General features: G+C 32.3%; 61 protein-coding genes, 3 pseudogenes, 1 riboswitch and 1 other annotated feature (2 of these 66 only partly in view). Of the genes and pseudogenes, 19 read left to right on the top strand and 45 right to left on the bottom strand.

Translation table 11 applies throughout. The annotated features are described in order from the left end of the window. Positions 1-162: the 5' portion of a helix-turn-helix domain-containing protein gene (locus tag DPQ31_RS12880; RefSeq protein WP_000522026.1), read on the bottom strand. 114 nt of this gene lie to the left of the window's left edge; only the first 162 of its 276 coding nucleotides appear in the window; the start codon lies at positions 160-162; its stop codon lies beyond the left edge, outside the window. 70 nt (positions 163-232) lie between these two features. Then, the gene (locus DPQ31_RS12875) at positions 233-436 is read right to left on the bottom strand and encodes a helix-turn-helix domain-containing protein (RefSeq protein WP_208732005.1); all 204 of its coding nucleotides are present in this window, start codon (positions 434-436) and stop codon (positions 233-235) included. Between the two features lie 202 nt (positions 437-638). On the opposite strand from DPQ31_RS12875, the gene DPQ31_RS12870 reads away from it, so the two are divergent. Beyond that, positions 639-986 (top strand): helix-turn-helix domain-containing protein, encoded by a 348-nt coding sequence (locus DPQ31_RS12870; protein WP_208732004.1) that lies wholly within the window; start codon positions 639-641, stop codon positions 984-986. A gap of 5 nt (positions 987-991) precedes the next feature. On the opposite strand, the gene DPQ31_RS12865 is transcribed toward DPQ31_RS12870, so the two are convergent. The 3 genes from DPQ31_RS12865 to DPQ31_RS12855 all read right to left on the bottom strand — a co-directional run bounded on the left by DPQ31_RS12865 (position 992) and on the right by DPQ31_RS12855 (position 2653). Then, the gene (locus DPQ31_RS12865; RefSeq protein WP_208732003.1) at positions 992-1141 is read right to left on the bottom strand and encodes a hypothetical protein; all 150 of its coding nucleotides are present in this window, start codon (positions 1139-1141) and stop codon (positions 992-994) included. 153 nt (positions 1142-1294) lie between these two features. Next, positions 1295-1447 (bottom strand): hypothetical protein, encoded by a 153-nt coding sequence (locus tag DPQ31_RS12860; RefSeq protein ID WP_208732002.1) that lies wholly within the window; start codon positions 1445-1447, stop codon positions 1295-1297. 39 nt (positions 1448-1486) lie between these two features. Then, positions 1487-2653 carry an AimR family lysis-lysogeny pheromone receptor gene (locus DPQ31_RS12855; RefSeq protein WP_208732001.1) on the bottom strand — a complete coding sequence of 389 codons (1167 nt, stop codon included), beginning with the start codon at positions 2651-2653 and terminating at the stop codon, positions 1487-1489. 650 nt (positions 2654-3303) lie between these two features. Here DPQ31_RS12855 and DPQ31_RS12850 point away from each other — a divergent pair. After that, on the top strand, positions 3304-4413 hold the full coding sequence (locus DPQ31_RS12850; RefSeq protein WP_208732000.1) for a site-specific integrase: 1110 nt from the start codon (positions 3304-3306) through the stop codon (positions 4411-4413). A gap of 68 nt (positions 4414-4481) precedes the next feature. On the opposite strand, the gene DPQ31_RS12845 is transcribed toward DPQ31_RS12850, so the two are convergent. The 4 genes and pseudogenes from DPQ31_RS12845 to DPQ31_RS12830 all read right to left on the bottom strand — a co-directional run bounded on the left by DPQ31_RS12845 (position 4482) and on the right by DPQ31_RS12830 (position 6114). Beyond that, positions 4482-5150 carry a pPIWI_RE module domain-containing protein gene (locus DPQ31_RS12845; RefSeq protein ID WP_208731999.1) on the bottom strand — a complete coding sequence of 223 codons (669 nt, stop codon included), beginning with the start codon at positions 5148-5150 and terminating at the stop codon, positions 4482-4484. A gap of 364 nt (positions 5151-5514) precedes the next feature. After that, positions 5515-5634: pseudogene (locus tag DPQ31_RS12840) on the bottom strand (HNH endonuclease); the annotation flags it as partial. Positions 5635-5647: 13 nt separating this feature from the next. Continuing rightward, entirely contained in the window at positions 5648-5884 is a 237-nt protein-coding gene (locus DPQ31_RS12835) for a hypothetical protein (RefSeq protein WP_000368156.1), read from the bottom strand. 62 nt (positions 5885-5946) lie between these two features. Beyond that, positions 5947-6114, bottom strand: a complete 168-nt coding sequence (locus DPQ31_RS12830; protein ID WP_001293571.1) for a hypothetical protein — start codon at positions 6112-6114, stop codon at positions 5947-5949. A 642-nt stretch (positions 6115-6756) separates the two neighbouring features. Between DPQ31_RS12830 and DPQ31_RS12825 the strand changes: the two genes are divergently transcribed. Continuing rightward, a complete protein-coding gene (locus DPQ31_RS12825) occupies positions 6757-7062 on the top strand; it encodes a WGxxGxxG family protein (RefSeq protein ID WP_016108512.1) in 306 nt (101 codons plus the stop codon). A 314-nt stretch (positions 7063-7376) separates the two neighbouring features. On the opposite strand, the gene DPQ31_RS12820 is transcribed toward DPQ31_RS12825, so the two are convergent. Beyond that, entirely contained in the window at positions 7377-7787 is a 411-nt protein-coding gene (locus DPQ31_RS12820; RefSeq protein WP_208731998.1) for a hypothetical protein, read from the bottom strand. A 205-nt stretch (positions 7788-7992) separates the two neighbouring features. On the opposite strand from DPQ31_RS12820, the gene DPQ31_RS12815 reads away from it, so the two are divergent. Further along, positions 7993-9132 carry an Ig-like domain-containing protein gene (locus DPQ31_RS12815; protein ID WP_208731997.1) on the top strand — a complete coding sequence of 380 codons (1140 nt, stop codon included), beginning with the start codon at positions 7993-7995 and terminating at the stop codon, positions 9130-9132. 611 nt (positions 9133-9743) lie between these two features. Here DPQ31_RS12815 and DPQ31_RS12810 read toward each other — a convergent pair. The 7 genes from DPQ31_RS12810 to DPQ31_RS12780 all read right to left on the bottom strand — a co-directional run bounded on the left by DPQ31_RS12810 (position 9744) and on the right by DPQ31_RS12780 (position 17791). After that, complete coding sequence (locus tag DPQ31_RS12810) at positions 9744-10076, bottom strand: DUF898 family protein (RefSeq protein ID WP_016108509.1); 333 nt, start codon at positions 10074-10076, stop codon at positions 9744-9746. An 801-nt stretch (positions 10077-10877) separates the two neighbouring features. Beyond that, positions 10878-11207, bottom strand: coding sequence for a heterocycloanthracin/sonorensin family bacteriocin (locus tag DPQ31_RS12805; protein WP_208731996.1), 330 nt, complete (start codon positions 11205-11207; stop codon positions 10878-10880). Positions 11208-11847: 640 nt separating this feature from the next. Beyond that, a complete protein-coding gene (gene tenA, locus DPQ31_RS12800; protein ID WP_000144532.1) occupies positions 11848-12537 on the bottom strand; it encodes a thiaminase II in 690 nt (229 codons plus the stop codon). Between the two features lie 126 nt (positions 12538-12663). Further along, positions 12664-12769: riboswitch (TPP riboswitch) on the bottom strand. A gap of 73 nt (positions 12770-12842) precedes the next feature. Then, positions 12843-13757, bottom strand: coding sequence for a D-alanine--D-alanine ligase (gene ddlB, locus DPQ31_RS12795; protein ID WP_208731995.1), 915 nt, complete (start codon positions 13755-13757; stop codon positions 12843-12845). Positions 13758-13761: 4 nt separating this feature from the next. Next, complete coding sequence (locus DPQ31_RS12790) at positions 13762-15210, bottom strand: MocR-like pyridoxine biosynthesis transcription factor PdxR (protein WP_000471600.1); 1449 nt, start codon at positions 15208-15210, stop codon at positions 13762-13764. 226 nt (positions 15211-15436) lie between these two features. Further along, positions 15437-16462: a homoserine dehydrogenase gene (locus DPQ31_RS12785; RefSeq protein ID WP_000701777.1), complete on the bottom strand. Its 1026-nt coding sequence runs from the start codon at positions 16460-16462 to the stop codon at positions 15437-15439. 87 nt (positions 16463-16549) lie between these two features. After that, positions 16550-17791, bottom strand: coding sequence for an esterase/lipase family protein (locus tag DPQ31_RS12780; RefSeq protein ID WP_000517088.1), 1242 nt, complete (start codon positions 17789-17791; stop codon positions 16550-16552). 278 nt (positions 17792-18069) lie between these two features. On the opposite strand from DPQ31_RS12780, the gene DPQ31_RS12775 reads away from it, so the two are divergent. Further along, on the top strand, positions 18070-18411 hold the full coding sequence (locus tag DPQ31_RS12775) for a DUF3914 domain-containing protein (protein WP_087969204.1): 342 nt from the start codon (positions 18070-18072) through the stop codon (positions 18409-18411). Between the two features lie 66 nt (positions 18412-18477). Here the strand turns inward: DPQ31_RS12775 and DPQ31_RS12770 are convergent, their stop codons facing one another. The 5 genes from DPQ31_RS12770 to abc-f all read right to left on the bottom strand — a co-directional run bounded on the left by DPQ31_RS12770 (position 18478) and on the right by abc-f (position 24480). Next, entirely contained in the window at positions 18478-19146 is a 669-nt protein-coding gene (locus DPQ31_RS12770) for a lipoprotein BA_5634 family protein (protein ID WP_097958567.1), read from the bottom strand. A gap of 67 nt (positions 19147-19213) precedes the next feature. Further along, entirely contained in the window at positions 19214-21145 is a 1932-nt protein-coding gene (locus tag DPQ31_RS12765; protein WP_208731994.1) for an ABC transporter permease, read from the bottom strand. Further along, positions 21120-21890, bottom strand: coding sequence for an ABC transporter ATP-binding protein (locus DPQ31_RS12760; RefSeq protein WP_000404264.1), 771 nt, complete (start codon positions 21888-21890; stop codon positions 21120-21122). The genes DPQ31_RS12765 and DPQ31_RS12760 overlap by 26 nt, the downstream gene beginning before the upstream one ends. Positions 21891-22239: 349 nt before the next feature. After that, positions 22240-22833 (bottom strand): GNAT family N-acetyltransferase, encoded by a 594-nt coding sequence (locus DPQ31_RS12755; RefSeq protein ID WP_199631785.1) that lies wholly within the window; start codon positions 22831-22833, stop codon positions 22240-22242. 18 nt (positions 22834-22851) lie between these two features. Continuing rightward, complete coding sequence (gene abc-f, locus DPQ31_RS12750) at positions 22852-24480, bottom strand: ribosomal protection-like ABC-F family protein (protein WP_097958652.1); 1629 nt, start codon at positions 24478-24480, stop codon at positions 22852-22854. 518 nt (positions 24481-24998) lie between these two features. On the opposite strand from abc-f, the gene DPQ31_RS12745 reads away from it, so the two are divergent. After that, positions 24999-25988 carry an aldo/keto reductase family protein gene (locus DPQ31_RS12745; protein WP_199631786.1) on the top strand — a complete coding sequence of 330 codons (990 nt, stop codon included), beginning with the start codon at positions 24999-25001 and terminating at the stop codon, positions 25986-25988. 71 nt (positions 25989-26059) lie between these two features. Here DPQ31_RS12745 and DPQ31_RS12740 read toward each other — a convergent pair. After that, positions 26060-26961, bottom strand: a pseudogene (locus DPQ31_RS12740) (LysR substrate-binding domain-containing protein). Between the two features lie 422 nt (positions 26962-27383). Here DPQ31_RS12740 and DPQ31_RS12735 point away from each other — a divergent pair. Further along, positions 27384-28010 (top strand): DUF6518 family protein, encoded by a 627-nt coding sequence (locus DPQ31_RS12735; RefSeq protein ID WP_000416089.1) that lies wholly within the window; start codon positions 27384-27386, stop codon positions 28008-28010. Positions 28011-28192: 182 nt separating this feature from the next. Here the strand turns inward: DPQ31_RS12735 and DPQ31_RS12730 are convergent, their stop codons facing one another. The 3 genes from DPQ31_RS12730 to DPQ31_RS12720 form a co-directional block, all read right to left on the bottom strand. Then, entirely contained in the window at positions 28193-29176 is a 984-nt protein-coding gene (locus DPQ31_RS12730; RefSeq protein ID WP_208731993.1) for a sensor histidine kinase, read from the bottom strand. After that, positions 29173-29880, bottom strand: coding sequence for a response regulator transcription factor (locus DPQ31_RS12725; RefSeq protein WP_000239006.1), 708 nt, complete (start codon positions 29878-29880; stop codon positions 29173-29175). The genes DPQ31_RS12730 and DPQ31_RS12725 overlap by 4 nt, the downstream gene beginning before the upstream one ends. 124 nt (positions 29881-30004) lie before the next feature. Beyond that, positions 30005-30919: an acetamidase/formamidase family protein gene (locus DPQ31_RS12720; RefSeq protein WP_208731992.1), complete on the bottom strand. Its 915-nt coding sequence runs from the start codon at positions 30917-30919 to the stop codon at positions 30005-30007. 151 nt (positions 30920-31070) lie between these two features. Between DPQ31_RS12720 and DPQ31_RS12715 the strand changes: the two genes are divergently transcribed. Next, complete coding sequence (locus DPQ31_RS12715) at positions 31071-31499, top strand: cell wall hydrolase (protein ID WP_001128414.1); 429 nt, start codon at positions 31071-31073, stop codon at positions 31497-31499. A 59-nt stretch (positions 31500-31558) separates the two neighbouring features. On the opposite strand, the gene lysS is transcribed toward DPQ31_RS12715, so the two are convergent. Both lysS and DPQ31_RS12705 read right to left on the bottom strand, forming a co-directional pair. Continuing rightward, positions 31559-33112 carry a lysine--tRNA ligase gene (lysS, locus tag DPQ31_RS12710; RefSeq protein WP_087969211.1) on the bottom strand — a complete coding sequence of 518 codons (1554 nt, stop codon included), beginning with the start codon at positions 33110-33112 and terminating at the stop codon, positions 31559-31561. An 82-nt stretch (positions 33113-33194) separates the two neighbouring features. Further along, positions 33195-33451: a binding site (T-box leader), on the bottom strand. A 78-nt stretch (positions 33452-33529) separates the two neighbouring features. After that, positions 33530-33700, bottom strand: coding sequence for a DUF2197 domain-containing protein (locus tag DPQ31_RS12705; RefSeq protein ID WP_044810524.1), 171 nt, complete (start codon positions 33698-33700; stop codon positions 33530-33532). Positions 33701-33840: 140 nt separating this feature from the next. Between DPQ31_RS12705 and DPQ31_RS12700 the strand changes: the two genes are divergently transcribed. Both DPQ31_RS12700 and DPQ31_RS12695 read left to right on the top strand, forming a co-directional pair. Further along, positions 33841-34743, top strand: a complete 903-nt coding sequence (locus tag DPQ31_RS12700; protein WP_199631788.1) for an SMP-30/gluconolactonase/LRE family protein — start codon at positions 33841-33843, stop codon at positions 34741-34743. Next, positions 34740-35441, top strand: a complete 702-nt coding sequence (locus DPQ31_RS12695; protein ID WP_097958556.1) for a class I SAM-dependent methyltransferase — start codon at positions 34740-34742, stop codon at positions 35439-35441. The genes DPQ31_RS12700 and DPQ31_RS12695 overlap by 4 nt, the downstream gene beginning before the upstream one ends. A gap of 149 nt (positions 35442-35590) precedes the next feature. Here DPQ31_RS12695 and DPQ31_RS12690 read toward each other — a convergent pair whose 3' ends face one another. The 5 genes from DPQ31_RS12690 to DPQ31_RS12670 form a co-directional block, all read right to left on the bottom strand. Next, positions 35591-36223, bottom strand: coding sequence for a type 1 glutamine amidotransferase family protein (locus DPQ31_RS12690; RefSeq protein WP_199631789.1), 633 nt, complete (start codon positions 36221-36223; stop codon positions 35591-35593). Positions 36224-36538: 315 nt separating this feature from the next. Further along, a complete protein-coding gene (locus tag DPQ31_RS12685; protein WP_199631790.1) occupies positions 36539-37168 on the bottom strand; it encodes a class I SAM-dependent methyltransferase in 630 nt (209 codons plus the stop codon). A gap of 263 nt (positions 37169-37431) precedes the next feature. Then, positions 37432-37929 carry a DUF421 domain-containing protein gene (locus tag DPQ31_RS12680; RefSeq protein WP_001021705.1) on the bottom strand — a complete coding sequence of 166 codons (498 nt, stop codon included), beginning with the start codon at positions 37927-37929 and terminating at the stop codon, positions 37432-37434. A 55-nt stretch (positions 37930-37984) separates the two neighbouring features. Next, a complete protein-coding gene (locus DPQ31_RS12675) occupies positions 37985-38842 on the bottom strand; it encodes an NAD-dependent epimerase/dehydratase family protein (RefSeq protein WP_097854550.1) in 858 nt (285 codons plus the stop codon). Between the two features lie 81 nt (positions 38843-38923). After that, entirely contained in the window at positions 38924-39850 is a 927-nt protein-coding gene (locus DPQ31_RS12670; RefSeq protein ID WP_208731991.1) for a zinc-dependent alcohol dehydrogenase, read from the bottom strand. A 122-nt stretch (positions 39851-39972) separates the two neighbouring features. Between DPQ31_RS12670 and DPQ31_RS29320 the strand changes: the two genes are divergently transcribed. After that, a complete protein-coding gene (locus DPQ31_RS29320) occupies positions 39973-40200 on the top strand; it encodes a hypothetical protein (RefSeq protein ID WP_261797515.1) in 228 nt (75 codons plus the stop codon). Between the two features lie 70 nt (positions 40201-40270). On the opposite strand, the gene DPQ31_RS12665 is transcribed toward DPQ31_RS29320, so the two are convergent. Further along, entirely contained in the window at positions 40271-40471 is a 201-nt protein-coding gene (locus DPQ31_RS12665; protein WP_098711589.1) for a hypothetical protein, read from the bottom strand. Between the two features lie 210 nt (positions 40472-40681). Here DPQ31_RS12665 and DPQ31_RS12660 point away from each other — a divergent pair, with 210 nt between their 5' ends. Continuing rightward, positions 40682-41125 carry a cysteine dioxygenase gene (locus tag DPQ31_RS12660; protein WP_097958550.1) on the top strand — a complete coding sequence of 148 codons (444 nt, stop codon included), beginning with the start codon at positions 40682-40684 and terminating at the stop codon, positions 41123-41125. An 18-nt stretch (positions 41126-41143) separates the two neighbouring features. Beyond that, on the top strand, positions 41144-42577 hold the full coding sequence (locus tag DPQ31_RS12655; protein WP_208731990.1) for a 4-hydroxyphenylacetate 3-hydroxylase family protein: 1434 nt from the start codon (positions 41144-41146) through the stop codon (positions 42575-42577). A 62-nt stretch (positions 42578-42639) separates the two neighbouring features. Here the strand turns inward: DPQ31_RS12655 and DPQ31_RS12650 are convergent. From DPQ31_RS12650 to DPQ31_RS12640, 3 genes and pseudogenes are all read right to left on the bottom strand, one after another. Beyond that, a pseudogene (locus tag DPQ31_RS12650) lies at positions 42640-42843 on the bottom strand (hypothetical protein); the annotation flags it as partial. 161 nt (positions 42844-43004) lie between these two features. Beyond that, on the bottom strand, positions 43005-43421 hold the full coding sequence (locus tag DPQ31_RS12645; protein ID WP_098711587.1) for a VOC family protein: 417 nt from the start codon (positions 43419-43421) through the stop codon (positions 43005-43007). 259 nt (positions 43422-43680) lie between these two features. Next, complete coding sequence (locus tag DPQ31_RS12640) at positions 43681-45051, bottom strand: aminotransferase-like domain-containing protein (protein ID WP_208731988.1); 1371 nt, start codon at positions 45049-45051, stop codon at positions 43681-43683. Between the two features lie 127 nt (positions 45052-45178). Here DPQ31_RS12640 and DPQ31_RS12635 point away from each other — a divergent pair, with 127 nt between their 5' ends. Next, positions 45179-46117 (top strand): DMT family transporter, encoded by a 939-nt coding sequence (locus DPQ31_RS12635; protein WP_097958543.1) that lies wholly within the window; start codon positions 45179-45181, stop codon positions 46115-46117. A 17-nt stretch (positions 46118-46134) separates the two neighbouring features. Further along, positions 46135-47826 (top strand): M3 family oligoendopeptidase, encoded by a 1692-nt coding sequence (locus DPQ31_RS12630; RefSeq protein WP_208731987.1) that lies wholly within the window; start codon positions 46135-46137, stop codon positions 47824-47826. Between the two features lie 14 nt (positions 47827-47840). On the opposite strand, the gene DPQ31_RS12625 is transcribed toward DPQ31_RS12630, so the two are convergent. Continuing rightward, positions 47841-48935, bottom strand: a complete 1095-nt coding sequence (locus DPQ31_RS12625; RefSeq protein WP_199631795.1) for a helix-turn-helix domain-containing protein — start codon at positions 48933-48935, stop codon at positions 47841-47843. Between the two features lie 323 nt (positions 48936-49258). On the opposite strand from DPQ31_RS12625, the gene DPQ31_RS12620 reads away from it, so the two are divergent. After that, positions 49259-50206 carry a phosphotransferase enzyme family protein gene (locus tag DPQ31_RS12620; RefSeq protein ID WP_208731986.1) on the top strand — a complete coding sequence of 316 codons (948 nt, stop codon included), beginning with the start codon at positions 49259-49261 and terminating at the stop codon, positions 50204-50206. Positions 50207-50286: 80 nt separating this feature from the next. On the opposite strand, the gene DPQ31_RS12615 is transcribed toward DPQ31_RS12620, so the two are convergent. Continuing rightward, positions 50287-51036, bottom strand: coding sequence for an aminoglycoside phosphotransferase family protein (locus tag DPQ31_RS12615; protein WP_208731985.1), 750 nt, complete (start codon positions 51034-51036; stop codon positions 50287-50289). A gap of 167 nt (positions 51037-51203) precedes the next feature. Next, the gene (locus DPQ31_RS12610; RefSeq protein WP_199631797.1) at positions 51204-52073 is read right to left on the bottom strand and encodes a LysR family transcriptional regulator; all 870 of its coding nucleotides are present in this window, start codon (positions 52071-52073) and stop codon (positions 51204-51206) included. Positions 52074-52183: 110 nt separating this feature from the next. Between DPQ31_RS12610 and DPQ31_RS12605 the strand changes: the two genes are divergently transcribed. Then, positions 52184-52591 (top strand): tautomerase family protein, encoded by a 408-nt coding sequence (locus DPQ31_RS12605; protein ID WP_097958539.1) that lies wholly within the window; start codon positions 52184-52186, stop codon positions 52589-52591. A gap of 44 nt (positions 52592-52635) precedes the next feature. Here DPQ31_RS12605 and DPQ31_RS12600 read toward each other — a convergent pair whose 3' ends face one another. Further along, positions 52636-53430, bottom strand: coding sequence for a VOC family protein (locus tag DPQ31_RS12600; RefSeq protein ID WP_199631799.1), 795 nt, complete (start codon positions 53428-53430; stop codon positions 52636-52638). Positions 53431-53676: 246 nt separating this feature from the next. Between DPQ31_RS12600 and DPQ31_RS12595 the strand changes: the two genes are divergently transcribed. Further along, a complete protein-coding gene (locus DPQ31_RS12595) occupies positions 53677-54120 on the top strand; it encodes a carboxymuconolactone decarboxylase family protein (protein ID WP_097952771.1) in 444 nt (147 codons plus the stop codon). Positions 54121-54223: 103 nt separating this feature from the next. Here DPQ31_RS12595 and DPQ31_RS12590 read toward each other — a convergent pair whose 3' ends face one another. The 3 genes from DPQ31_RS12590 to DPQ31_RS12580 all read right to left on the bottom strand — a co-directional run bounded on the left by DPQ31_RS12590 (position 54224) and on the right by DPQ31_RS12580 (position 56551). After that, positions 54224-55054, bottom strand: coding sequence for an alpha/beta hydrolase (locus tag DPQ31_RS12590; RefSeq protein ID WP_208731984.1), 831 nt, complete (start codon positions 55052-55054; stop codon positions 54224-54226). A gap of 135 nt (positions 55055-55189) precedes the next feature. Continuing rightward, positions 55190-55939: a class I SAM-dependent methyltransferase gene (locus DPQ31_RS12585; RefSeq protein WP_098711581.1), complete on the bottom strand. Its 750-nt coding sequence runs from the start codon at positions 55937-55939 to the stop codon at positions 55190-55192. A gap of 273 nt (positions 55940-56212) precedes the next feature. After that, on the bottom strand, positions 56213-56551 hold the full coding sequence (locus DPQ31_RS12580; RefSeq protein WP_000365534.1) for a winged helix-turn-helix transcriptional regulator: 339 nt from the start codon (positions 56549-56551) through the stop codon (positions 56213-56215). A 194-nt stretch (positions 56552-56745) separates the two neighbouring features. Here DPQ31_RS12580 and DPQ31_RS12575 point away from each other — a divergent pair, with 194 nt between their 5' ends. Next, positions 56746-57462, top strand: coding sequence for an SDR family oxidoreductase (locus DPQ31_RS12575; protein WP_098711580.1), 717 nt, complete (start codon positions 56746-56748; stop codon positions 57460-57462). 196 nt (positions 57463-57658) lie between these two features. On the opposite strand, the gene DPQ31_RS12570 is transcribed toward DPQ31_RS12575, so the two are convergent. Then, on the bottom strand, positions 57659-57671 hold the 3' end of the coding sequence (locus DPQ31_RS12570; RefSeq protein WP_098711579.1) for a MerR family transcriptional regulator. Its footprint extends 800 nt past the window's final position; only the last 13 of its 813 coding nucleotides appear in the window; its start codon lies beyond the right edge, outside the window; its stop codon occupies positions 57659-57661.

The following is a 57671-nucleotide window of genomic DNA, read 5'->3' as shown; positions in this document are numbered from 1 at the left end:
TTCATACATTCGACAAACTGCTATGTTTAGATAAGCTGCCGCTTCCTTCACTCTCATTACTTTGTTTGGTTGTGCTTGTTGTTGAAATGAAGCTAATGCTGCTTGAATTTCCTCTCGAACAACTTCACGGATTGATTCTTTAATGATTTGATCTAATCCCATTTCGTTTTGCTCCTTTCCAAAAGGTTAAATTTAAGTTAACCCTTTGTTAAAAAAATATGATAACTATGAGTTAACCAATTAATAAATCATCTACTTTTACTTTGTACAACTTAGCTAACAAACCCAACTTAGAAATGCTAGGTTGTCGATTACCTGATTCCAGTAGAGAATACGCGCCTTTATGTGTGTATCCTAAGTGCGTGGCTACAAAAGTTTGACTATAACCACGTTGTTCTCTTAAGGATTTCACCTTCTCTATATTTAGTTTTATCATGTCATCACCTTTTGTTTAATTCGTTAATTTGAGTATACACAAAGGTTAACTTAAAGTAAACCCATAACTTTCAAAATTTTTAAAGGGTTGTCTTAGAGTTAACTTATCTGTTACATTTTATATAGTAAGTTACTGTAATACTATTAAAGTAATACACAATAGTGAAGTATCTGCATTTTTTGTAGAAGGAGAGAATTTTAAAATGAATCACGAATTGATTAGTCGTAGGGTAAAAGAAATTAGGACTGAAACATTAAAACTGAGCCAAAGAGAATTTTCTGAGGCATTAGGAGTAAGTAAGCCTCTTATATCTATGTGGGAAAACATTAATAATGAAAAAGGACCATCTAAAGAGATGGCGATTAAAGTTGCTAGATTAGCTAATATATCTGTTGCTTACGTACTTGGAGAGTCTGATGAAAAGAATCCTATCACAAGTGCTCAAGACGAATTTGAAGAATTAATAGCTCAATTCAGAGAAAAAGATCCAGAGAAACAAAAAGAGATTATGAAATTATTTAAAGACTTAATGAAACTAACAGGCGATTGATAGCATTAGAAGCTACCGATTGCCTGTTTCATTTTCATTATAATTTCAAGTGATTTTTCATCCCCCTCATGTGCTGCTTTCGTAACCTCCAAAAATTGCGCTTCGAATTCTGCTACTTCTGTTACTAATAAGTTTTCTATGTTCCCTTTATTCATCCCCAACATCCTCCAATATTTTTATAATAGTTTGTGAATCGTTCACAAAATTTCGGACTTTGCCTTTTTTTATAAAATCCGAACTTCTCCTAAAAGCACGAAATGCGACCACCCTTTTCAGGACGATCGCATTCATATATCTAATATTAAATTTTACCAGCCGCCACCGCCTGGTTCATTTGAATACATAATTACATTCTCATAGCTTTTAGCTTCTTGTTTTGGTTCTTCAACTTTTTTATCAGCTGAGAAAACAAACAACCCAGCAATTACTAATATCGGTAAAAGTATTAAAATCTTTTTCAATAAACTCACCCCATTCCACGGCTTAATTATACCATTTTTTCAAATATAGCCCAAATATAATTGTGGGATTTTTGCATAAAAAAGACTTTTTTTCTCTAAAAACATCTTGTGAGATTTCTCTAATAAATATTTATCATTTCTAGCCAATCCCATATAGCAAGTTTGGAATTCATTTAATGCTCCATTTTCTTTTTCTATCTCTAATAAATACGTTTCTGCTTTTTCTTTATTTCCTTTTTTCAATTCTAAATATGCATATCCATCCTTGTCTAAATCAGGCGGTACATCGTGTAAATCTCGATAATGGTGGATTTTCAAGAAAATTAATGTGTTCTTTACTCTTTGTATTTTTCTTTTTATATCATCGTTATCTTTAAAAATCCCATCATTTAATACAGTCAGTGCACATTCCAAGTATTTCTTAGACCTTTTGTAATCTTCGAAAATATACGATTCTCCTAAATTATAAAATGAATTAGCCTTTTGAATTTCGAAATTAGGATTTTTATCACAAATTTTAAATAGTTCTATAGAATTTTTACGAGCTTTTTCAATTTCATTTTGCATTAAATATGTTACGCACATTCCCTCTTTAATACGAACTAAATAACTGCTACGGATGTATTTATTAGAAATCTTTTGCGCTTTTTTCTCTACACGAACTATTCTTTTGAATAACAATTTATATTCTTTCATTTGGTAAAGTGTTTGGCATAATAATATCTCAATTAAAATCTTCATTTCATTAGAAGAAACATCTTTCTTCTTTTTATCTAGTTCATCGTAAAATGCATAAGGATCATACTTCGGTTCACTATCTTGTTTATCTCTGCAATGTTCGTAAATTATTTGATAAATCTCCGCCCATTCTCTATTAACATCTGTTGATGATTTTAACTCCTTATCAATCAACTCTTTTAAGGAGTCGAATTCTCGACGGAACGCTGCATACTCTAAAGCTTCCCTTTTGTTTTCTGGCTTAGCATACGTCAAGTACTCAATGATCATATCATTTTTAATTTCTGGAGCTTGTTGTTCATATAACCTCATCATGATTTTCACTAAATATATAAAACTAATTTCTGTGTGACCATTAAGAATATCGGATAATGTACTCTTGGCAATTCCGATATACTTCGCTAACTCTTCTCTAGTAATTTTTGAAGCAAATAGATCATCTGTAATTTTTCTTATTATTTCACTCATTACATATTTTCTATCTTCCTCAACCGTTATCTCATGCACTACATTTTGCCCCCCTTATTGGACAAAAAAGACACGTTGCCCCTAGGCTTTTACATTTAAAGGAAAACGTGTCATTATATCTAGATTGTATGTTATAATTATGTATGAAGACTTATGACAAGTGTTTTCCCTAGTCGGATTAGGGAGGACGGTGAAAGAGTGCGACCAACACTACTTTCACAGTCATGGGTCTTTTTACGTCCGTTGATTTTATTATTTTCATAATATCACATTTTTTCCAAAATTCTGTCCCATGATTATCAGAAAAATATTGAGAAAGTTTTAAAATCGCTATATACCAACGTTTCTCGATTGATATATAAATACAAAATATTATATGCAATTTTGCATTATTTCGTATTATGATTTTATACGAATATATTACCACTAATTGCTCACAAACAGAACGCAAGTTCTTGTTCGTGGGCAATTTTATTTTCTTAAACAATCATCGAATATAAAAGGATGATAATCATATCCTATCACTGAATTTGTACATATATGGTAAAATATATCCATCGCTGATATGTCCAAAAATGTAATTTTCATAGCAGCAAAATTACAACTAGACTTATACAACATGATTCAAAACAAATGAAGGAGTGTTTTAAGTGAAAGGACATATTCGAAAAAGAGGAAATAAGTATTGTATTGTTATTGATATTGGACCCGATCCAGAGACAGGAAAAAGAAGACAGAAATGGTTTTCTGGATATAAGACAAAAAAAGAAGCACAGGCTGATGTTGCGAAGAAGATTACAGAATTGAATGAAGGGACTTTTATAGAGCCGTCTAAGGTTACATTAAAGGAGTACCTAAATCATTGGCTAGAAATTAAAAGTATGAGTATAGAAAGGAGTACCTTTGTCGGCTATAGGGCATTTATCAACCAACATGTTATACCTTCTATAGGAATGGTTGCACTCCATAAATTAAATGTCATGCACATTCAAAAATGCTATAAAACTGCAATGGATAAAGGTATTGCAAACAATTCTATTCTGCTTACGCATAGAATTTTAAAGAGCACTTTAAATCTAGCTGTAAAACAAAATATTATTTCACAAAATCCTGCTGCTTTTGCTGAGATACCAAAAAAAGAAAGAACCTCTATCCAAACTTGGACAGAGGAAGAAGTAAAAAAGTTTCTTTTGCATTCACAAGAATCACGATATCACATTGGGTATCTACTTGCAATAACTACAGGTATGCGTATGGGAGAAGTTCTAGGCTTACGATGGCAGGACGTTGATTTTGCAAAACATACCGTTACAATAAATCAAACATCTGGCCATGACAATAAAATCAAAAAAACAGCAAAAACGAATTCGTCAAAGCGCACCATTCCTGTACCTAAAGAAACTATAGACTCCTTAAAAAGGCATAAGATTACGATTAATAAAGAGAAATTAAGATTTGGTTCTGCGTATCAAGATTTTGATTTAATTAATTGTAATGAGTTTGGAATGATTATAAAAAAAGCTAATTTCAGAAAAAATTTCATTAGAGCGACACACAACGCAGGCATAAAAGAAATTAAGTTCCATGATTTAAGACATACACATGCAACCATACTATTGAAACAAGGAGTTAATCCTAAAATTATCAGTGAAAGATTAGGTCATACAGACATTTCATTGACATTAAGTGTTTATTCTCATGTTTTACCGAATATGCAAGAAGAAGCTGTTAAAAACTTTGGAAAAAGCATTTTTGGATAACTTATGTTTGCAAAATGTTTGCATTCCATAAAAATAGGTCAAACAAACGTTGTTATATCAAGGTTTGTTTAACCTATCATCTTATATTCTTGGTAGAATCTCCGAATACCTACTGTAACCTTTAATAATGGAATATTCTCACCACCACGAGTTATACATTCAAATCGGTATACATAGGCGAAAAAGTCTTGTGTTTTTTCATCTTTAATCGGCTCTGACATTGCCTCACAAATATTTTGTGATCGAAGTGGAGAAAAATAGATTTCTTCATTTTTATTCTCAATTCGTATAGGTTGTACACAAAAAACATGTGAAATTAATGCGGGTACCCATTTAGAAAACGTTTCACTATCATGTAATACTGTTACATTCGAAATCAAATCGTCATGCCATTCATATTTTGGCGGTTCCATTAATTGATTCGGTTTCCAATCATGAATGACCTCATACCAACTTTGAAATATATAATCAAGTTGTTCTTGCCTAATTGGTTCTTTTGACACAATCCATGGCGTATTTTCATTTAATACATACGGATTATGCTGAATAAACAATATATCAGAAAACATATCATACAATCTTTCATTTAAACGCTTTAACTTATTAGTTAATAAAAATGTCTTATAATGTATCTCTACAATGTCTAGCCATTCAATCGGAAAATATATATATGATACATGTTCCTTTAAAAGTGGCTCTACTATATTTTTAAATGTTAATAACCGTAATTTTTCCATGTATTGAGTACTTCCTCTCTTCATTTATCTTGATTATCAAAAAACGAGAAACACCAATTACTGAATCTAAACAATTTAAAATTTAAAGTCTAAAAGAAGAATTTAAAACAATTTATTATAATAATACGTTATAAAAATGACACTTTTAAAAGTTACACGTAATTATCGAATACATCACCCCTAACATCTCAAATATATTACGTACACATTATATAATATATAGTTATATAATGTATTTATGATTTACAATAATTTTACAAAAAACAAATATAAAAAAGGAAGGCTTTCCGTACTAAAGTTCCCACTTGAGCGGTTTTTTGTCCATCTAAAGGTGGTGGTTGAGATAATACCGTTGCTACTAATCGTTGCGCTTGCACTCTTGGCATTCATAGTTGTCACGCTTCTTCACTTGTTCACGTGTACTTTTCTATTCACCACTGTCATAAAACTTACGCTTCTGTTGTTTGGTTTTGTATTCTTTCATTATCCTTTACCTATCAATATTGCATTAGCCTTATGAGCTTTAATAACTCTTCTATTGGAGTTCGTTCGATATATTCAATAGAATAAAGCATGTGTTCCCCACCATACAGTTTGTAATTTTTAAAACGATTAATATCTATCTTCGCTCGCTTGTATGTTTCCTCATGGGGTTTTAGATCTTTGTTATAAGCTGTTTCATCCACAGCTTGAAGACCGAGTACATCAATCTTATTTTGTAAATCGTTATCCATCTACCCTCACCCCTTATCTTTTTACATAATAAAAAGCACCCGAATGGATGCTTAAATTAAACTTATTCATTATCAATATCTTTACTTTCATCATTAACTGATTTCGGGTCTAACATGCTTCCTATATCAGGCGGCAAAGTTAACTCTATACCAGCTACTGGTTGATTATCCTCATTAAAATAATACTTCTTTATCTTATTCAATTCTTCATTCTTCTTATTTTCACTCATATTACCCCGCCTTTTATGTGTGATATTAAACACTTTACTTAATATGTACATTAAGAAAGGTAATATACTATTTTTTCATTATGAAAGGGCAACTGTGCACCAACTTCCCTTTCATAGTAATTTGATAACTATAAATCCAGTAAATGAAGTTTTATTCTTCTTCCAACCACCTAATGTTGTTTACATTTATCTACACAAACATTATTAAGTCCCTGGAAGAAGAGCAAAAGACCTTCTCCGTTTACACAACGTGAATTGCAATTGAATGTGAAAACAAGAAACAACTGTTCATCCAATCTACACCCATCGCCACCGGTTATGACGATCCATTTTCAGTTATAAGGAATTTTGCGAGCAATGTTTTCCGTCATTTCTCACAATACAAATATATCACTTTGATTTCAAAACAACCGGCACATTTACTGCCAAAAAGCAGTCATGAATCTGCCACTTATTTTAATTCGCTAATAACCTTTATTTCCCTAGACTACTTTAATACAACAGCCATAAAGAATCGATTGAAATTTATTTAGGTATTATGCTTGATCTGATTGTAGAACATGTACATGGTTTTATATATTTTCAACCGAATATTGTCTAAAGGAACTGGAGACATTATTAAATACGAAAGGAGGGAAAATCATGAAGAAAAAACTTTCATCTATTTTAGGTGCCCTTTTACTAACTATTACGGTTTTTGGTACAAGCGTCCATGCTGAATACGATGGATATAATACGAATAGAGTTAACGATAATAATATTACAACTCGAGTTAATGACTATAACACGAATAGAGTTAATAATGATGTGAGAACTCGAAATGTAAATACGACAAATGATTTAAATGATAATCGTAATAAAAATAATAATTGGACTTGGCTTGGTTTATTGGGACTTCTAGGATTATTTGGTCTTAGAAAAAAAGACAAAGATCCAGAAACACATTAATGTGGAACATTGCATTTAATTTTAAAAAATATTTATGTATCATCAAAAGAATGCAAAATGAATAAATTATAAATCGCCTTTAGTAAGGCGATTTTTTATTTTTTAAAATCAATAATGCTGTCACTTTACTCATAAGTTGGCCGAAAGTTTTAATAAGAAGCGTTATTTTGCCAAAATTAAAAACAACCATAACCTTGCCAAAGTGTATAGTTATAGTTCAAATGACACAAAAGTTGCTTATTGCTATTCAAATCTACTTCGCCTCGCTTAAACAAACGCTGTTATTATCCGAATAAATAAGTAAAGTTGTATTTTTAAGACGAAGAGCTACCTGAACCGCCAAGTAAACCACCAAGGGACTTTATCAACTTTTTCAATACTGGTGTAATATCTTCTTCGGAAGTTATTCTAATACACGGTAATTCAACTTGGAGTTTCGTACCCAAAAGAACAACTGTAATTGGAACTGGAATTGAAACGCAAAGAGCTTCTTTCCCATCACATTGACACTTATATTGTTGCTGTGGTTGTTGCTGTTGTTGCTGTTGTTGCTGTGGTTGTTGCTGTTGTGGTTGTTGCTGTTGCCATTGTTGTAGTTGTTGCCATTGTTGTGGCCTTACTCCTCTACTCATATCTATATTTCTGTTGTCCATTACAAAAGGATAAGACTCGTTTGGATAATACTGATGAAAAGAATTTTTGTATTCATAATGACCATTATTCATTTTTTCATCTCCTTCCCGTTACATCGTATTAACCTAGTAGCCAATGGGTTCATTTTAATTAATATTATCATTCGCTTATTATTTTATAGTAAAAAGCTCCCTTTACTTACCCATATCTTATATTGTGTGTAACTGCCCCTTTCGCTAAATTCCTTGGTAACATATATTGATTAAATGTATGATAAAGAAAGTGAGGCTAACACAAATGAACACTTCCAATCAATTTAACCCTCCTATTCTGTTTATCCCAAAAGAGAAAGAATGTTATGAAAAAAGAATATCTGTCTTGGTTTCCATCAAGATAGATCCTAAGACTTTATCTCTTTGTTCAAGTTCGAGCCATCAGTTTACTGCGACAGGTACGTATTCTGACAAATCAACTAGGGAGGTTACAAAACTTGTAGAGTGGTACTCTAGCAATCTTTCAAGTGCAATAGTTTCAAATGAGGAAGAAACAAAAGGTTTGACTACAGCAATTAATACTGGGGAAGCTCAAATTTTTGCAAGATTAGACGGAATCATGAGCTCGGATAGTTGTCTCACGGTTACTGAACCAGTGGTTCAAATGACAAATTTAAAGGGATCCAATGATTATACGTTGGATATAAATAAAACAGTTTCTACGACTGAGACAACCAGTATGAATTGTCCTAGTAGAACTTTCGTTTTTGGTAAGGGCGTCTTACTGCTTGAGAATGATGTTGCTTCCTATGATTTCGCCAAACAACTTTGGTCACTCACTCAATATACTGTTGTGCAAATATCTCCATCAATTATCAAAGATCAATACACTACAGGTAAACAACTGGCAGCGGATTACTGGTGTGTTTGGATCGGAATTCAAGGGAATATTACTAATCTGGACGTCATGGAAATGATGCAACCAGGAGGAATCATTGATGAATTCGTCAAGATTGGTGGGATTTTTATTGTACACGATACAGATAATAATCCAATAATCGTAACATCTCCTGAAGGATTTGAGTTCATTGGGGGTAAATCTGAGTCACTAACACAATTTTCGAGGCTTGTACAAATACCTGTGTCCTTTGAGTATCTTCGAACATATTTATATATTAACTCTATCAAGAAAGAAGGTAACTCTATGGCTCTTGAAACTAACTGTGAGACTTGTACTCCTCCTGAAGGTTCCACATCGATTCTTACTGTAGATATACCAGGTGGTCTAGCTATTAATCTATTGGGAATTCATATCGAAGCTTGTCCAATCTGCGTTACAGTATTTACTGATGGATCCGATACACTTACATCTCAACAACAAGATATCACAAATAATCTTATCAAAATCGTTCAGAATTTAGTTCCAAATATTCCTGGTGCTTAAAGGGAAATAGCTTGTAATTTAATACAGGGCTTGACCAAAAAACGGTCGAGTCTTTTTTTTTCAAAAATGCTGGAGCTCCCCCTAAAAGTGTGTGCTCCTCCTCAGTTTAATCTTGTAGGAAATTGAAAAGTATTTTCAAAGACGACATACCAACGAGAATTTGTGTCTATTCTGTATAGATGTGAGCAAGTTCGTTTGCAAACTTATTAGCACTTTTTTTAATTTTTTCTATTAAAAAACTTCACTGTATCTCTTCTATTACACATCGCTCTCACTACCATTATGACGAAAATCATCACTTAAAGAAGTAATTAATAAATCGACGCTTCCTTAACGTATAAGAAATTATCTTTTCTTTTTTAAATTTTTCATATACTGTAAAATCCGTATATTGTTGGTACTATCCCATGCCATCAAGACAATATTTTAAAGCATCCTCAAAACGAAAAATTCATATCACTACAACAGTTATTTGTGAGAATTTAGTGTGTTTTGGGGAACAACCAATTTCTTAAGTTGATGGGCATGGGCTATTTATCTATATTTGTGTTTTTCATGCCATAAATAAAAATACCAGTCATTATAGACTGGTATTATAAAGCTAATGTTTTTTAATTGATAAATGTAGTATTTTTTACTTTCCAGTCTTCAAGTTTAATAAAAACCCAAAATGAGTAGATTCCTAGAGTGATAATTGATAAGAACAACCATTTTATCCAATTACCAAACAAGCCAACAGCAGAACCATTGAATTTCATACGGTGCCCGTTAACTACTGTATGATTTATTTTCCAACCGTAAACCATACATAAAGCCCAAGGATAACAAATTCCAAGGGTACAAACTGTAATAAGTACACCGAGAATATTCCAACCAATAAAGCTGAATAATCCACCATCGAAAAATGAGTGGCGACCATTTTTTAATTCAGAACCGATTTCCATAAAAAAACTCCTAACATATATATTCATAATGACAAAAACAAATTATATCACAATAAAATGATTTACAGTCTATAAATCGTAATATACAGTAAAATAAAAATTCCTTGTAGAAACAAAAAACCTTATTCCATGTTCTCAATTTTGTATACTAGAGCAGTGCATTTTATACATACAGTTACATAGTTTTGTTACGTTCCAAAATTAATCAATAGTAATAAAAATAGATTATTAAATTTGTTAATCCGAATAAATATATTTTAAAATTACGCTCATTTCCATCAATCATACTGACTTTCACAAAGTTCATATCAATTAAGAGAATGAGTAGAAACTCAGATATAACAGCAAAAGATCGTAAAAGGTGCGGGGAGAAAAGATTATGTATTGGATTTTTTAAAATTCTTTTTGGATCAGGATGTTTACTCCAGAAACGTAAATATTTTAATTGGTTTTGTTCTTATTGGAAGTGGATTGTTAGTCTTGGTTGTAAAAGTGTATAAGGTTGTAAGAATTTATTTGTGATTAAGTTTAATTATGTAAGAAATATGAAAAGAGAAAGAAGGGCTGATAGCAGCTCTTCTTTTTGGTTCTGGTGCAATAAATCTACTTACGAAAGTCAAAGATTGCGTCAAGGGTATTGAACATAAAAAACATTCGATTTTTGATTTGAAATAAAGTCACAATGTTTATAAAAGATTGGATAAATTATTTCTCTAAATTAAAAGATGCTACGTCTGTTTTGATTTATCTCTTTTATAAAATTGTATAACGCTTTACAAAGTAGATTCCTTTTTTCTCTTATCAATATTCATATGTTACAATAGTACCAGTAGTATCAGTGGTACCATTAAAACCATTAAAACAATTAGAACAACCACCACAACCGCCACAGCCGCCACAGCCACCACAACCAAAACAACCAAAGCAACCAATACAACGGAATCCACCACAACGGAATCCACCACCACAACGACCGCCACAACCGCCACAACGACCGCAACCGCCACAGCGACGAGCAGCATCTTCAAAATAGTAGTATGGATATTGGTTTTGCTGGTCCCAATACACCATATTTCCAGACTGGTAATCATTAAGGCTTAACGCTTGTAGTTCTTGTTGAAACTTATTCATTTTCATGACCTCCGTTTATAAGCTTTAACTTCATCGATGCTTTCCTATATTTCTGTTCGTTAAATCTAAGTAGAAATAGCGGTATAAACTAAGTTCAATGCGTACACCTTTAAAATATGACCTATCACTAGACAATGCACCTTGTTCATATACCTATTTTTACTATGGGCTCATTTTTATAAATAGAAATTATAAAATGTAAATTCTTGCGTCATATCTTCATGCTTACTAAGTTCAATTCATTTCTCAATAACCATGATGCCGTATCCTATGTATTCCCGTATGCCGCTTAGATTTTTCTGTACTGTAAATGCCTCTCGTTATAACACTTCCATATACTTTCTGAGAGCACCTTCAGATATTCCTAATTTTTTATATACTTCACTAGGCGAATAAACAATCTAGTCCGTCGTAGCGTCAAAACACCTACTAGTGACAGGATTCAATGACGGTTAAGAAATTCCTACAAAAAAAAGCCCTGATTAGGACTTTTCATTCTACTTTTCCAGCAAGCTTTCCATGAAATTGCTAATTGAAAAAAAGACGCACTTAGATTGATACGTCTTTTTTGCGATACCCCTTTTTTGAAATCATATAAAGAGGTATTGTCCATACATATGTATAACAATACCTCTACTCTTTATCCAATTACATCTTTTACTTCTGTATCCACTGGCCATTTTTCTAATGTATAAGCCATTTCCCAAAATGAATATTCATATTGACTACTAATAATGAAATGCTGTTTCATACGCTTCCGATCAGACTCTGTCACTTGTTCAGCGATAGTATCTAATCGTGTAATTTGCTCTTCAACTAAAGTACGGAACCAATCAGATCCATAAGCAGAAATCCACTCTTTATAAATCGGCTCTTCTGGCTGGCATTCTTTTAAACGTTCACCAATTTCATAATATAGCCAGTAGCAAGGTAAAATTGCTGCGATAATATCCCCTAAATGCCCTTCATACGCCGCACGGTACATATGTGAAGTATACGCATATGCAGTTGGGGCAGGGATAAAATGACCTTTTTCTTCTTCCGTAATTCCTAATTTCTTTGCGAAATTCTCATGTAATGATAATTCTGCCTCGTATGTATTTTGAGCATGGTGTGCCATGCGAGCTGTCGTTTCTAATTCAAGAGCCTTTGCAGCTCCTAAAGTTTGTACTCTAGCAAAATGACTTAAATAATATGAATCTTGAAGTACGTAATAACGAAAACTTGCCAAATCTAACGTACCTTCACCAAGTTTTTTTACAAAAGGATGATGAAAACTTGCCTCCCAAATAGAATCTACTTCTTTACGTAATGTTTGTGAAAAAGTCATTTAAATTCCTCCAATAATGTATAAAATATATGTATTTATCCACAGTTATTAAATCTGTAAAACAAAAAAACTTTCTTTACAGGCGTAAAGAAAGTGAAATAGACAATATTAATGTATTCTTTAAATATAATCGTCTTCCCACTTCCCTACGCTGGTATTAACCAGATCAGGTACTAAGAGTCTCAAAATTATGTTTGATCTCAGCCTACAAAAGGCCCCCCTAGTGGATAAATATTTAGTTGTCGTATTGTAATTATCATAGCATACTTCGTGGAACTATCAAAAGTTTTAATTGTATAATTATCTTAAAAACCTTCTTCTTTCCTCACTCTTAATGAAGTTTCAATTATCATATCTAATAGTTTACTATAATTAATCCCCGCGGCATCTGCACTTTTTGGCAGTAAACTTGATTGGGTCATCCCTGGTAATGTATTAACCTCCATTACATATGGAATTCCGTCCTTCACCATCATATCAACCCTTGCATAAACACTACATTTTAATGCTTTATAACAAGCCAATGACGCTTTATTTACACGTTCCTTAATTTCAGTTGGAAGTTCAATAACTTCTTCAATTGTACTAACATCATCGTATTTTGCATTGTAGTCGAAAAACTCAGCTGCATGTCGAATTGAAACGATAGGTAACTGTTTACCATCAAAAATTGAACATGTAATCTCGTCACCTTTTATATACTTCTCAATTACTACTTCAGAATCCCATTCGAATACAGTTTCCAGCATTGAGATCAATTCATCTTTATCATTGACGATCTTTACGCCAACACTCGAGCCGCCAGAGTTTGGTTTTACCACTAACGGAAATCCTAACTTATCTAAATCATCAAGCTTTAGATCCGCCATTTTTGTAAGTTCAATCCAATCTGGTGTTTCTACTCCTTCATAACGCAAAATCTTTTTCGAAATATTTTTATCCATACATATACCGCTAGATAACATATTGCTGCCACTATATGGAATACCTAAACTCTCAAGCGTCCCTTGAACCGTACCATCTTCTCCGTATTTTCCGTGTAATGCTAGCAATGCAAAATCAATGTCTTTCGCTTTTTCAATTAAATCCATTTTTTCATTTAACGTAATTGGAACGATTTCATACTTATTTTTATCTAAATGTGCAATCATTTCATTTCCAGTCATAATTGATACTTGTTTTTCAGAGGATACTCCTCCCATAATAACGCCAATTCTCATTTTCTCAACTCCAAGTTTCATTTTTTAAAGTTTCACCAATTATTTGAATCCCACTAACTATTTCTTTCTCCTTCAAACGTGAAAAACCTAAGCGGAATGTATTCGCTCCCCCTCCATCAGAATAAAAAACATCTCCAGGAGAAAACGTTACACCTTTCTCATAACACTTTTGTAAAAGTGTGCGAGCGTGAATTTTCTCTTCCAACTCTATAAACAAATGAAGTCCGCCATCTCCAGTCATCCTTTTAAACGGAATGTACTGATTGCAAGCCCCAACGGCTAACTCATATTTTTTCTTGTAAACAGATCTTGCCTTTTTTAAATATTTTTCAAAATATCCTTCATGTAAATATTGAAACAAAACAGCTTGATCTAACGTAGATGTGTGAATGGTTCTTGCTCTTTTAACACTTTCTAAATAATGAATCAGTTCTTTATCGGCAATAATCCACCCTACACGTAAACCAGGGAAAAGTACCTTCGAAAAGCTACTAATATAAATCACATTATTACCAGCCCCAGCAAAAGTTAATAGTGGCGATAAATGTGAACCTGAATAACGTAATTCTTCATTAAATCCGTCCTCTATAATAGGAACCTTATATTTCGAAAATAACCTCATCAATTCCGTTCTTTTCTCCGAACTTGTAACAATACCAGTTGGATTATGATAAGAAGGAATTAAATACGCAAAATCAAAATCCTTTTCACGTAAACTTTTTTCTACTTGAGTCGTATCAATACCATCATCATTCATATCTATCCCATGAACTTCAAGTCCATGTAAGCGAAAAAGTTTCAATGCAGCATGGTGAGTTGGATTCTCACAAATCACACGCCCTGATTTTTTCGCTAAGGAAGATAGTACAATATCTAATCCTTCTGTAAATCCATTTGTAATTAAAATATCTTTGTTCGAAATATCTACACCTTTCATTTCCATGTAATGAAGTAGATATTTCATTAACGGTCGGTAACCTTTTGCATATCCGTAGTTCAATACGATATCCCCTTCAATGGACATACGAGTAAGAAAAGCTCTTTTGAAATTTTCAACATCAAATAGCTTTTCGTCCGGGGCTATACTATTAAAAACAACCATTCCTTTTTCCCAGCGAACTCCATGCTTCATTAAGTCTAATTCATCCGCTAATGTGGTAACTGTATTCAGTTTATTTTTCCAATCTATTTCAACAGACGAGGTGTTAGATATATCCACCTTCGCAACGAAATTCCCTTTTCCTTTTACTGCATAAATGAGTCCTTCTTGTTCTAAATCCGCATAAGCAGAGAGTACTGTATTTCTGCTCACTGATAATAATTCACTCAGTTCCCTTGTTGATGGGATCTTTTGATCACCGAGCAAATGCCCTTTCATAATCATCTTTTTAAAATAATCCTTTAATTGAATATAAACGGGACGATCTTTTACAACTTTAAAATCTTTAAACAATTTCTTACCCCCTGCAATTATTTTTGCATATTTATTTCATTCTCAAAAGGTCCACTACATATGTATTTTTTATTAACAGCGGTACGGTCTTATAAAGTGAAACTTTAATCCGTGGGAATTTTATTCATCCCCCACCGATTTTTAGCCCGAATCGGACATATATGGGCAAAAGGCTCCCACCTAACTTTTTTTCTCCATCCGAATTTTGAAGGTGTGAGTTTTACTTCTATAAATCTCTACGATATAAGTTAATTACATCTTTTAAAGCAGCTGCTGCGGCTCCGCGTGGATTAGAAGCTCCACCAATTGTAGTAACTTGTCCCATTGTATCTGTAAAGAATGTTATTCCTTTTTCAGTTCCATTTACTTTTGCTAGTGGATGGTCTTTTTCTATTTCAAGCGGTTCTACATTAAGATTCACTTTACCATCCATATCCTTATATGCTGAAGCTATTAATTTAATATAATTGTTTTGTTCCTTAGCATGTCGAATTTGTTGTTTTGTAACATTTTCGATTCCTTTTATATGCATATCAGTAAGCATATTCTCATCACCCATCAAGCTGTTTGCCAAAAGTAATAATTTACACGCACTATCCGAACCACTTACATCTAATATTGGGTTCGTCTCAGCAATTCCTTTATTTTGCGCTTCTTTCAGTGCTTCTTCAAACGTAACATCTTCTTCATACATTTTTGTAAGAATATAATTAGTTGTCCCGTTTAATATTCCTTCTATTTTTTCAATATTGCAGCCAGCCAAACTAAATTGTCCAATATCTAATGTCGGTAGTGCTGCAGCAGTTGCGCCACTATAGCGAATTCGTACATTCGCTTCTTTTGCTGCTGCCTTTATTTCTCTCCAGTTAGTAACGAGTGCACCTTTTGAAATTGCAACAATATCCATATGTTTCTCAATCGCTTGTTTTATATATTTTTTTCCCGGATTTCCATCTTTAAGATTTGTAACTGTTGATTCTACCAATACAGTACCACTTATCCCACTTGTTGCACGGTCTTTCGGGTGATGTTCTATATACTTTTCAATTGATGCAGTACCGCTACCATACATTAATAAATGATGAATAGACAAACCTTCCTCATTATGTATTGCAATATTTCTACCTAATACGCCACTTACAACTAAATGGATTCCATATGTTTCGTATATATATAAATATTTTTCGTTTACTAATTTTATAAACTCTCTTCCTACTGTCCCGTATCCTGATAAAACAACTTGTATTTTCATAATATCCCCCCATATTTTTCTTCCATATCCCTCTTTCAATATAATATAAAGCGCTCCCGAATTCCATCGAGAGCGCTTTATTATTAACTATTGCGGTAACCGTGATAACTTTTCTGCAACTGTTCTATAAAACTCTTGAATATTAGAAAAACCTAACGTGTCTGAAACGCTTAGTCCTACCATATCTAAATGATCCCAATTTGCTTTCGTTTCAATATGATTCCATTTTCCAACCTGTAAAAACTCATTATTATTTACAGCAATACTAGTTGAAGGCGCAATCATAGAATTTGTATTTACTACACCGTCATTTTGCCACCAAGATGTATCAATTAATGGGCGATTTTCTTCAAATCTTGCATAAGAACCTAAGAAAAATGCATTCCCCATTAACACTTTGTTCATCGTAATATGAGGTAGTTGTAAACCGGTTATAGGTGCTGCTTGTGATGCATGTCCACTATACGATAAGTAATACACATCCGATTGCGTCTTTACCCAACTATTTAACTCCCTTGCTCCATCAGTACTTAAATCCCATTGACTAATATCTTTTGTATTTTCCCAAATTGAACTATTTAAAATCCGATCAGTATATTGGAAGAAGGACTCTCCAGCGTTTTTTTTCATACCCCATTGGTCCAATTTAAAATCATATAATGATAAATTATTGTTTCCTCCTAAACTCGCAGCTGTAATGAGTAAATCTTTAACGAACGGCAATAGAAGACTTCCGTCCGCGAGTGTTGTGCCATTATGAGGAGTTGCTAAAGTTGTAACACTATGAACATACGATTTACCGCCTTCAAATAGTGGTGATATCTTTGCGTTCGGATGATTTTTCACATAGTCTTTTTCTTCATAACTGCCTTCTTTTAATAACTGCACTAATGTTCTTGTCGTTTGTCCACCCATGCTATGCCCAACTAAATGAACTTTATTTGTTTCACTCCAATTCGGTGCAAATCCACTATAAGTTCTACCAAAACGATTATGTCCATGTTTCTCAGCGTGTGCCGCACCATAGTCTACAATTCCACCGTTAATTTGTGCATATAATTCACATGCACGGTCCCAGTTACTAGAAACAGGACCAACAGCAGCCGTATGTACTGTATAACCATTTCTTTTTAAATCTTCCTGTATATCATGAACACCACCCCAATATTTTACCCCTAACATTTCTTCCCTACCCCATCCAGCAAATCCATTCACTAAAATGATAGGATAATTATTTTGTTGCCTCTCTTCAGCGTAAGTTGTTTTCGCTATGAATGAACAAACAGTCACTAATGTGAAAAAACATACTTTTAAAAATAACTTCCCCATACTTTCTCCCCCTAATTAAACGCTTTCATTTTTCCATAAAAAATATTGACACATTCAGTTTTTAACTTACACATAATGTAAAGTATTTTATATACGTTGTATATATAGAAAACATACACAAATGTTGATAAATATTAATTCAAGTAAACATTTGCTTTTCACAATATAACTTGTAAATCTGATTATTTGGATTTATAATTGAATGTAGTTTCCTCATGTTACGTGGATTTAAAAATCATAAGAAAACTAATTTTATTGCTTGAAATGGAGGAAAAAGCATGCAAATCGGATCAAACATTCATACATTAGCTCAACCTACTAAAATAACTCCATCTAACCTTGAGCATAATACTATCTCTTCTACTAAACTTGAAGGTAAGAAAGCAAATGATCCTATCAAGTTCGATATTCGTTCATCTGAAAAAGAAATGAAACAGCCTGAGCATAAATTTAACGAATTAGATTTATGGAAGATGCTAAAGGATAAAGGTGTTCCAATATGGATCATCCTTGAAATGCTACAAAAGTCTCGTAAAGAAAAAGAAGCTCAAAGTAATCCGGTTCAAAACACAAATGTGATCGAGGAAACAAACGAGACTCGATTAAATGAAGTAATGTAATCTAAATGACATATAACTAAAAAGAGTTCGAGGTTGATATAGTTTCTATCAACCTCGAACTCTTTTTTAAGTTTTTTCTCCAATCGTTACAAACTGAAAAGATACTTCTCCTTCCAAACCTTTAATTAGCTTTTTTACTTTGACATTTTCATTAACCATTGTATTATCTGTCGACATTTTAGGTCTTTCGTCACCTAGAGATTTCTTTAATTGAAGAAGATGCATTTTCGTTTCATTTGCTTTTATTTCCTTATATACGCTATTTTTTGCTACGATCACATACGATTGCGTTGGATATTTACGATTGTTACCTATCCAAGCGTCACTATCGTATGTTACAGGAATCTCTTTTCCTTCTATTTTAATACTTTTCATAGTCTTTTCGTCTTCACTTGTAAACAGTAACGATCCCTCTTTTGGGAATTTCGGTAACGTATCTATAATATAATCGGAGTCATTATCTCGTTTACGAAAAACTTTTTCTTTAATCAATGCTTGTGCTGTAGATTCATTTATAATTAATACATGTCCATTTCCAACTTCACTTTTTTTCACAGAAAACACTTCATTTTCTTTCGTAATTTCCTGATAACGATTAATAATTGGTAAAATATTATTATCATCTCCAATAATTAATACACCGTTTGCAGGAAATGCGTTGTCCTTTTTAGAGCATGCACTAAAGCTTATTAAAATTATTATAGTTAACATAAAAATAGTTAAAATTCTTTTCATCACAGTTCCTTTCATAATTCATATCATTTTTTACATGCTTTTCTGTAATTTTATTAGTTAATATCCTCTATTGCTCCATAGTCTTATAAAGCTTTTGTAGGTAACGCCAACGAGTGATAAAGAAATATAAAACTTGTATACATATAAATGAAATTAAAATAACGATTGAGCTATTTAAAATAGAAAAACTGACTAATTGTTGCAGTGCCGTATACGCAACTACAGTATGAATCACCGCAACAACAATCGGTAAGAAGAACATTAATACTAACTGTCTCGTTACAACTTTTTTTAACTCTCGTTTACTTAATCCCATTTTCGAAATCATTTTATATTGTTGTTGATCACGGTCCAAATCAGTATATAATCGGAAATAAATAAAACTAGCAGCAAATGTAAAGAAAACGATTCCGACTAAAACGCTTGCCATAAGTAATAAACCATTCTTTTGCTTTGCCTCCAACAAGTTTAATGTTAAAGCTTCAAAGTAGAAATCTCTGTCCCTAAGATCTTTATCGAGTATACTCTTTAATTGATTTGAAATCTCTTTCGTTTTTATCCAATCATCTACAACAAATCCATAAGTACGATGTTGAATATTTTCATCTTTTGGATTACTCGTCAGAGGAATTTCATCATACACATGATCTTGAACAGCAATATAAATACTACTAGAATCATGTGGTAAAACTAAATCCCCCACAGCTTTTTTCACACGAAATGTCTTTGTCCAATCACCTTGAATAACTTCAATATTTTTTTTATAGTCACCATTTTTAAATTCTTGTTTTTGTGACACCCTCCCAGGAATTAGTAAAATTTCATCTTCTTTTTCAATTGTTTCTTGTTGGTACCCTAGTGCTCTCGTAAGTTCGTTATATTCACTTAATTTCAATACATTTACGTTACTTTCTGTAAATTTACTTGAAGATGAAGCCATTCGGTACGGAATATTTGCATCAGAGAGATGTTTTTTTATAATAGAGAGATGTTTATCTACTAATTTGTTGTTTTCAGAGCTTTCATACAGAAATGTATATGGGTTTGTCATCCACACTAAATTCCTATTACCAAGAGCGGCTGTTGTACCTATTGCTGTAAATGCAACTGCTGAAATAATAGATACTATAAAAAACATCGTTGCATTATCTTTCATACGGTAAATCAATTCTGAAAATGTTAATATATTTGTTCTCTTTAAAAAGAAAGATTCTCTCCTTTTAGCAAGATACAATATATACACGCTACACTGTGTATATAAAAAGTACGTTCCAATAATGACTAGAAGTACACCTATTCCGAGCGTAATAAAATTAATACTTGGGATAAAGCGAAATACTGAAATATATCCATAGCCTATACTAATTAAAGAAAGTAGCGATAATAAAATGGAAAATTTCGGTTCAGGCTTTGGCTTTTCCTCTGCTTGAATAAGTTCCACAAGTCCCGTTACTTTTATCATTTTAAAAGTAACAAGCGAAACGATTAAAAATAAGAAAAGAAATGTGATGACTGTTAATAGTACGGCCTTCACTGGTATATAAAAAGGTAAGCCATTACTAATCATTAATACACTTGCACTAATCAATAATACTAGTTTAGAAAATATGAGACCGATGAAAATACCTATACAAATTGACCCAAGTCCAATTAACATATTTTCAATTAATAATAATTTCTTTAGCTGCCTCATTGACATACCTTGCATCATTAAAATGCCAAATTCTTTCTTACGCGTTTTTAAAAACGAACTTACTGAATATAGAATAAAGAAAAATGAAAAAACAAATATCAAGCCTTGCGAAACTGTAAATCCTAATGTACCAAATGCACTTATTGTTGCACTTGTCGATTTCAACTCCCCTTGTAAATCAGGATGAAATAACAAAAGGGCATACGTAAAGAAAATCATAATAGAAAATGTACAACTTAAAAAATGAGCAGCATATGTACGCTTATTACGAAAAATATTATTAAACGCGAACTGACGAAAAGTCATGCCTTTTCCCTCCTAACAAAGAAAGGACATCCATAATCTTTTGATAAAAGGCTTGCCTGCTTTCACCACAATAAATTTCATTATATAATTGACCATCTTTAATAAATATAACTCTGCTGCAAAAGCTCGCTGCATACGGATCATGTGTAACTAACATCATCGTTGCTTTTTCTTCTTTATTAAGAGTATCTAGCATCTCCATTACATCATTTGAAGATTTAGAGTCTAAATTCCCTGTTGGTTCATCTGCAAGTAATAATTGTGGTTTATGAACGATAGCACGAGCGATTGCAGTTCTTTGAGCTTGCCCCCCTGATATTTCAAACGTTCTTTTACTCAATATATCTGCAATATTTAATTTCTCTGCAATATCTTCCACTCGTTTGTTCATTTCTTGTACAGATACACCATCTAGTGTCATCGGCAATACAATGTTTTCTTTCACTGTAAGTGTGCTAAGTAAATTAAATGATTGAAAAACAAATCCTAATTGTTTCCTACGAAATAAAGCTAAACTGTCTGATGATAACTGAAAAGGATTTGTACCATTTATTAATATTTCTCCCGATGTAGGAGAATCAATAGTAGATACCATATTTAATAATGTTGTTTTCCCGCTACCTGATGGTCCCATAATTCCTACAAATTCACCTTCTTGAATTGATAAATCAATATCTACCAATGCTTTAAAAGGTATTTTCCCTTTATATACTTTACTAATACTTTTTGCATGTAAAATTTCCATTTATATTCTCCCTTCATTTCCACTGCTCACTATAAAGTGTAAATGAATTGTCTTATAGCACATATTGATTCATCTTTCATTTATCTTACACGCTTGTAAGATTTCTAAAAAAACTGATAACAAATCTATTTCCAATATATAATCAACGTATATCTATCTTATAATATTTGTATAGTGGTATGGAATACAATGCTTCTTACTTCTAGTCGCTGAAACACCTTGTATTATTTATTAGCAACATGCAATATATTATAAAGAATAACTATACAACTTATCATATAGTACGAAAAAAAGCTCAGAGTTTTAGCTCTAAGCTTTTTTACTGATTTCATATGCAATATAGCTCCCTTCAAAGAGCTATATTTTTTATCCACTCTGATTTACTCAATACATAATGATTAAATAGTCGATTTTCTATCGTCTGTTGGCTCATATAAATAAATCCGCATTTTTCAATAACTTTATTTGATGGTACATTTTTAATTAAAGCAATTGCGTTGAGGACATTTACATTTGTTTTTTTAAACAAATAGTCAATTAAGCCTTTATTCGCTTTTGTAGCATAGCCATTATTTTGATATTCACTTGAGATAGCATACATTATCTCTCTGTTTGGTGAAGGGAGTTCTTCTTTAATACCTGTGCAGCACCATCCAATGAATTCATTTGTAGCTTGCTTAAATATTCCTAGCTTTAACATATGATTATCTATGTTATTCGTAGTTTTCACTGCCTCAAGAAATGCTTTATTTGCTGGTATTTCATCATTGATAATCCAATTAACCCTCTGTTCTTTTGTTGATTTCCAGTCTGGCAAAAATTTTTCTATTTCCGGTTGATTCGATATTTTATAAATACTCTCAGCATCTTTCATAGTAAACTCTTGTAGATATATATTTCCACAGTCTATTCTAAATAACTTAGTTGAACTCTCTGCTCCCATGTTAATCCCCCTAAATAATTATAGCGCCTTAATCTGTTTCGTAAGTTCTATAAATCGTTCATCAAGTTCTTTATATTCTTTATCATTAGAAGTTAAAAAGCTTAATTTTCCTAATACTTCTTGTCTCTCTGTTTCTAACGTTAAACGTAACTCTTCAATTTCATCTCTTGTTTTAGGAGGTTCTTCTAGCTGTTTTTGTATCGTATGATTTGAAAACACGAGTTTTGTGTTAGTTGTTTTCTCTAGAAAATATCGATCGTGAGAAACGATAACTAGTGTTCCATTATACTCCGCTAATGTATTTTCAAGCTGTTCACGTGAAGGCAGATCAAGGTGATTTGTCGGTTCATCTAAAATGAGTACGTCTTTTTCATCTAAAATATAAGCCATTAACTTACATTTCACTCGTTCTCCCATGCTCATATGTTCAATCGGCTCTTTCCATTGAGAAGCTTGGAACCCTAAATGTTTCATTAAATTTTGGACTTTCCCTCTTTCTTCAAATGAATCTTTAAAAAATAAATCTTCTGGCGTTTTATCAAGTGGTAAATCAAATACTTCTTGTGTTAAATAACCGATATTTGCAGATGGTGAAACCCATACTTCTCCTTCCACAGTTTCCGTTCCCATAATCATCTTTAGTAATGTTGTTTTCCCACTACCGTTTGGTCCAACAATCGCAACCTTCTCACCGTGCTGAATTGTAAAATTAACGTTTTCAAATAATATTTTTCCATGAAAGTCTTTTTTTAATTGTTTTACTTCTAAAAAGCGTTTTCCTACTTTTTTACTCGCTTGAATAGAGAACTCAACTGCGTACTCCTCTTTCACACGTTCTACTTTCGTTTTCTCTAGCTCTTTTTCGAGACGTTTTCGTTTTGACTTAACTTGCGCATCCATTCGCTTCGCTTTTACACGATAAAATTCTTTAACACCTTCTTGTTTTGTAGACTGTGCGTGTGCCTTTTGTGACCATGAACTTAATTCTTTTATATGTGTTTCTACTTGTTCAATCTTTTTTTGCTGCTTTTCATATTCACGTTGTTGCGTCAGTCTTTTTTGCTCACGTGCTTTCATATAACTCGTATAATTACCGCTATGCTCAATTAATTTTTTATCCTCAATTGACCATATTTTTGTTGCGACAACATCTAAAAAATATCGATCATGCGATACAACGATTACTGTACCTTTCATATTTTTTATTTGTTTAATGAGAAATTCCGTACTCATCTCATCTAAATGATTTGTCGGTTCGTCTAATATTAAGACATTAGGATTTTCCGCAAATCCTTTTGCTAAGCGAACTTTCAGCTTTTCACCACCACTTAAAGTATGAAAATCGTTCGTTGGCACGCCCCATTTTGCAAGAAGCTCTGCTTCTTTTGCAATCACATCCTTACTAATAAAAGATTCTATTTCTTGTTCAACATATGCTGTTGTCATATTCATTTGCTGCCACTCAACAATTCCTTTTGATGGCTCAATCTTCCCATTTATTAATTGAAGTAACGTTGATTTACCAGCACCATTTTTACCAATTAATCCGATTACATCCCCTTGTTTTACTACTACATTCATTTTTTCTAACAAAGTATTTTCCTTTATATCAACATACACATCATTTAATTTTAAAAGCTCTTTCATATTACCGATCCCTTTCATAAAGGGAGAACAAAAAAATCCTCCCAAAGTAATTTTGGCAGGATTAGTCATTACATTATTTATACCCAAATAAGCTATTACGCAAATCAAATAGCAATACCGTTGAATGGAATTGGGCAGACTAATCCTATTTTTTACAAATTGAAATTTATTTAATTTCAACATTTAAAAATAAGATTAGTTAATCATCGTCCACCCATCATTCCTTTCCGTCGTTAGTAACCATATTGTACCATAATAGTACTGTATGAGTAAATGTAATTATATGTGCTTTTAAAAAGATTGCTTTCTTTAAAGGTCTATTTATCAATTCTAAACTTCATATTGAACAAGCATACACCACATTTGTTGTGCTACTTGCTTTAGATTCCCCTAGTAATAAAATTCTAAACATCCCCCTCTTATATAATTTTTATATAAATTCATCATAAATCATATATTATACATACTAAATTTCAGTTCTTATAATAAAGGTATCATTTTTAAGGGGGGATTCTACAATGGAATTTAGCAAACTCGGAAACAGTGGGTTAACAGTAAGTAAGATTGCATACGGGAACTGGATAAACCATGGCGGAAAGGTAAATGAAGATACTGCAAATAATTGTGTGAAAACCGCACTAGATGTCGGAATTACAACGTTTGATACTGCTGATGTTTATTCGGACACGATAGCCGAAGAAGTACTAGGCCGGTCTTTAAAAGGCATACGGAGAGAAAGTATAGAACTATGTACAAAAGTATGTCATCCGACCGGACCTGGAAAAAATGATCGTGGATTGTCGCGAAAACATATTATTGAAAATTGTAATGCATCATTAAAACGGTTGCAGACAGACTACATTGATGTCTATTATGCACATAGATTTGATACAACAACTCCCCTTGAAGAAACGATGTTAGCTTTTGCTGATCTTGTAAGACAAGGTAAAGTCCTTTACTTAGGCATAAGTGAGTGGACATCAGAACAAATCACCCGCGGTGCAACACTTGCACGAGAATTAAGCATTCCACTTATCGCTAGCCAACCTCAATATTCGATGTTGTGGCGAGTTATTGAAACTGATGTAATACCAACATGTCAACGTGAGGGACTTGGTCAAGTTGTTTGGTCTCCCCTTGTACAAGGTATTCTCACAGGAAAATATCAACCTGGTAAACCATTGCCGAATCAATCACGTGCTAACTCTGATGCTAGTAAACCATTTTTCCAAAAACTCGTGCAACGCTGGATGAGCGATGATGTACTCAATGCAATTCAGAAACTTAATCCCATCGCGCAAGAAACTAATCTTACCTTACCTCAACTTGCAGTTGCTTGGGTATTACAAAATCCAGCTGTTTCCTCTGCAATTATTGGTGCATCAAATCCAGAGCAAATAAGAGAAAACGTAATTGCTTCTAGTGTTAAATTACAACCTGAAATTATGGATCAAATTGATGGTGTACTAAAAGATTTCATTGAGTATGATCCGAGCAAAACAGGTTAAAACACCTTTTTGTTCTACCTATAAAGAAGCTTTCCTTTTCAAATCTACACTGCCCATCCTATACAAATGGGTTATTTTCTTTTACATTCACATTGTGAAGTTGTATAAACCTCTCTAACAACAGTTAAAAAGTTCTCTAACACAACAGACTGTTCATCTAGTCTCCATCCAGCATATAAATTTATTTTTGGGGTATTTTATTGAATTTCTTTATATATAACTCCCGTTTTTTATAACTTTCCACTGATGACGGAACGACAGAAATCCCCATTCCTGCTGCAACTAAATTCACAATCGTTTGCATTTGAATCGCTTCTTGAACAATATTTAAACTTACTCCATGTTCCCAAAAGTAACTAATAATTACATCATAAAAGTTTGTACCAAAATGACGTGGAAATAAAATAAATGGTTCATCCACTAATGATTTAATTGGAATGTTACGTAACATAACGAAAGGGTGATCTTCATACAAAACCAATTTTAAATATTCTACAGAACAAACTTCGGAAGTTAAAATTTCATTATTCTGCTTGGAACGAATAAATCCAAGATGAATTTGTTTTTCATAGAGCGCTTTGATTTGTTGATCAGTTGTCATTTCGCGTAATATAAGTTGAATTTTAGGAAACCGTTCTCGAAATTTTTTTAATACATTTATAACGGTTTCTGTAGAATCGACAAACCCAATTATTAAATGGCCTATCTTCCCTTCATCCGCAAGCTGTGTTTCTTTAATCGTTCTATCTACTTGAAGCAACGTTTGCCGTGCACCTTCTAAAAATATTTTTCCAGCATCGGTAAGTTCAACCATTCTTTTCGTTCGATGAAAAAGTTGAACTCCTAATTCTTCTTCTAATTTACGAATTTCTTGACTTAAAGGCGGTTGTGCCATCATAAGACGTTCTGCTGCACGACTAAAGTTTAATTCTTCTGCCACCGTTATAAAATATCTCATTTTCCGAATATCCATTGCAATCCCCCTAACATTCACAACTAGTAAAAAATCCCTTCTTCAAATAAATTGTAAATAAAAACAGGAGGAAACTATATCAATCCCTTTTCTTTTTTATCATAAATCATTTCATTGTAAATACGAGATGAAAATCATTAAAAATTCTAAATTACAAGTATAACAGTGAATTTTATCCTCAAGAGCATGCTTATGATAAGTTGAATTATGTGTTTTCAGCAATTTTATTACTTGCATATATTATTTCATTTACCATTTTGGTTGAGTAACTAGTTTTGATATTTTATTCACCTAATTATAAAAACAAAGGACGGTTCGTTATTCAATATTTTTTTATTGTTTTTCGATAAAATTTAATTGATTATTTTTCCTTAATAAGCTATTATAAGTTTACAGAAAATATTAAAGTAAGGATTGAATTTATGGAAAAGACATTAAAAATCATAAAATCAAATATGTTTTTAAGAAGTTTTCTCATCCCGATTATAGTAGGGATTATTGTTGGTATACTAACTAAATTGGGCCAAGGTATACTTCCAGGAAATTGGAATTCATTAGCTAACCTAGGAAGTGTTTGGTTAGTTCCATCCTTTTTTGTGGCTAGTCTTAGTTATTCTAAGCGTACAGCTATGCTTTCCGGTATACTTGCGCTGCTAGGTATGGTTTTAGGCTATTATGGTTATGCAATAATTATTAAAAATGTAGCTCACTCTATTTATTTTATATCTGTATGGATTGTATGTGCATGTATAGGAGGAACCATCTTCGGAATTGCAGGTTTTCTATGGAAGGATACTACAAATCCACTTCATAAATTCGGAAGCGCACTTATAAGTGGAGTTTTTGTAACGGATGGACTTCACATTCTTTTAAATTTTGAAGACTATAGTCACATGTTACCTGTTGGATATACCGAAGTCATAGTTGGGATTATCTTGATTCTTGTATTAGAACGCTCTAATGCTAATCGAATTTCTTCTTTCTTAATGATGATTCCTATCACTATTTTAGGATTAATTGGATATAAATTATTAAGTTTGTTTACTTAATTACAATTCATAAAGCTAGCTCTTTCAAAGGGGTAGCTTTTTTCTTACAAAAAATTATCTATCAATAAATTTATTATTAAATCCTTCTAATTTAATAGTCGTATTTATTATCGTTTCATTTAATCGCTATAAAATAAGGCTAAAAAACTTATCTTCAAAATTCTTTAGCCTAAATCACTTATTTACACATTAAAAAATATAATTCGTACAACGGTACCTTTACCAACTTCTGAATGAATTTCTACACGATGCCCTAATTGTTTCGTAATTTCATATACAAGATATAACCCCATTCCAGTTGATTCTTTAAAATCTCTACCATTTTCTCCTGTAAAGAACGGTTTAAATACTCTTGGTAAATCTTGCTTCGGTATCCCGACGCCACTATCGGCTATTTCAAGTACAACAGTATTACCTTCCTTACATGCTTTCACTTTAATCTTTTCTCTACTACCTGATGAGTATTTAATCGCATTCGATATAATTTGTCCTATTAAAAATTGCAACCATTTCGCATCACTTTCTACAGTAATACCTTTATCAATTTCAAGCTCTGGATATACAAAATTCCGGATAAAGAAGCGTTTATGTTCATGCACGGAATCATTTACTACTTTATGTAGTTGGGCTCTTTCTACATAAAAATCTTGTATAAATGCTTCTAAACGCGCGACATATAATGCCATCTCTAATCCCTTTTTCAAGCGATCTGTTTCCTCATTAATACTTTCAAAACGCGAATCCACTTCATCCTGTGTAATTAATTCTATTACAGATAGAGGTGTTTTCATTTGATGAATCCACTGATTCATAAAGGTTAAATGATCATTATTTTTTCTTTCTTGTAATTGCAGTTGATTTTGATAATGACGATATTGTGCATCAAGCAAATCTTGGAGAGCAGTAGATACAACTGCAAAATCAGATTTTTGAACGGATTCATCCAAAGATTGCAATGGATTGGCTAAACGCTCATAAAAAGAACGATGTGTAAAATAACGAAATATTAAGTAGCTTACCATAAAAAAAGCACCTAAAAACATTGCATATAATGCTGTTGTAATATGATTATGTCCATCAAACCAATATACAAGGAATATGGCTAGTAGTTGGAGCACTGTAAAACAAATAAGTGGTATATGGTCACGTATAAACAGCCTTATCATTTTTCCACACCATTTTCCCAAGTAATATGCAACCTATATCCAACACTACGAATTGTTTCAATCGCATCCTCAATATGTAATGTTTTTAACTTTTTACGCACACGTGTTGTATTTACACTTAATGTATTATCATCAACATAAGATTCACTATCCCATAACTTATTAAGCAACACTTCTCTACTCACAACACGCGGATAATTTTTCATTAACATTTCTAATAAAATGGCTTCGTTTCTCGTTATATCAATCTCTTGATTCCGCAACTTCAATACAAGCCTTTCGGGATATAAACTAAGTCCTTGTTGCTCAACCATTCGTTCTTCTAGTTTCGGTGCATAATCACCGTAAGCACGTCTTAAATGGCTACGAATTTTTGCCATTACAACTTCATAATGAAAAGGCTTCGGAATAAAATCATCGCCACCATTTTCTAACGCCATAACCTGATCCATCGTACCTTCACGGGCCGAGATAAATAAAATTGGACATGTGGAAACTCCACGAATTTGACGACACCAATAGTAACCGTCAAAGCTTGGTAAATTAATATCTAATAAAACTAACTCTGGTTGTTCTTCTAAAAATATGTCTAACACATTTTGAAAATCCGATATTACAATTCCTTGGTAACCGTATTTCGCAACATAAGTTGATAATAGCTCCGCAATTTTCATATCATCTTCAACAATCATAATTTTGACCATTCTTAAACTCCTTTTAATTCACAATCTCAAATATACTTATATAAAATAAATACTACCTCTTTTTATTTCATCCGTAAATTAAAAAAGGATACTTTTAAAAAACAGCATCCTTCTTCTAGTATTCTTATTTAATATTAAATTTACTCCAATTAAAACCTAGCTTTTCCGCATATTCCATTCCTAGTTCCATCCGCGTCGTTTTTAGTGGATCCACAACTTGGCAAACTTTTAAATTACCCACTGCTGATAATAATAGAGTTGCATCTGCTTTAGACATTTCTAATTCCTCATGTAAAAATGTCACCATATTATGTACAGCACGATTCGCTGCATCGTCTAACAATTTCTCTGAAGCAATTGTCATTACTTTTTCTTTTTGGATAGCCATTGGTAGTGGCCATTTCTTTCCTTTTATAATCTGAACTGTTACCGTCACCTCACCAGCAACCTCTACTCCACTAACACCAATTTCACCATCACCCATCGCTGCATGTAAATCGCCTAATGCTAATAGAGCACCAGGAACATTTACAGGTAATAACAATGTTGTCCCTTCTTTTATCTCTTTACAGTCCATATTTCCGCCATGGTCATGCGGTGTTCCACAGGAAATACTCTCCTCTTTCGGCGCAGTACCAATCACACCGATCATTGGATTAATCGGAAATTGCAGTTCATTTGAAAACAAAACATGTTTATTATGTATTGGGAGGATTTTCACTGTATTTTCATTTAGCACTTCACCCATTACACCGAGGTTCGCACCTGTAGTTAAAACACCCTGCTCTGCAATTTTAATCTTTTCAATCGTTACGGCCAATATATCATCCGGTTCTGCACCTGTAATATATACAGGCCCAGTCGCTGGATTAATTCGGTTCCAATCTAATTCTTGGAACACAACATCTTCAGAATCAATTTGGTTTTCAAAGCAATCATATGTTTCAAATACAAGACGGCTCCCAATTTCTACTTCCATACACGGCTTATTTTCTGGTGACATTGCGTAAATAATGTCATCTTTATGAATTCGATACATAATACCTCTCCCCTTTTCTATTTATCTACTATTACTAATTAACTTTTTTTATACAAACTCCTATTAAAATCAAATGTTATTTTTATGTAAAAAAGCACGTAGCTTATTTTATAACATACACTCTTTACTATAACAGAAAGGTGGTATCACTATGCCCCTTATTCCATATAACGAAAGCGATGTTGATTTACTAGCTCGTTTAATTCGTGCTGAAGCTGAAGGAGAAGGCCGACAAGGTGAACAGCTTGTTGGCTGCGTTGTTGTGAATCGTGTATTTTGCGATTGCTTAGATTTCAAACAACTCCGTACCGTTCGTGATGCTGTATATCAAAGCCCCGGTGGATTTGAAGCAGTACAATATGGATATTTTTATCAACGCGCTCGTGAGTCAGAAAAAGAAATTGCAAGAAAGGTTTTACAAGGTGAATGGCGCTGGCCAGCACGATGGGCTCTTTGGTATTTCCGTCCAGTTGGAGCTTGCCCACCTGAATGGTATAATCAGCCGTTTGTAGGGCAATTTAAAAGCCATTGTTTTTATGAGCCAAGTGGTGATGAATGTCCAAAACTGTATACACGGTAGTAAAATTTACAACGCAAGCACTTAGATCTTTGAGTACTTGCGTTGCTTTTAGCTATATATTAGAAATCTAATAAAGTGATGATTTTTTTGATGCCTACCACATGTATTAATAACGGTATACGTGGGCCACTTGATTGATTCATAACGAGCCTATATATAATGGTGAATAATAGCTTTTGATTTCCTTTCATTATTTTTTTATTTTCATGATGACAAATCGTATACAGTTGCTCCATTAAATTAGAATATTCTTTATTAGAACGAAGTGTTTTACAAACTTCTTCCACCCAGTTTTTCTGACTATCTTCTAATGTGTTATAAAACTCCGTATTCTTCTCTTTATTTACCGTAATCAATTTTTCAGATTGAAAATTTCTTATCCAATACTCTGCACGATTACTTATCGCAATCATTTCAGGTAATGCATAACTCCTATCTATTTTCTCTAATATATTTTGTAAAATAGAGGAATCAAAATTTAATAGTGGTAAAGTACTTGCAACTTGATTAAACTTTGGATATTCTTTAAATCGGTTATCAACTCTAGAAAGTTTAATTGCATCAAATAAATCTTCATTTTTTAGTGCTTCATTTTCATAACTATCTTTCAATCGTTCATACTCTGTATAATTTCGGATCACATCTTCATCAAGGCCAATATGAAAAGCTGCGCCTGGCCTATATTTTGCAAACATAAAAAGAATTACTTCTGGTACATACACTTTTAATAAGTCGCTAGGTGTAATGCTATTTCCTGAAGAACTAGACATTTTTTCATGATTACCTTTAAGACCAATGAAATCATAAGCAACGTAATGAGGCGCTTCACGATTGAATATTTCCCTTACAATTTCTTTTGATACATTGTAACTACCTGTTTCCGATGAATGATCTCTTCCGCCTGGTTCAAAAATAACATCCTCTATCATCCATCTCATCGGCCAATCAATTTTCCAATTCAGTTTCATTTTATTTGTATTTACTACCGATAATTCATTTTCATTTCCGCATTCACATGCATACCGTACTGTTTCTAATACTTCATCAAATTGTGTAATCGTTGTTGCATCTTTCCCGCACCTCTCGCAATATAACGTAACTGGATAAAAGTTTTCTCTATCTTCTTCAAAGTGAACTCCTGTTTTAAAACGCATTAAAATATCATATATTTCTTTTCTTTTATGCAAAGCCTCTAATATATTGCCATTATACCTTCCGCTTCTATATTCAGCATGTTGATATATGAATTCCACTTCAATCCCAAATGCTTGAAGCGATTTCTCAAACTCTTTTTCAAAATGCTCTGCATATGAGTTATGACACCCATGCGGATCAGGGATATCACAGTACGGCATACCAATGTATCTTGCAAAAGATGGATCAATATTTTTAGGAACTTTTCTAAACCTGTCATAATCATCCCATGAAAAGATAAAACGAGTCTTTTTCCCTAAATTTTGCAGAGCTCTTACAACAAAATAAGTCGTTACTATTTCACGGAAGTTTCCAATGTGAACAGAACCAGATGGACTAATTCCAGATGCACAAACAAAAGTTTCTTTATTTGGATGTTTTCTAATTAATTCATGTGCTACTTCATACGCCCAATGCATATGTCACTCACCTCAATTATTTTTTGTTTTCACATTTTCAGTTTTATACAACAAAAAAACTCCCACCCCCAAGATTATTCATCTTGAGGACGAGAGTTATTAGCTTCGCGGTACCACCTCAGTTTGTTAATACGTCACCATATTAACCTTTTCAGGTACGGCAAAATATGCTTATACCCTATCTCTATAACGGGAGAACCCGTCGCACCATCCCTAAATAAATTAGTTCCTTGCGCAGCTCCAAGTCTTTTTTCATTAAGATGTATACCGCTCTTTCTCAGCTACCAGAGCTCTCTGTACGTATTCTTTCTTAACTACTCTTCTCTTCCATGCCATTTTAAATGTTGATTTTTACATATGATAATTTATTACACGTTTATTGTCAAATTTTTCTGAACGTTAATACATTACATATAATTATCTAAAAAAATGTTTTATCGCTTCTAATTGAATCTTGTGGCTACATTCATCACAACAATATATCCCTTTCGATTTCTCTTTAAACCGCTTATATTGTTCACTACCTTCATATACTCGGAATATATTTTTACAAGAAAAGCAAACAACCTCATAAAACATCATATGCATTTTCCTCTCTGTGTTTATACACTTTTTTTAATATGAGAAGGTCTGTTTTCTACATTGCAAATCTTAAGATTCTCTCGCTAAAAGGTTTACCTCTATTTTTATCGAATTATATAAATATCTTATAATGCGAGGTGAACATCTTGTTTAGTAATATAGAATTAGTTTTAGATGCTAAAGCAACTTTAGCTGAAGGACCATGTTGGAATGAAAAAAAGCAACTTTTATATTGGGTTGATATTATGGAGAAAACATTATGCATCTATAATCCCACTAACAATACAAACCGGGTAATTGCCCTTAATCAGCAAATCGGCTGTGTTGTTCCATATGTAGAGGATGTAGTACTTTTAGCAATGGAAAACGGATTTTACTCTCTTAACCTGAAAACAGAAAAACTGACACATATTTATGATCCTGAACCACATTTAGTAGAAAATCGTTTTAATGATGGGAAATGTGATCCAGCTGGTCGCTTCTGGGCGGGTACTACTGATTTAAATGGAATAAATGCTGTAGGTTCCTTATATTGTTTATATAATAATTTGAGCGTTGAGAAAAAAGTTTCATATGTAAATACATCAAATGGAATCGCTTGGTCACCTGATCATACATACCTTTATTTTATTGATACACCTACTAAAAAAGTAGTTCGTTTTCATTATGATATACGTACTGGAGAAATTAGTAATCCAACTGATGTTATCCTTTTTCCTGAAAATGATGGTTTACCTGATGGGATGACAATCGATGAAGAAGGTTGCTTATGGATTGCACATTGGGGTGGTTCGAAGATTACTAGATGGAATCCTTTGACTGGAGAACAAATATTAAGTGTTCCAATTCCTGCCTTATATGTAACGTCGTGTACATTTGGAGGCCCTAATTCAACTGACTTATATGTTACGACTGCCAGAACAAGAATGACGGATGAAGAATTAAAAAAGTACCCACATGCTGGTGGTATCTTTCGAATTCAAACGAATATAAAAGGCTGTCCTACCTATTCATTTTGCAGTGAACATATTGGAGCTGAAACAATATGAATCGTATCGATTACATAAGACAAGAAGAAAAGAAATATCATGACCTTTGTTATGAACAATATAAACTATTTGAGACTGGATCTTGGCTTTACAAACCAGTTAAAACAGTTATGGACATGATGGACTATTTCGAAAGACAAAACAACTTGCAAGTACTTGACCTCGGATCTGGCGTTGGAAGAAATAGTATTCCAATTGCACAAAAGATAAAAAATTGTAGCGGCACTGTTACTTGTGTCGATTTACTTCATTCTGCTTTAACAAAGTTACAAGTTTATAGCAAAGTACATGGAGTATTTGGAGTAATAAAAACGGAACAAATAGCAATTGAAAACTACGATATTCCTCCTAACACTTATGACTATATCGTTGCAGTATCAAGTTTAGAGCATGTTAAATCAGAAGAAGATTTAACAAACGTGCTCCATTCTATGAAAAAAGGGACAAAAAACGGCGGTATTAATTGTTTAATTATTAACTCTAACATACAAGAAATTGATTTAAAAACGAATGAAGAATTAGAAGCTTTAATTGAAATTAATCTCCCAACCGAAGAAATGATACGTCTATTAAAAAGTATTTATAAAGGATGGAAAGAAGTAAAAGTTGAAATAAAAGAATTAGCTTTTGATATAGTTCGAAATGAAAGACGCATTCAATTAAAAACAAATGCTATTACTTTTGTCGTTCAGCAATAATCGTATAAAAAGAGAAGAATATTTCTCTCGGACTCATTTTTATTATATTATATTTTTATATTTAAATATTTATGAAATAAAACAAAAAAACCATGCTTTGACGTTGTCTATCTAAAGCATGGTTCCTATTCGAGATACTATAAAACTACTCAATTATTAAGAGAATTCATTAACTGGAAGAAATAATCAGATTCATGAGTCTTATGTAAGTTATACCATGAATGAAGTGTATCCGGTGCAAGTACATCCAATTTTTTCAGTACTTCCATTGCGAACTCCAGAGGGGCTACTCCAGATGCAGTAATGAGATTTTGGTCAGATGCTACAGGTCCCATTTCATACAAATTTTCTCCATTATAATTCGGGCAAACCATTTTCATATAATCTAAACTATTACTTGTATGCTTTCTATCATCTAAGAATTCATAATTTGCAAGCCCTACAGTTGCACCACATATTGCAGCAACAATTACGCCCATCTGTAAAGCTTCATCAACTTTTTGCAAAATAGGTTTTTGTATATTTTCACTCCAAGTATTTCCTCCAGGTAAAATTAATAGATCGTTACTCTCAAACACACATTCATCTAGGGAAATATCTGGCTTTATATTCAAGCCTCCCATTGAAATAACCGTTTCTTTATTTACTCCTACTGTAATTACTTTTAAAGGCGCTAAACCTTTTTTGAAATATCTTCCTGTATTCAGTTCAGCAATTAAATGTCCGTACTCCCAATCTGACATCGTATGAAATACATATAAATAAGCTTTTCTTGTTTGCATTCAATAACACTCCGTTCAAGTACTTTATTCTCTATTACAGCACAACTATTAATTTCAACAAGTGCTACATTAAGTTTAACATTATATTCTATATTTATGGTTTAAAATTCCAAATAGAATACCCATAAAAATCTATTATCACATAAATAAAAGAGCACTCGTTTCCGCAAGTGCTCTTTTCGGGGATTTTGAGATATCCTATTAACGAAAGTTAAGGTTACTTAAAGTTAAGAGGTATTTATAATATATGCTCGTCCTCTTTATTGGTTCATATTCAACATATAGAGATTGTTAGTAATGCTTACAATTCTTTATTTATTGTTCTTTCTTACATTTTATCATTAGAAAATTGATTGAAGGCTTATTTTCCATGTTCTTATTTGGTTCGTCAATTTCCGAAACTTGTACTAGTCCATATTCATTAAAATCATGTTTTATAGATTCAGAATCATAGAAGAACATTTTTACACCTTCCATTATCTCAAAATAATCTTGGTCCAACTGTTTCCCTTTTCCGTACATTGGCGCTTTTTTAGAAACAGTTGTAAAAACCATATATCCGCCAGGTTTTAACTGATTATAACAATCTTTAATAAATTTCTCTCTATCCTGCTTATTCAACAAATGAAGAAGTGCATGACTAAATATCCCATCATATAGTTTACTATCAAAAGGCATCTCATTTACCGAACCGTGATATATACTAATATCTTCTAGTCCGTTTTTTTTTGCTAAATCAATGGCTGTTTTTGAAATTTCAATACCTGTTACATTTATCCTATTATCAATAAAAACCTTTGCATTTCTTCCATATCCAATACCCGGAACTAATATATCCTTAACGTTCTTTTCAAGAAAAAAATCTTTCGTCATAATTGCGGATTCTGTAGGTTCAAATCCCCACATCGTTTGTTTTTCAATAAAACTTGATTCCCAAAATTCCATTATGTATCTATCTCCTTATTTTCAATCCATTTTTAGTATCAAAGTAAAGGCAAATTTTTTGTGTTGTTGGTATATAGTTTTTTCTTCTATTCATACGACTTACCTTAGTCATCGTAGCCCCATTGAATATAGCATAATAATAAGCCTATATCTATTATAAAGATTGGTTAAAAATCTCCCCCATTTTATTAATCCTTACGTTTATAGAAAATAAAAAAACAGCCAATATTTTTATTGTAGTATTGGCTGTTTCTCATGAAAAATTATCTTTTTATATTGTACTGATCTAATACTTTTTCTAACATTTCTAAGGTTATTGGTTGTGCTTGTTTTATTAATTGATAGCCAATACGCCCATTCGGTTCCGCTGTAACTTGCTGTAAACGCTTTACATCATGAATCCCTTTTTCTCTTAATTGCATATAAAGTTGTTGTTCTGACATTTTTGCCCGTATCAAATTTGCTTTTACAATCTTTCCGTTTTCAACAATTACAATGCTACTTCCATTTAGGAATTGCTCCACCTTCCGTGATTTCAATTCAAAGAAATGAATGATAAGTAGTATGCCCGAAAATATGATAGCAGCAAAGATAGATGGAACTACTTTCCTACTTAATACAGGTTCTACAATAATACGTCCAATTGATACAACTATAATTATTTCAGCTCTCGTCATTTGGCTAACAGATGTACTACCTGTCATTTTTAAAACAATAATTCCAGTAAGGGTTAAAATAATACTTTCCCAAATTATATTCATAATAGCCCAATCCTTTAACGGTGAATGTTATTAGCATTCCCATTAAAGGATTATTTTACATACTTATCAAATTTTTAAATCCTTCAGACCATAATGGAAATAAAGGTGTCCATCCATACTCTTTACGTGCCTTATAATTTGAGGCTCCTCTTTCCCAACTATTTTTCCCAGCTTGAGCTTTAGGAGCCGGTGCCCCAATTGCAGCTGCGTATATTGGTAACCATTCTTTACTCGTTGCTGGGGAATCATCAACAATATTTACGATTCCTGGAGGCCAATTAAGAGCTAACATAGTTGCTCTAGCGGCATCTTCGACATGTATAAAAGAGCTTATCCCATCTGTTGCAATCATTTCATTATTACGAACTTGATTTGCAATTAAGCCGTTTTCCGCATACCATGTTCCCGGTCCGTATAGTGTACCGTAACGAAGAATAATCGATTCTGGTAACTCAGAAACAGCTGATTCTAATTTTAATATGCCATTAACAGTGATTTGCCGAGGCATAGGAGCAGTAATATGTAGTGAATCTTTTTCTGTCGCAAATGTATCCCCTGCTTCATACGCCCATGAAATACTTTGAGCGATTATTTTCTTTACCCCTACATTTTTTGCGGCATCGACAAGGTTACGAGTGCCTTTTGTTCTAATTTTTGCATTATCCTCAAAATTCCATGTAGACAATGACGTTAATTGATGTATAACTACATCGGGAGTTGTTTCTTCCAATACAGAAAATACAGCCTGTCGATTAAACACATCGGCTATTACTGGTATAGCACCAATTTTCTTCATTGCTTCTACTTGTAATTCATTACGAATCATTGCAAATACCGTATGCCCCTCTTTTATTAACATAGGTAATAAAGAACGTCCTATAACACCCGTTGCACCTGCTACAAATATTTTCATATATGTTCCTCCTCATTTAGAAATCATAAATGTGACGAAACAGATGTGAGGTTTGTGACAAATATTTTCTCTATTTTTTCGTTATTCATATGAAACATATACTTTTAATGGTTTAATTATCCCTAAACTCAATTCTTCAAAGCATTGTATGAGTGAAGTATACTGTATTTCATGTTGAAAGATTTCTTCTATAAATGGTGTTTTTCTTATTTCTTTAAAAAACCAAGCTGCATGTTTTTGATAATCGTATCCATCACTTGATCCAATGATTTGCAATTCTTTCTGATAAAAGTTGGCGGTTAATGTTAGTTCTTCAATATTACCATCAGAAAGTATACATATTTGTCCATTAGTTTTAAGAGCTTTTTGCAATACATGGAATCCGCTATTTGTAGCAGAACATTCGAAACCATAATCATATGTTTCTATTATCTGTTCTTCTGAATCAAATGTGTTTTTTACACCAAATTTCTTTGCAAATTCTCTTCTAGTCCCATCAGGTTCAACAACATCCACATATTCAACACCTACATTGTTTTTCAAGTAATAACAAGCGAGTAAACCGATAACTCCCAATCCAGTTATAAGTACTTTTTTATTTTTACTTGGATTTAATTTTAATACTCCTTTAGCGACATCACACGAAAGAATAGATAATAAAGCAACTTTAGGTTGTATAGAACTAGGCACTCGAATTACTTTATGCGCCTTAACTATTCCTATCGTTTCATGTCCATAAAAAGAAACTACTTTATCACCTACTTTTAAATTTGTTACTTTATTCCCAACTCGAATCACTTCACCATAACTTTCATATCCGGTTTTTCTTGGATAAAAAGGATTCGTATCTGTAACATCGGATCCGTTATACTGCGGTAACTCTGCCCCAATACTTATTGCTCCCGCGATTGTTTTAACGATAATTTCATCATCTTGTATGGACCTAATTTCATTCGTTTCCCACTCAAGTTGTTTAGGTCCTTTTAAAATTAACTTATATTGTTCCATTTATATCCTCTCTTTTTATAAAAATATATTCAAAATAGCTTTTGAACTATTTATAATCATTAATGTGAATGTTTCATCCAAAATTTAGACTATAAAGTCGGTTAGTAATCAACAGTGATAATATGATAATTGAATTTGATGGATATGGAATTAATGAGTATGTAATTGGACAATACATCACAATTACGAAATTACAAAGGATGTATTTGAATGTAAAACATGAAGAAATTTCTAATGATGGTTTCATCGATTTATTTTGTGTTCGACATAATTATGAACGTATTCCCCATTCTTTTTATAAAGACGTTATAAGTCTAGATACCGCCTATATTTATTTACCTAATAGATAAATTATCCTTGCCCATGTTTGTACCGTTTATGTTTCTATACATTTCTTTTCAACATCTAATATTAAGATTACTATTCTGATAACATTTTAAGAAGAGTTGTTGTCGCCCAAATGAAATAAGCAAGTTGCGTCATGATATACATCGTAATTTCAAAACCAGTAAGCTTTCTTTCTCTTTTCATTTTCTTTAAATATCTATAAAAACAAAATGAACATAAAAGTAATAAAAAAATGGATAATTGATATAAATTTTCCACTAAAAGAACTGCCATTTATTTCATCACCTTTCCAATAGAAAATAGGCTATAGTTCAAGCATATCATAAAAATGGAACTAATTACCACATTGCATAAAACAGATATTCCCTAATTAAAACCAGTCACCTTTTTGAATTTCTTCAATACAATGTTATGTAATCAACTACACACGATATAATAGGAGATTACTTTCTTTCACTGCAAATGCTTAGGAGGAAGTTGTACATGCATTTGATTCATAACATAAGTAAAGCGTTTTATAACCTATGTAGCTACGATACGGAGAATTTAATACACGCTATTCAATCATTAAATATTTCACTTCATAAAATATCTCCTTTTATTACCTCACCAGTTAACCACGAATACGGAAGAAACGTTATCTATCAGTCTGAATTTGTGGAGATTTTAGTATTAAATTTTCCCAGCAAAGCAAAGACTTTTGTTCATGATCACGGAATATCTTTAGGTTGTATACTAATAGTCGATGGTACCTTACAAAATATAACGTACGAAAACAATAGCGAGCGGATTGAAGAATTTTCAGAGGGAAATATTTTCACCGTAAAAAAAGATACTGTGCATAAAATGTATAATGCTACAGATTCAACAGCAATAACTTTCCACGTATATTCCCCACCATTAAAAGATGTCCAAATATATGAATAGTCTTTAGGAGGAGGAAATATGCATAATTTGAAGGATTCTTATATAAAGAGCTTACAAGACGGTCGTAACGTTTGGCTCTATGGAAAAAAAGTAGATGTAACTACAGACAAACATTTTGCAGGAACACTAAGTACCATTTCCAATTTATTTTCATTGTTTGATGATCCAATACGAAGAGATTCTGTTGGATACGTAAGTCCAAAAACGAAAGACTTTGTCCATACAGCATTTTTAGTTCCAAATTCCTATAACGAATTATTAATGAGGAGAAGCGCTTTTGAAACGTGGAGTTATGCTACAGACGGCGTAATGAGTAGATTATCTGATTACGCAAGGTCGAGACTTACTGGCTGGTACGTATCAAGAGATTTTTATAAAAAATTTGATGCGCAGTTTCCAGATAAAATCACATCTTATTATGAAGAAGCGAGAGATAAGCACTTGTTTTTAAGTGTAGTCCAACGTGATCCACAGATAAATCGCTCTACAGAATCGATGTTAAATGCAGATGATTTAGGATTACTAAGAGTTACGAAGAAAACTTCTGACGGAATTTATTTAAATGGTGCAAAAATGATAGGAACCGCTTCGCCTTATTCAAATGATTTATTAATCTATCCATTAACAAAGCTGACTGACGCTCAAAAAGATTTAGCTCATTTCCTCATTGTGGCAGCCAATTCCCCTGGATTACATATGATTTGTAGAGAACCATTTGCGAATACACATTCAAATACAGTTGATTCCCCTATTAGCTCACAGTACGATGAAATGGATGCACTATTAATCTTTGATAATGTATTTGTGCCATGGGAACGTGTCTTACTGTGTAACAACCCTGAAGCATTATGGACCTTAAAATCAGATATAGCTTCTAGCAGTTTAGCTTATCACCAAGCAATTGTACGATTAGTAGTAAAGCTGGAATTTATAACGGCAATTGCTTGTGAAATTGCTGAAGCAATCGGTGCTACTACTTATTTGCATGTTCAAGAGAAACTTGGAGAATTAATTATGCAAATTGAAACAATCCGCGCTCTCTTAATTGCCGCAGAAGTTGAAGGTACTATTTACGAAAATCAAACATATTTGCCAAACTTTAAATATATTGAAACGGCAAGAAATCTTGGTTCGAAATATTATCCCCGCGCAATAGAGATTTTGCAGTTGATTGGAGCAGGTGGCTTTATTCAACTACCTTCCAGCATGCAAGATTTCCAAAGTCCGATATCCGATTTGTTGAAAAAACATTTTAAAGGAACAAACATCGATGCCAAACAACGTACAAAACTATTTAAATTAGCATGGGATATCGTCGGAAGCCCGCTAGCATCCAGACACGAATTGTATGAAAGGTTTTATGCAGGAGACCCCATACGGAATACAGCTATCCAATATATAAATTACGATAAAAACCACTTTAAAAAGATGCTAAATAAATATTTATCTTAATGAAAAAGAGCACTCTTTGCTAAGAGCGCTCTTAAAAAGATTATACAGCTGTCTAATTAAAAAATTCCTTTACCACCTTGTTTCGTAACAAGCTCTGCAGTTTCTTCAATCGTTCCAGCTCTTCCCATATACGATAGATTTCCTTCTCTACGTCTTCCTTTTACATATACAGTTGCTCTAGATTCGCCGAGCACCATCGCAATGCCTCTTCCAGCAACTCTTGTCATTCTGGTTATAACTGCTACTTTTCTTTGTAATGGTTTCATGTACTTCTTCTTACTTTTTATAATTAATTTAAATTATTTCCCACGTACTCTCACCATCATATTTTTTCGTAATAATTTTAATCATATTAATTATCCGCTGTAAAATGATAGTACAGTTATTTAGTTTTAAAACCTTATACCTTGTTGCGCAGAAGCGTGATTCACACTTTCCTGTTCGAAATGAGCACATCTAAATAGTGTTGATTATACATAATACCTAATATGTTTCCGAAGGGATCGACTATGGAAGCGGTGATGAATCCCTCACCGCGCTCTGTAGGTGCCTCATACTCTTTCGCACCCATAGATAGCAGCTTATTGAAAGTTTCTGTTACATCATCAACATGCCAGTATACTATAGCACCAGATGGTCCGGTCACTGCATCAGATGGCGCATAACGACTATCGATTAAACCTAGCTCGTGTTGGTAGTCGCCAAGGCGAAATTCGGCATATCCCGGGCGTTCGAAATATGGTTTGCTACCTAATAATTCAGCATACCATTCCTTTGCTGCTTCTAGATTATCTGCCCAAAAACTAACGGTGGTTAATCCTCGTAATGTCTTTGTGTCGTTCATAATCGATTCCCTCCATACTGTTGAGTATCACTTCTCAATGCTTAACGAAATAACATCTTCTGAATTAATTTCGATTTTCTTATTACTATCTCTTATTCCAGAAAATGACCCTTTAGTGACATATTACAGCTGAGATGTTTAAGCATCTTCATTGTAGAAGTTTCTGATGTCATTCGAAATTCAACAATTTGATAGTAACTTCACAACAATACATACAATGTTATTATTTTCCCTCTCACAATAAACCTCCTTATTCGTATTATTCTTTTTTAAATTGAAAATCTAGACGTGCCGATTGTTTTACTTCCTCGATTACTTTGCGAATTCCTTCTTCAATCTTATCTTCTTTGACATTCGATACGTTTAACTTTAACAATCTCTCTTTAGGAAAACCTTTGACGTAATTTTTATCAATAGAATCAATATTTAATTGAATGTCACTCAATTTCTCAACAAACATTTCCGAAATACTTGTTTTATGCATTTCTAAACAAGTATGTATTCCTATTGTATTATGCTTTTTATATGTAAATAAAAGTGGGTTTTCATTATGTACTTTTTCTAATGTTTCAACTAGTTTTTTTGATCTATCGTAATAGGAAGATTTAATTTTATTTTTATGGCGTTCGAACATGCCACTCTTTATATAAATCTCTAAAGCAGCTTGAGATATCATTGGACTATCGATATCTAAAATCTTTTTATATTTATGAAAAGCATTTGCAATAGCTGGTGGAATAACCGCCACACCGACTCGTAAACCAGGAAATATAATCTTCGAGTAACTTTTCAAATATATGACATGATTACAATTATCCAAGCTATATAACGGATCTGCTTTTGAATCAGTTTCTAAATCTGCTAAATAATCATCTTCTACTATAAATACATTATACTTCTTAGCCAATAGCACTATTTTTTCTTTCTCATCTTTAGAATAAGAAGTTCCAAGCGGATGATGATATCTCGGTATCGTATAAAAGAATTTTATTTTTTCTGTTCGAAATATACGTTCCAATTCATTTAAGTCGATACCTTCATTCGTACGTTTAATACCGATTACAGGAATTTTATTTATTTCTAGATATTCAATATATAGATGATAGGTTGGCTGTTCAATTAATATCGTTTCATTTTCATTCGGAAATGGTATAGATGTTAATATAGCAAGCGCTTGCTGCACACCTGACGTTATAAAAATATTTTCTTCTTTTGTGAAAACTTGATAGTTTGTCAGCTGTTTTTGAATAACTGGAATTAGAGATGGTAAACCTTTCGGCGTTCCATATACGAACAAGTCGTTTTTATATGTATCAATGGCCTTATTAATACAATGTTGAAAATCTAAATATGGAAACACATCTGGATCTGGTGCTGAGGAAGCAAAATCAATTATCTCGTTAGTTTCTATGATACTTCCGGATTTCTTAACAACGTAGTATCCACTTTGAGGAACGGAATAAATAATATGACGCTTTTCTAATTCATGAAGCGCACGTATAACTGTCGCCTTACTACATTCATATTGTGTAACGAGTGACCTTATAGACGGTAATTTCTTTCCTTCTTTTACCTCTCCATTTTGAATCATATTTTCTAAGTCGTTTAAAACATGTAAATACTTATACATCATTACCACCTCAACATTTAATTTGTACCGGTACAGTTTGTATTTGTTCACATTGTAGCACTAGATCAGAAAGATTACTATGTACGTATACTGGCCAGTATGAAATCAACTACTATGAGGTGAAATTATGAAACATACAACAAAGGCATATTTATCAGCATTACTCTATTCATTTATTATTGGATTCTCCTTTATGTTTGTGAAATTAGCATTAACAGTTACGAGCCCCCTCGATACTCTTGCTCATCGTTTTACAATTGCTTTCGTAGCTGCAAGCATTCCCGTTATTTTCGGTTTTGTAAAGTTAAATATATCATTTAAAAACATACTTGACCTTTTACCAATTGCAATATTTTATCCAGCACTATTTTTTGCTTTCCAAGCGTTTGGCTTAGTGTATACAAGTTCATCTGAAGCTGGAATTATCCAAGCGGCAATTCCTATATTTACGATGATATTAGCTTCCTATTTTTTAAAAGAATATACGAATATATGGCAAAAAACCTCTGTTCTCGTTTCTGTCATCGGTGTTATTTATATATTTATCATGAATGGTTTAGGGGCACATGAAACTAGTCTCATCGGTGTTATTCTTATTCTGTTATCGGCATTATCATCTGCTTGCTATAATGTGTTAGCTCGAAAAATGACAAAGAATTTCAGGCTAATGGATCTAACTTACACAATGACAGCGATTGGTTTTATTAGTTTTAATGTAATTGCTATCACTAGCCATATAAACAAAGGTACATTAACTATATTCTTTAAGCCATTTATGAATGGAACATTTCTTATTTCCATTTTATATTTAGGATTACTATCTTCTTTACTGACCGCATTGTTATTAAACTATTCATTATCTTATATTGAAGCAGCAAAAATAAGTGTCTTCAGCAATTTATCTACACTTATTACCATTATCGCAGGCGTTGCATTCTTACATGAACAAATCGCATACTACCATATCATCGGCACAATTCTAATCGTTCTTGGAGTAGTGGGCACAAACTTTTTAGGAAAAAAAGGGATTGCAATAAAGAAAAAGAATACTTCCATAAGTAAATAAAAAGCGAGGGATATATAATGCAGCGTGTAAATACGATCGATATTAGTAATATACTTGAATTGGAACAAGCTCTTTCGACTTTAATAAATAAAAATATTTCTTCAAAACTAGACCTTGAACACTGGTTAAAAGAACAATCTACTTTAATTTGGGAAATCGAAGAACAATTACGATTACACTATATCGACTTTCAAAGTAATACAGATAATAAAGAAATAAAAGATACTTTTGAACATGATCAACAATTTGTAAAGCCACTTTTAAAACGTTATCAAAATTTATTTAATAATAAATACTTACAGTCACCATTTCGAATGGAATTAGATTCTAAAGTATATGGTTTATTAGATGTAAAAATAAAAAATGCTCAAACTTTATTTTGCGAGGAAAATATCGAATTAGAAATTAAAGAAGACCAATTAGTAACAGCGTACTTTGAAATTACAGGAGGACTAAGTGGAAATTGGGACGGCGAAGAAAAAACGATAACGGAATTACAATCCTATTTACAAAATCCGAATCGTGAGATCCGTAAAAAAGCAAAAATGATTATTTCTGAACAATTTTTATCTGTTGAAAAAGAACTCCAAAGCATCTTAAATACATTAATTAACATTCGCCACCAAAAGGCAAAAAACATTCAAGTCGAGAATTATCGTGATTATATGTTTAAAAAATATGAGCGTTTTGATTATACAGCAGCAGATTGCTATGAACTAGCCAAATCAATACGAGAGTATGTTGTACCACTTAAAGATAAAATATTACAAGAGAAAAAAGAGAAACTAAAAGTAGATACGCTTCGCCCATGGGATGTAACAGCTGTAGCCCCTGATCAAAAAGTGCTTAAACCAATTGTAAATGAAAAAGATTTAATTGAAAAATGCACTTACATCTTCAATCAACTAGATGTTGAATTTTCAGCGTTATTAAACCGAATGTATAATCATGATTGCTTAGATTTAGGAAGTCGTAAAGGAAAAGCAGCTGGTGGTTTTTGTGAGTACTTACCTGCTTCTCAATTATCTTTTATTTTTATGAATCTAAACTATACACAAGATGATATTATTACTTTCATACATGAAATGGGTCATAGCATTCATAACGAGTGCGTAAAACCATTAGAATTACGACAGTATATAGAAATTCCTGCTGAAACGGCTGAACTAGCTAGTATGACAATGGAAGTATTCACAATAGACCATTGGGATACTTTCTATACAGACAAAGAAGATTTAAAACAAGCAAAAATAAACTACTTTAAAGATGTTATTTCATATTTACCAAGTATGCTTATCGTAGATCAGTTCCAACACTGGTTGTATGAAAACCCTAATCATACTGCTGAGGAAAGAAATGAAAAATACTTACAACTTCAAAAAGTTTATCAGTCTAGCGTCATACATATCGATGGTTACGAAAACTGGATAGCAACGAGTTGGTTGCCAGTACTTCATATTTTTGAAGTACCATTCTATTATATCGAATATGCAATCGCACAACTTGGCGCACTGCAAATGTATAAACAATATAAAGAAGATCCTAAACAAGCACTAAATAATTATAGAAAGGCATTATCACTAGGAAGCTCAAAATCTATAAAAGAAGTGTATGAAGCAGCTGGTATTCGTTTTGATTTCTCTGGTGAAACTATTAAAGAATTAATGACATTTGTAGAAGCAGAGTTAGATTCACTTGAACGTATATAAGAAGAAAGCTGCACCTATATTTTAGGTGCAGCTTTCTTCTTTATTTTATTAATAAGTTTTATGTACTGAGAATCTCCATATCCGATTGCGTGAAAAAGATGGAACAACTGTATTAATAATTCTTGGTTTGATAATTCTTTATTTTTGTAGATAAATTTTGTTACAGCATTATCTTCTTTTAACATTTCTAAATATAACTTTATAGCCTGATACATCACTGGGAGTAAATCCACAGATGGTTTTCTATGGTTTACCAATACCTCTTTGTATACAGAACAATAGTTACCTAACTTAAGTTCAGTTTGACTGACTTTGAATTCATCTTCCCTAAAGCTATTTAAAATCACTCTACCCTCATAGCCTGACTGCTCAAGATAAGAAAGTATTGTTACTAGGTTCATTTGGCAAAACATATCTTCACCAAACCATAAAACAATACATTCATAATTATTCTTAAAAAACTTTTCTAATGGATCTATAACCTTTTTTATATAATTCTCTACTGAACTATTATGCCCCCTTGCTCTTACTTCAATGAATTCTTCATCGAAAACTTGTGTACTAGTAGCATTTACACACATTGCTTCATTAAATGGGGCATAATCAGACTCTCCCATTAATTTTTCGTTTTTAAATTCTTCATACATAAATTGGCCATTTAATATATTTAGTACGTCTTTATCGAACAGTTCACATTTCCTATTTCGTAACTGCTCAACCTCTATTTTTCTAGAAATATTCATTTTAAACTCCTCTTCTTTATTTATATTGAGTTTAACAAATGATTGAACTGGCATCTTGCTAAGTTGGAAATCTTTTGGGGTTATACCAAAAACAGTTTTAAAAGCTCTACCATAAGCCTCTTGCGAAGAGTAATCGTAATCCATTGCGATATCTATTATCTTTCTACCTTTCGTCAAGTCCTCCGTAGATAAATACAATCTTCTAAGAAGAACATAACGCCTAATGCTGACACCTGTTGCTTGATGAAATTTGAAAGAACAATAATAAGAGGAATATCCCATGTAATGCGATAATTTTTCCAATGAGAATGCCTTCCTCAAATTCTTCTCAATCCAATCAATCATTTGCTGTATATACTCATTCATTTACTTCACTCCTCACTAAAAATTATAAGAGGGATACGTTTCTTTCTTTTGATGTTTCTTGTGGTTTATAACACGAACCATTCTCTAAAATCCTTAAATACTTTGTTTTATATTTTTTCAGCTATCTTATTTTGTCATATATTCTATTCACTTTTCAATTTAACATTAATCATTGTGGAGTGTTCCTACCCTACTAATTATTAACACGCAAATTGCAGGATATATCTTTTTAAAGGATTTCATAAAATAAAACACGAATTTTGTAAATTAAGGAACTTTTAGTTTTTAGGTTGAAAAAATTTAAATATAGAGAGGAATTCAAAATGAAGGAATTAGAAAAAGAAATACTCACATTAGTAAACGGACGTTATCCATTACATTTTATTAACATTAAACCTATAACAAACGAAATGTATCAATGTAATACAGTACAAGGGAATTACTTCATTAGAATCACAAACTATAAAACATATGAAGAACAGTTAGAAGAAGTTAAATATACAAACTTTTTATATCAAACTGGATTAGGTGTTCCACCAATCATACCTTCTTTACAGGGGAATTTAGTAGAAAATTTAACATTAGACAAGGAGGTATTTGCTGTAGTTTATAAAGCTGCTCCTGGCATTCACTTACCAAGAAGTGAATGGAATCCCGATGTATTTAAACAATTGGGTCAAGAAATTGGCAAATTACATCTGATATCTAAAGACTTTGAAAGTATTGAACGAGTTAAACATATTAACGCTTGGTATGAAAATGAAGAATATAATTTCCTTAAATATATCCCTAAAGAAGAGACTATTATTAGAGAAATTGCATGCGATGTTTTATCTTCCATTAAAAACCTTCCAAAAACATCTACGAACTACGGCCTGATCCATGGAGATTTATGGTTAGAAAACATTTTAGTTGATATCGATTCAAACTTATCCATGATTGATTTTCAAGACTGTGAAAAACACTTTTACATATTCGATTTAGCAGTTCCAATTTATAGTGCAATAGAATATTCATTTGCTGGAAATGGAAATATTGTTGACTATGAGAATTCTATTACAAAAGCGATACTTGACGGGTATCAAGAAAAAAGAGAACTACCTAAAGAAATGATAGACAAGCTTCCGTTGTTTATCAAATTAAAAGAGATATTTGAATATAGTTTAATGCACATGTATTGGAATAAAGAAGAATTAACTGAGAATCAAGTACGGATAATGAATCTTTATAGAATGAAACTTGAAAATAAAGATTCATTAATCAAAATGTAAAGCAAATGTGGTTTAGCTACAATAGTTAAACCACATCCTATATAAGGATAATTACTTACTGGATTTTATTTATTTTTTAATTATACATACTGATCTAACACTCCATTTAAATAAACTGCGTTATGCGGAGATATCTTCTCAGCAAATCTAGCTGTAATAATAATCGGAGCCCATTGAAAAATCTCATCTCTTGATAAGCCAGTATTTCTACAATACATATGTAAATACATTTCAGCTAATTCTACTGAGGCCTGAGCGTACAATAAGTATGTACGAAATACATCTGCACGGATATCACCTGAACTTGCATCTATCCAGTCTATAATTTTTACGTTATCGTTACTCAAAATCAGATTAAACGGATGAAAATCTCCATGACATAGCCTAGAATCAAATACAATTGAATCTAATTTTTGTAAAATATTTTTCTTTTTGTTTTCATCCAATTTATGAACAGATTTAATTTGACACTCTAACCTTTCTCTCATTGGTTCCATTTCATCTATATTCACACGTATAGAATGAATCTTTTTTTGTTCATTAACACAAATATTGATGTAATGTTCTGCCTTATTTAGATTATTAAGCAAGAGTTCGCCAATATTTTCTCCTTTTACATATTCCATAATAATTGCCTGTCTATTTTGTATCTTTGTCACTTCAAATACGTTCGGAACTGGTAGTCCACATGAATAAGCATATTTTTGTTTTTTTGCTTCATTTGAAGACTCTGTGTTTGGAAGGTATTCCTCAAATAATTTAATAACTTTATTTTCATGAAGATATATCTTCGCTGTATTTCCTTTGGCTATCAGCTCACCTAAATTCAAGTCTTCTCCTCCTTAAACTATATAGTATTATTACTACACCTTTATTTTAAATTCACTGTAATGTTAGGGAATCCTTCTACTCATATAAATCCTGTCATTATAAAACCTTTGAAATAATAAATGAAAAATACGTATTAAAAATAGCCTTATAATTATTTTCTGCATAATTATAGGGCTACTTTAATGATGTTCATAATTTTTTGTTTCGTTTGACTTAAATAATTGTTATTTTTAGTAGATATTAAAATACCAATCGGAATGTTAGAATTAAAACCCTTAATCTTAAAAGATAGTACTTCTTCATTCAAAATTGTACCTTTGGGTATAATTCCTATAGCATTCTCAAAGAGCATTTGTGGAATAAGGTTCAAAGCACTACAATTGTATACTCTCTTAAAAGACAAATTATTTTCCGTTAATAAAGAACTTACAGATTGATATGAAAAACAACTATTTTCACCTACAATTATGGGGTAATCTATAATATCAAATATTTCAACAAAATCTTTTTGTAGTAAAGGATGATTCGGATGGTTTACTATAAATTCAATTTGTTCATCACTTATTGGAGTGAATTTTATATTCGAACTATTATTATGTCCACACACCGCAAAATCGACCTTATTTTGTTTAATCATCTCTGCTAAAAGTGCAGTATTTCCCACTACAAAATCACAATGTATATATGGTTTTTCATCGTTTAAAAACTTTAATATTATTGGAATTAACCTTTTAGCAAAAGATTCTAATAGACCAATTCTTAAACTCCCTCTCTCTTCATTACTAATACGTTGTGCTTGAGATTTGGAATACTCCCAATGTGTTAATAAGTTTTCTACTTCCTCTGCAAAGAGTTTTCCCTCTTCTGTTAATCTCGCATCCCATCCTCTTTCAAATAATAGAAAACCTATTTCATTCTCTAGCTTTTTTATATGTGCTGTTACAGTTGATTGGGCATAGTTTAATTGTTTAGCAGCTTGTGAAAACGTTCCTTCTTCAATAATTTTTTTAAATGTAATTAATTCTTTTATTTCCATTTGACACACCATCTTTATCGATTTTATTGATAATAAGTTAATATATTTTCAATTATACAAATGAAATGATTGGAAGTAAAATGAATTCAAAAGAAAGGAAGTGCTCTAATATGCCATTTGTTACTGTTTATCATCCTGAAGAATTATCCGATAATAAGTTATTAAAAAATGTAAGTATCAAAATTCATCATTCATTAATGGAACATTTTAATATCCCCGAAAACGATTATTTCCAAATGTTTTTACCTTATCCATCTCATCAGCTGTTTTATGATTCTTCTTATCTATTAGAGGGTTCAACAAAACGATCTAATAATATGATTTATGTTACAATTACGTGTGGACCAGGAAGAACAATGAATCAAAAAAAGGGGTTGTATAATGCTATAGCAACTACCACAGCTACTATATTACACATCTCTAGTGCTGATGTTTTCATTACTTTACATGAGACATCAATTGAGAACTGGTCATTTGGTCAAGGAATAGCTCAAATGTTACATCAACATAATAACTAGATTTTATATTCTTTAAAACAATATAAACTTACCTCTCTCTAAAACTAAATAGAAAGTGGTAAGTTTAATTTACTAGCAATATCAGAACGGAACTCTGGTGTATACAAGACAGTAAACGTATATCCCTGCTCAATAAATAATACTTTATTATGTTTACATTCATATGGAACACTATTTTTCTTCAAATTATTTTGTATTCGTTGTAAAAATGCTTGATCTGGTGTTCCGAAAGAAACGTGTACTTTTGGTGGTAAAGCTTTCATATCAATTGGAATCCAAGCTCGTTGCCACCAAGTTGCGACAATGTATGCAGTTCCACCTATAACAAAATTGAAAATGTCCCCATCTTCCATCGTTTTCATATTTAGATTTGATTTCAACCACTCCGTAAATACAGGTACACTTTTAACAGGAAGACCAATTTCCCTTACGTATAAAACGTTTAACAGTGAATGTGAAACTAATACCTCTTCATTAATATAACTATGTGCGATAATTTCAAGAAGATTTCCATCACCGTCTTTAAAGTATAAATTGAATCGACCGCTCTCCTCGTCAATTGTATGACCATCTTTCCATTTCACAATGAGTAAACCAGATTCTTCAAGCCAGTTTGCTGTTTCTTGAAATTTCGAATATGGAATCTCAAAAGCGAGATGCGCAGGTACAATTGGTTCATACACTTCCTGAAAACTAATTGTTGTGTATGGCGTTACTTCAAATTGAATAAATGATACTGTTTCTTTTTTTATCGGAAAAGATAATATATCTCTGTATACTTGTTTTACTCCTTCTATAGAAACAGTTTGTAGTTTAATATCTGAAATGTGTGTAATCATTATAATAAACCTCCAAATTGATTATTTCTATTAGTATTGTATTTCAAAAACTAACAGGAAAAATCCATCTGGAGATTGAAACTTTAATTAACAAACTACTACTTTTGTATTAGAACTGTTGCGTTAACATTTTCAGCTAATACAATCTAAGCTTTAAGCAGTTTGCGTTTTAGTACAAATAATTAGTATGAACGACCACTTCAAGATATAATGAATAATATTTTAAGCTAAAAGGAGTGTTGTGTTGTGACGCAAAGAATTTCTTACTATGATGCTGCACCTGATGCTATGAAAATTATGATGGACATGGAAAAGTACACAAAACAATCCACGATTAATCGAACGACTAGAGAACTTATTAAAATTAGAGTTTCTCAAATCAATGGCTGTGCTTACTGCATAGATTTACATACATCTGATGCACGAAAAATGGGAGAGACTGAACAAAGAATTTATTGCTTAAGTACTTGGGGTGAATGTACTTTTTATACAGCGGAGGAAAAAGTCGCAATTGAATTAGCTGAGCATATTACACTTATTCCTACTAAAAGAGTTCCTGATTCCCTATACAAACGAGTATGTGAACATTATGATGAAAAACAATATATTGACCTTGTCTTGATTATTAATCAAATTAATAGTTGGAATAGAATTTCTATCGCGATGGGAAATACACCGGCAAAAAAATAACACTTTAAGCAAACAACTTGCTCAATACGTTTTATTACATCCACTTCAAAAAGGTTGATTCTAATACATTACAAGAATCAACCTTTTTAAATTATATTGGACTTTACCAATGTTTTCTTATTTCTTCTACTATAACCTCCGGATAATCCCAATGTAACAGATGGGTAGAATTCGGGATTAGTTTTACTATCGCTTTTGTTCTCTCACTAAAAATACTCGCTGTCTTCCCTCTATACTCATCCCAAATTTCTGGTACTGTAGCACGAAGTAATATTATATTAGATGGTAACTCCTCATATATATCCATTATTTCATCCTTGTGCATACCCTTTACGATATTACCAGCTGTTGTACCCCTCGCATGCCAACATACTTTATTATCTATTACTATACCAAGATCCTTAACTGCAAGTTCTAATAATGGAGACCATCTTGTATACACTTCTTTTTCACTTTTAAAGAAATCATCCCAACTATTAAATACATACTCTTCAAAGTCCTTTTCATAATAAGCAATTTCTTCTTCCAACGTTTCTTCTTGAAGCCTTTTCGTTTGGTACCCTCCATCAATGAGAATACTCCCTAATACCTTTTCTGGATTATGTAACAAATAAAATAGCGCTACAAAACTTCCCCACGAATGTGATAGAAAATAAAAATGTTCAATTTTTAGTTCATTTATTATTTCATTTAACCAATTTGCTAAGTTTTGCATCTCATAATCTTCTGTTCTCTCAAAGGGCGGTGTTTTACCATACCCAGGTGCATCAATGGATATAAGTCTATACTCTTCCTTTAGTTTTTCTGCGATTTCTATAAAACTTAAACTGGTACTACCTAATCCATGTAAACAAAAAATAACGGGCTTATCATTTTCTGCCCACTCAGTAATATGTACGTTTAATTTTTCATTGTTAATATAGTAACGTTTCAAAACAGTTATCCTCCATATTTTAATTTTCAAATTTACATTATGATTATTTCTATTTTTTTCAATTTCACCCTGCTTTTTTCCATACAAAAAAGCAAATTTTCTTTAAAAGAAAATCTGCCTTTACGCTAATGTATATTATTTAACAGCAATAATCATAAACCTCTTTGAATTCGTACGAATCCCCTTTTCAGAACTATTCGCGTCGATGAACTTTTGTAAAATAGTAAAATCCTCTTCCTCTTCTCCAAAATTAGGAATAATAGGCGTATGTTTTAATAAAAAAATGAGATCTTCAGGTGTACTGTAATAATCGGTAACATCATATTCACGTACTTGCACGAGTTCAAATCCTGCACTAATAAGTTCACTCATATACTTTTCTTTTAAAGTGCCATCTCTTTCACCTAAACATTGTCCTCTGCCAAATGCTTCTTTAAGGTTTAATTTATCATGTTCACAAACTTGTTGCGTTAAGAAAAAAGCACCTTTTTTTATTACTTTTGCTAACTCAGATGCTAGAAAAGGTGCATGACAACTAGAAGCAATATCAAAATAAGCATGCGGAAACGTTAAAGCTTCAGAACCCATTTGGAGAAACTTAACATTTTGTACACCTGCTTTTTTCAAGTTGGAATGTGCTGTTTCAATCATGCCATTAGAATTATCTATTCCAATTAACAATTTAGCTGAAGATGCTATGTTAAGTACATTCTCTCCTCCACCTGTACCTACATCAAGTAGCATGTCTGATGGTTTGCATCTTTCTTTCACTTCGCCATAAAAATCCCAAGTGCCTCCTACCGTTTCACATTTCAGCTTACTGAAATCCCACCCATTTAATCTTCCTACTTTATCATAAAAGTTTTTGTACTCTAATTCGTTCATTTTATTATTTCCCCTTTGTAAAATGCCTGAAATGTTTAATACGGATGATTCTCAAAGTAAACTCATAGTGTATATTTTCGTAAAGCTTCTTTTATATCTAGTATGCATTTTTTCAGCCCCGAACAACTAGTTACTTCGTATAATATAGGATTGCATCTACCCCATCTAAATTGGAAGATTCTATGTATAATAATATAATTTAATTATATATAATAAAATATAAATTATCAAAAAAGTACCTTTCTGCAAAACTATTTAGTTTACATAATAATTTTATAGTCTATTTTTATCAATAAATTCTAAATGTCCTCTACCCCAACCACACATACTATCCAACACCGCGCTTACCGTTTTTCCATGCTCAGATAAACTATATTCCACTTTAGGTGGTATTTCTTGATACATTTCACGTTTTATTAGTTGATCTTGCTCTAATTCACGAAGCTGCTTCGCTAATGTTCCTTGAGATATGTCGGGTATTAATCTCTTTAATTCACCAAACCGTTTCGTTCCATCTGTTAGCAAAATAAATAAAAGCAATGGCTTCCATTTCCCACCGATTATTTGTAATGTCGCTATTACCCCTTTTAATTTAGGTTCTTGTAAATCCATCTCCTCACCTCTCCCATCCCATCATAGATCATAATAAATCATTTTTCATGTTATTTCTCCGTTCACTACTTCATTAGTACGAAAGTTGCGACTAGGTACAAGTAAAGTGCCTACTTTTCAATAACCATTTTTTAACGAATAATAAAAGCAACACACATTTATTTTTAATTTTATATTAAGGGAGAGGCTTAATCATGTCTTTTACTACATTAAAAGATAAACAAATCGTTATTATTGGTGGAAGTTCTGGTATTGGATTAGCGACAGCAACACAAGCAGTTGAACAAGGCGCACATGTTATTATTGCCGGACGCTCGGAAGAAAAGCTAAAGGCTGCTCAAGAATTAATAAATAACAATCACCTTCAAACTTATGTATTGGATAATCAAAATAAAGAGCAATTACAAAATTTTTTCAAAGATGTCGGGAAATTTGATCATTTATTTACACCGGGGGCTTCTTACACACTTGGACCAATAACCACTACAGAGGAAATTGCTGAAAGTAGCTTTATCGGAAAGTTTTGGCCTCAATATTATGCCGTGAAATATGCCATTCCTTTTCTTTCAAAATCAGGATCTATCGTGTTAATGTCTGGTGCATTTAGCCAAAGGCCACTTAAAGGTGCTCCTGCTTATGGAGCTTGTAATGGTGCTATTGAAAGTTTAGGAAAAGCTTTAGCTGTTGAATTAGCTTCGATTAGAGTTAATGTTGTTTCTCCTGGAACGATACAAAGAGAAAATGAACAAAACGAAAAAAGACTAGCTGTTTATGAAGATTATAAGTCTCTTTCTCTTGTAAAAAGGCCTGGGCATAATGATGAAATTGCACATACTGTCCTGTTTTTAATGCAAAATGAGTTTACTACGGGTAGTGTATTATTTCCTGATGGAGGATACACATATCATTAAATTAATTTTATTCACCTTTATATTATCTTAAGGGCTTTACTTAAAACACAATTTCAATTAGATGAAAAATATTTTTAAGTACCTCATTTATTCTCACATTCAAACTTATAGTGAATGAATCCAACAGACACACCATTTTTCTATACACTTTTGAGTACAATAAAATAAAAAAGGCATAAAATATGCCTTTTTTTGCTTATTTGTTGATT

The organism is Bacillus sp. COPE52, from assembly GCF_003355115.1.
In the GTDB taxonomy this organism is placed as follows: domain Bacteria; phylum Bacillota; class Bacilli; order Bacillales; family Bacillaceae_G; genus Bacillus_A; species Bacillus_A toyonensis.
Note: the sequence above shows the minus strand (reverse complement) of the source record. Positions and strands in the feature narration are given on the sequence as shown.

What these genes read in the sequence shown, in the direction of transcription:
- DPQ31_RS12875 (WP_208732005.1), bottom strand. Translation starts at nt 436, where the DNA reads ATGATAAAACTAAATATAGAGAAGGTGAAATCCTTAAGAGAACAACGT.
- DPQ31_RS12870 (WP_208732004.1), top strand. Translation starts at nt 639, where the DNA reads ATGAATCACGAATTGATTAGTCGTAGGGTAAAAGAAATTAGGACTGAA.
- DPQ31_RS12865 (WP_208732003.1), bottom strand. Translation starts at nt 1,141, where the DNA reads ATGAATAAAGGGAACATAGAAAACTTATTAGTAACAGAAGTAGCAGAA.
- DPQ31_RS12855 (WP_208732001.1), bottom strand. Translation starts at nt 2,653, where the DNA reads ATGAGTGAAATAATAAGAAAAATTACAGATGATCTATTTGCTTCAAAA.
- DPQ31_RS12845 (WP_208731999.1), bottom strand. Translation starts at nt 5,150, where the DNA reads ATGGAAAAATTACGGTTATTAACATTTAAAAATATAGTAGAGCCACTT.
- DPQ31_RS12835 (WP_000368156.1), bottom strand. Translation starts at nt 5,884, where the DNA reads ATGGATAACGATTTACAAAATAAGATTGATGTACTCGGTCTTCAAGCT.
- DPQ31_RS12830 (WP_001293571.1), bottom strand. Translation starts at nt 6,114, where the DNA reads ATGAGTGAAAATAAGAAGAATGAAGAATTGAATAAGATAAAGAAGTAT.
- DPQ31_RS12825 (WP_016108512.1), top strand. Translation starts at nt 6,757, where the DNA reads ATGAAGAAAAAACTTTCATCTATTTTAGGTGCCCTTTTACTAACTATT.
- DPQ31_RS12820 (WP_208731998.1), bottom strand. Translation starts at nt 7,787, where the DNA reads ATGAATAATGGTCATTATGAATACAAAAATTCTTTTCATCAGTATTAT.
- DPQ31_RS12815 (WP_208731997.1), top strand. Translation starts at nt 7,993, where the DNA reads ATGAACACTTCCAATCAATTTAACCCTCCTATTCTGTTTATCCCAAAA.
- DPQ31_RS12810 (WP_016108509.1), bottom strand. Translation starts at nt 10,076, where the DNA reads ATGGAAATCGGTTCTGAATTAAAAAATGGTCGCCACTCATTTTTCGAT.
- DPQ31_RS12805 (WP_208731996.1), bottom strand. Translation starts at nt 11,207, where the DNA reads ATGAATAAGTTTCAACAAGAACTACAAGCGTTAAGCCTTAATGATTAC.
- tenA (WP_000144532.1), bottom strand. Translation starts at nt 12,537, where the DNA reads ATGACTTTTTCACAAACATTACGTAAAGAAGTAGATTCTATTTGGGAG.
- ddlB (WP_208731995.1), bottom strand. Translation starts at nt 13,757, where the DNA reads ATGAGAATTGGCGTTATTATGGGAGGAGTATCCTCTGAAAAACAAGTA.
- DPQ31_RS12785 (WP_000701777.1), bottom strand. Translation starts at nt 16,462, where the DNA reads ATGAAAATACAAGTTGTTTTATCAGGATACGGGACAGTAGGAAGAGAG.
- DPQ31_RS12780 (WP_000517088.1), bottom strand. Translation starts at nt 17,791, where the DNA reads ATGGGGAAGTTATTTTTAAAAGTATGTTTTTTCACATTAGTGACTGTT.
- DPQ31_RS12775 (WP_087969204.1), top strand. Translation starts at nt 18,070, where the DNA reads ATGCAAATCGGATCAAACATTCATACATTAGCTCAACCTACTAAAATA.
- DPQ31_RS12770 (WP_097958567.1), bottom strand. Translation starts at nt 19,146, where the DNA reads ATGAAAAGAATTTTAACTATTTTTATGTTAACTATAATAATTTTAATA.
- DPQ31_RS12765 (WP_208731994.1), bottom strand. Translation starts at nt 21,145, where the DNA reads ATGACTTTTCGTCAGTTCGCGTTTAATAATATTTTTCGTAATAAGCGT.
- DPQ31_RS12760 (WP_000404264.1), bottom strand. Translation starts at nt 21,890, where the DNA reads ATGGAAATTTTACATGCAAAAAGTATTAGTAAAGTATATAAAGGGAAA.
- DPQ31_RS12755 (WP_199631785.1), bottom strand. Translation starts at nt 22,833, where the DNA reads ATGGGAGCAGAGAGTTCAACTAAGTTATTTAGAATAGACTGTGGAAAT.
- abc-f (WP_097958652.1), bottom strand. Translation starts at nt 24,480, where the DNA reads ATGAAAGAGCTTTTAAAATTAAATGATGTGTATGTTGATATAAAGGAA.
- DPQ31_RS12745 (WP_199631786.1), top strand. Translation starts at nt 24,999, where the DNA reads ATGGAATTTAGCAAACTCGGAAACAGTGGGTTAACAGTAAGTAAGATT.
- DPQ31_RS12735 (WP_000416089.1), top strand. Translation starts at nt 27,384, where the DNA reads ATGGAAAAGACATTAAAAATCATAAAATCAAATATGTTTTTAAGAAGT.
- DPQ31_RS12730 (WP_208731993.1), bottom strand. Translation starts at nt 29,176, where the DNA reads ATGATAAGGCTGTTTATACGTGACCATATACCACTTATTTGTTTTACA.
- DPQ31_RS12725 (WP_000239006.1), bottom strand. Translation starts at nt 29,880, where the DNA reads ATGGTCAAAATTATGATTGTTGAAGATGATATGAAAATTGCGGAGCTA.
- DPQ31_RS12720 (WP_208731992.1), bottom strand. Translation starts at nt 30,919, where the DNA reads ATGTATCGAATTCATAAAGATGACATTATTTACGCAATGTCACCAGAA.
- DPQ31_RS12715 (WP_001128414.1), top strand. Translation starts at nt 31,071, where the DNA reads ATGCCCCTTATTCCATATAACGAAAGCGATGTTGATTTACTAGCTCGT.
- lysS (WP_087969211.1), bottom strand. Translation starts at nt 33,112, where the DNA reads ATGCATTGGGCGTATGAAGTAGCACATGAATTAATTAGAAAACATCCA.
- DPQ31_RS12705 (WP_044810524.1), bottom strand. Translation starts at nt 33,700, where the DNA reads ATGCATATGATGTTTTATGAGGTTGTTTGCTTTTCTTGTAAAAATATA.
- DPQ31_RS12695 (WP_097958556.1), top strand. Translation starts at nt 34,740, where the DNA reads ATGAATCGTATCGATTACATAAGACAAGAAGAAAAGAAATATCATGAC.
- DPQ31_RS12690 (WP_199631789.1), bottom strand. Translation starts at nt 36,223, where the DNA reads ATGCAAACAAGAAAAGCTTATTTATATGTATTTCATACGATGTCAGAT.
- DPQ31_RS12685 (WP_199631790.1), bottom strand. Translation starts at nt 37,168, where the DNA reads ATGGAATTTTGGGAATCAAGTTTTATTGAAAAACAAACGATGTGGGGA.
- DPQ31_RS12680 (WP_001021705.1), bottom strand. Translation starts at nt 37,929, where the DNA reads ATGAATATAATTTGGGAAAGTATTATTTTAACCCTTACTGGAATTATT.
- DPQ31_RS12675 (WP_097854550.1), bottom strand. Translation starts at nt 38,842, where the DNA reads ATGAAAATATTTGTAGCAGGTGCAACGGGTGTTATAGGACGTTCTTTA.
- DPQ31_RS12670 (WP_208731991.1), bottom strand. Translation starts at nt 39,850, where the DNA reads ATGGAACAATATAAGTTAATTTTAAAAGGACCTAAACAACTTGAGTGG.
- DPQ31_RS29320 (WP_261797515.1), top strand. Translation starts at nt 39,973, where the DNA reads ATGATAATTGAATTTGATGGATATGGAATTAATGAGTATGTAATTGGA.
- DPQ31_RS12665 (WP_098711589.1), bottom strand. Translation starts at nt 40,471, where the DNA reads ATGGCAGTTCTTTTAGTGGAAAATTTATATCAATTATCCATTTTTTTA.
- DPQ31_RS12660 (WP_097958550.1), top strand. Translation starts at nt 40,682, where the DNA reads ATGCATTTGATTCATAACATAAGTAAAGCGTTTTATAACCTATGTAGC.
- DPQ31_RS12655 (WP_208731990.1), top strand. Translation starts at nt 41,144, where the DNA reads ATGCATAATTTGAAGGATTCTTATATAAAGAGCTTACAAGACGGTCGT.
- DPQ31_RS12645 (WP_098711587.1), bottom strand. Translation starts at nt 43,421, where the DNA reads ATGAACGACACAAAGACATTACGAGGATTAACCACCGTTAGTTTTTGG.
- DPQ31_RS12640 (WP_208731988.1), bottom strand. Translation starts at nt 45,051, where the DNA reads ATGTATAAGTATTTACATGTTTTAAACGACTTAGAAAATATGATTCAA.
- DPQ31_RS12635 (WP_097958543.1), top strand. Translation starts at nt 45,179, where the DNA reads ATGAAACATACAACAAAGGCATATTTATCAGCATTACTCTATTCATTT.
- DPQ31_RS12630 (WP_208731987.1), top strand. Translation starts at nt 46,135, where the DNA reads ATGCAGCGTGTAAATACGATCGATATTAGTAATATACTTGAATTGGAA.
- DPQ31_RS12625 (WP_199631795.1), bottom strand. Translation starts at nt 48,935, where the DNA reads ATGAATGAGTATATACAGCAAATGATTGATTGGATTGAGAAGAATTTG.
- DPQ31_RS12620 (WP_208731986.1), top strand. Translation starts at nt 49,259, where the DNA reads ATGAAGGAATTAGAAAAAGAAATACTCACATTAGTAAACGGACGTTAT.
- DPQ31_RS12610 (WP_199631797.1), bottom strand. Translation starts at nt 52,073, where the DNA reads ATGGAAATAAAAGAATTAATTACATTTAAAAAAATTATTGAAGAAGGA.
- DPQ31_RS12605 (WP_097958539.1), top strand. Translation starts at nt 52,184, where the DNA reads ATGCCATTTGTTACTGTTTATCATCCTGAAGAATTATCCGATAATAAG.
- DPQ31_RS12600 (WP_199631799.1), bottom strand. Translation starts at nt 53,430, where the DNA reads ATGATTACACACATTTCAGATATTAAACTACAAACTGTTTCTATAGAA.
- DPQ31_RS12585 (WP_098711581.1), bottom strand. Translation starts at nt 55,939, where the DNA reads ATGAACGAATTAGAGTACAAAAACTTTTATGATAAAGTAGGAAGATTA.
- DPQ31_RS12580 (WP_000365534.1), bottom strand. Translation starts at nt 56,551, where the DNA reads ATGGATTTACAAGAACCTAAATTAAAAGGGGTAATAGCGACATTACAA.
- DPQ31_RS12575 (WP_098711580.1), top strand. Translation starts at nt 56,746, where the DNA reads ATGTCTTTTACTACATTAAAAGATAAACAAATCGTTATTATTGGTGGA.